We start from the raw sequence: 54,360 nt of genomic DNA, 5'->3' as shown, positions 1-54,360 counted from the left end.
TCGCGGCGCGCAAGGCGAATCCGACCGACGACCTGGTCAGCGTGTTGGTGCACGCGGAGGTGGACGGCGAAAAGCTTGCCGACCACGAGATCGTCACCGAGGTGTTGCTACTCCTGATCGGCGGCGACGAGACCACTCGCCACACGCTGTCCGGCGGTACCGCGCAGATACTGCGGCACCCGCAACAGCACCAGCAGCTCGTCGATGACGTGGCGCTGCTACCCAACGCGATCGAGGAGATGCTGCGGTGGACCGCCCCGGTCAAGAACATGGCCCGCACCATGACCGCCGACCTGGAGTTTCACGGTGCAGAGCTCAAGCAGGGCGAGAAGATCATCCTGCTGTTCGAATCGGCGAACTTCGACGAGGCGGTGTTCGGAGATCCGGAAAACTTCCGCATCGACCGATACCCCAACAATCATCTGGCCTTCGGGTTCGGAACCCACTTCTGTCTGGGCAATCAGCTGGCGCGCCTGGAGCTGTCGATGATGCTCGGACGCCTGCTGAAACGACTGCCGGATATGCGGCTGGCGTCGGGGGATCCGCTGCCGCTGCGCCCGGCGAACTTTGTCAGCGGTCTGGAAAATATGCCGGTCAAGTTCACGCCATCGGCGCGATCAGGCGCTTGACCCAGGCGGTTCCGGGGCTTCGACGTGGTGATGGCCGGCGGCCTCCGCGTCGGTCGCGTAATCCAAATAGACGCTGGTGCCGTTGGGACGGGCATGGATGGTGCAGTGGTCGGCGAGGCCGTGCATCAGCATGATGCCGCGCGACGCGTGGGGGTCGCTGGAGTGCCTGGACGAAGGCTTTCGCCAGTTTCCGCGGTCGCTGACGCACACCCGGATCGATTCGGCGTCGGGATCGTAGCTGGCCTGAAGTTTCATGGCGCCGACCTGGCGATGCGAGCGGTAGGCGTGCTCAACACAATTCGCCAGCGCCTCGTTGACGCCCAGGACGACGTCCTCACGAATTTCTTCTGGCACGCGGACCTCTTGCTGCAGCCACCGTTGCAGCGCCCGCCGCCACTCCGCCGCCGTATCGGGGCGGGCTGTGCCGGCAAGCGTCAGCCGTACCGGCGTGGCAGTCTCCGACAGTAGTGGACTCATGAAAGCCGCATACCCAGATGCGGATGGGGCAATAACCTTCAGCGAGTATCGCTTAGGCCACAGATGAATAGCCGTCGCGAATCACCTGCTCAGGGCGCCGAGTCGCGGTCAAACAGGTCCTGACGGCGCGGCGGCAGGACGGGTGTGACCAATTCACCGGTTTCGAGGTAGCTGTCGAGATTACGGATCGCCAGCAGCGCCATGGCCCGCCGGGTCCGTGCGGTGGCGCTGCCGATATGCGGGAGAAGCACCACGTTGTCCAGGTCGAACAATTCGGCCGGTACCTGCGGTTCTTCGGCGAAGACGTCCAGGCCCGCGCCCGCCAGTTCCCCGGCGGCCAGCAATTCCACCAGCGCGTCCTGGTCGACGACGCTGCCCCGCGCGATGTTGATCAGGTATCCCTCGGGACCCAAGGCCTGCAGCACCGCACGGTCGACCAGCTTGTGCGTGTCGGCGTCGCCCGTGGTGGCGATCACCAGGACGTCGACCGACTCGGCGAGCTCCATGGGCGACTCGGCATAGCGGAAGTGTGATCCCTGGATGCGGTGGCGGTTGTGATAGGCGATGGCGCAGTCGAATCCGAGCAGCCGGGTCGCGATCGCCGACCCGATCCGGCCGAGTCCCAGAATGCCGACCTGCAGGCCACTGACATCTCTGGCGTAGGGAAACGCACCGTCGCGCGCCCATCGACCGGCGCGCACGTACCGGTCGGCGGCACCGAACCGGCGCAGAGTCATCAGGATCAGGCCCACTGCCGTGTCGGCGACCGTGTCCGACAGCACATCGGGAGTGTTGCTCACGCCGATGCCGCGGCGTTTCGCCGCACCCAAATCGATCAGATCCACTCCGGCCCCGTTGTTGACGATGGCCTCCAGGTTGGGCAGCGCCGCGATGGTGGCGGCATCGACGCCGGGCGATCCCGATGTCACCAGCACGCGCACACCGGCGCCGTGCTCGGTGAGGAATTGCGTTCGCGCAGGTCCGTCGGGCAGCTTCGGAATCTCGTAGCGCGCAGCCAACTCTTGTTCGAACGTCGGCTCCATCTCGCCGACTCTCAACACCCCGCTGACCCTGTTCGCCGTCACGACTACATCATCCTGGATGCCGATACGGACTCGGTCATCCGGCGACGGAATATCCCGCCGACGGCCATGGTTGATCAGCGCGGCGGTGTCGGCCATTCCCCCGGGTACCACACCAGAACCGTCGCCTCGAGCGACCACTTGCGCCAGAGGTGAGAAGACGACACCGCCCCCAGAACATTTGCCGTGCCGATTGGTCGCTGCGCCTTTCGTCACACGGGAAGTAAACCTGACGCGGCATGGTTGCACACCCAATGCGCATTGGAGTCGTCTTCCCGCAAACCGAGCTCGGCCCGGACCCCGCCATCCTCCGCACCTACGGTCAGCGCGTCGAGGAACTGGGGTTCACTCACATCCTCGCCTACGACCACGTCGTCGGCGCCGACCCGACGGTGCATCACGGCTTCCAGGGTCCCTATGACATCGACTCGACCTTTCATGAGCCGTTCGTCATGCTGGGCTATCTGGCCGCGGTCACCTCGCTGGAACTCGTCACCGGGGTGATCATCTTGCCGCAACGCCAAACGGTGCTGGCGGCCAAGCAGGCCGCCGAGGTCGATCTGCTCACCGGGGGCCGCTTCAGATTCGGAATCGGATTGGGGTGGAACGCCGTTGAGTACGAGGCCCTCGGAGAGTCGTTCACCAACCGCGGCAGGCGCTCCGAGGAACAGGTCGAGGTGATGCGCAAGCTGTGGACCGAGCGGTCGGTCACCTACAACGGCAAATACCACACGGTGACCGCGGCCGGCCTGGCCCCGCTGCCCACCCAGCGCCCGATACCGGTGTGGTTCGGTGCGGCCTCCGACCGCGCGTACGAGCGTGCCGGTCGCCTGGGCGACGGATGGTTTCCGATGCTGGAGCCCGGCCCCGGACTCGACCATGCCCTCGAGCAGGTGAACCGCGCGGCCGAAGTGGCCGGCCGCGACCCGAAGAGCCTCGGAATGGAAGCCCGGGTCAGCTGGACCGAAGACCGCGACAAGCTCGCCGCCACCATCGCCGCATGGAAAGCCGCGGGCGCCAGCCATCTTTCGGTGAACACCATGAAGGCCGGTTTCGCGAGTGTCGACGAACACCTCGCCGTTCTGGAGCAGGTCGCCGCCGACCTGAAGTAGCCGCGCCGACCGGTTACTTGGCCCCGGACGCGGACAACTCCTCGACCAGGCTCAGGTGGACGTTACGGCGGTTGGCCTTCGATGACTTCCCGCCGGCGCCAACGGAATCCATGAGCCCACTGGTGGCCAGGGCTTCGGAGTCCCCTGTGTCCATCGTGTCGCGAACCTGGACCTGTCCGCCGGTAGCACAGTGCCGGCGTTGCCAGTCGCTGATCGCCTGGTGCGCCGCGTGATCGAGATAACTCGTGAGCAGATGGATGGTGACCGACGTGCGTTCGGGCACGGACGCCAAGACTCCGGTCAACCGGGGCAGCGCCAGGAAGGTGCACGCTCCCTCAACGACGACGTGCCACCCGTCACCAACCGGCTCGGCCTCGATCCTGGCTCGCACCACCCGCCATCCGGTCACGGCGACGGCCAACGCCAGGCCGATCATGACGCCGTGCAGCAGGTTGAGGAACACGACGCAAACCACGGTCACTAAGTAGACGGCGAGATCGCCGTTGCGCAAAGCGGTTTCGATGTGTGCGGGCTTCAACAGCTCGATGCCGATGACGATGAGCAGGCCGGCAAGCGCGGCGGTGGGGATCTTTTCGACGAGTCCCGCGAACGGTACGGCGAACAGCAGTATCCAGACGCCGTGCATGATCGTCGAGGCGCGCGTCTTGGCGCCGGCATTCACGTTGGCGGCGCTGCGCACGATCACACCCGCGATGGGAAGCCCGCCGATGGCACCCGACGCGATGTTCGCCGCACCCTGCCCGATCAGCTCGCGGTTGAAGTCGGTTCGCGCGCCGGTGTGCATGCGGTCGATCGATACCGCGGTCAGCAGGCTCTGCACGCTGGTGATCAAGGTGACGGTGATGACGGCGACGACGACAGCTCCCCAATTCCCATGCGGCACCGAAGGCAGGCGCAGCGCATCGAGCACTGAGCCGTCCAGCACGATGCGGGATACGTTGAACGGGAGGATCACCGAAATGGCCGTGACTACCACGATCGCGACGAGCGGGCCTGGAACTTTGGCCACCCGGGCCGGAACCCAGCGCCAGGCAACCAGAATAGCGATCACGAGGAGACCCAGGACCAGCCCCGGCCGGTGCGCACCCATAATCTGTGCGGGCAGTCCGGTGACATTGCTCCAGGCCGAGCTCTTCGAGGAGCCGCCCAGCAGCACGTGGACTTGTTGTAACGCAATCGTGATGCCGATGCCGGCCAGCATCGCATGTACCACCACAGGTGATATCGCCAGGGCGGCGCGGGCAATGCGGCTGAACCCCAACAGGACTTGCAAAAGCCCGGCGATCACGGTGATGAAACATGTGATCGCCCAGCCGAACTGGGACACCAATTCGGCGACGACAACGGTCAGCCCGGCCGCCGGGCCACTGACCTGTAACGGCGATCCACCTATCCACCCACCGACGACTCCCCCGACAATCGCTGCAATCAGGCCGGCGAGAACCGGCGCGTCCGAAGCGATCGCGATCCCGAGCGACAACGGCAGCGCCACCAGGAAGACGACCAACGAGGCCGGCAGGTCATATTGCAGGACCTCACGCAGCCGGTCGAGCCGAGAAGGAGGGCCGTCCTCCATGCAGTGCGGTTCTGGCTGTTTCACGTGCGTCACTGGCCCTCCCCTGAATTGGTCATCGGCGGTGGGCTTTTCGAGATCCACCCGGTCACGGCAGAGCAATCGTTGCGTAACACCGCGCAGCGCAGGCGATTACAGCTATCTGAACATCATTGTTCGGCGGGACATGCCTGGCCTATGCGTTCGAAGGTAGGTGGGCGGGACACAAGGGGTCAACCGGACGAGCCGGGTGCATATCGAATGCAAATTTTTTCGGCACCCGGTGCCAACGGCCCGCCACGGGATCGAAAGCGGCTACTCCAGGACGAAAACGGGGATCTGCCGCGCCGTCTTCGTCTTGTATTCCGCGTACGGCGGAAACGCCTCAACGGCCCGCTGCCACCACTCCTCGCGCTCGGCGCCCTGGAGTTCGCGGGCCGTCAACGCGACAACCTTGTCCCCGTCTTGCAGCGTCACCGCCGGATTCGTCTTCAGGTTGAAGTACCAAACCGGATGCTCCGGCGCGCCGCCGTGCGACGCGACAATGACGTAGCGGCCATCCTTCTCGACCCGCATCAACGGGACATAGCGCTGCTTGCCGGACTTCGCCCCGGTGACGGTCAGCAGAACGATCGGCCGATCGAAGACCTCGACTCCATCGGTTGTGCCTTGACTCAGAATTCGTTCGGTCTGGTCGCGCACCCAACCCCGCGGGCTCAATTCGATTTCGTCAGCCATACCCATAGCGAACACCCGAGCCCTAACGCTGCATTCCCGGGGCTCGCCCGCGCGGCCGGCGCCGCTTGGACCGGTGGCCCGCGCGCCAAGGAGTACAGTCGAGGAGTCGCTTAAATACGCTAACTAAATGCGCGCAGGACGCGGAGAGGAGATGGGCGTGGCCCGCACCGAGAACGACACATGGGATCTGGCGTCCAGCGTCGGGGCCACCGCAACGGCAGTCGCCGCACAGCGGGCGATTGCCTCCCAGGGCCCGGAGCCCTTGCTGAATGACCCCTGGGCCGATCCGCTGGTCCGCGCGGTTGGCAGCGATGTCTTCATCAAGCTCCTCGACAACCAGCTTGACCGCAGCGACGATCCACTGCTGAACCGCCAGGCCGTGAAGGAGCAGATCGCGGTGCGCACCCGGTTCTTCGACGACTTCTTCGTGCGGGCGACAGAATCGGGTGTCCAGCAGGCCGTCATTTTGGCGTCCGGCTTGGACACCCGGGCCTACCGGCTGCCCTGGCCGGCGGGCACCGTCGTGTACGAGATCGACCAGCCTGAGGTGATCGAATTCAAGACGCGCACCCTGGCCGATCTGGGCGCCACACCCACCGCTGAGCGCCGCACCGTGTCGATCGACCTGCGCGACGACTGGCCGTCGGCCCTCGTGGCGGCCGGGTTCGACGCCCACAAGCCAACCGCGTGGAGCGCCGAGGGACTCCTGGTTTACCTGCCGCCCGAGGCGCAAGACCGGTTGTTCGACAACATCGTCGCCGTTTCGGCGCCGGGCAGCCGGATCGCCACCGAACACATGGACCTGCGCGACATCCCCTCGGACTGGGCCCAGAAGCTGACCGAGCGGTCTCAGCGCATCGGCTCCAACATCAATCTGGCCGAGTTGTTCTACACCGGCGACCGCAATCCCGCCGGCGAATACCTGGCCGCACGCGGGTGGCGGATCGATATTCGGACGACCGAGCAGGCTTTCGCCGCCCAGGGATTTGCGGTACCCGAGGACGAGTTGGCCTCGTTCGGCCAAGCGTCCGGCTACCTGACCGCAACCCTCACGTAGGAGCAACGCTAACCCCAGGCTGGGCTAGCGGCGCGTCAATTTGTCCCGGTAACCAGCTGCGATCCGGCGCGCCGGTGCCCTATATATCAGCTTCATTGACATATATCAGGGTCGTTGATATAAACGGGTCATGACGCAACCCACTCAAGAGATGTTCGAATCCGCCTACCGGGGTGAGGCTCCCGAGATGGGCGAGGGCAACCGGCCGCCGTGGAGCATCGGTGAGCCGCAGCCAGAGATCGCGGCCCTCATCGAGGACGGCAAATTCCACGGCGACGTGCTCGATGCCGGTTGCGGCGAGGCGGCGGTGTCGCTGTATCTCGCCGAGCGCGGCTTCACCACGGTGGGTCTGGACCAGTCACCCACCGCCATCGCGCTGGCCACCGAGAAAGCCGCCCGACGGGGACTTACCAGTGCCACCTTCGCCGTTGCGGATATCAGCGCCTTCACCGGTTACGACGGCCGCTTCGGAACCATCGTCGACAGCACCCTGTTCCACTCGATGCCCGTTGAATTGCGTGATGGCTATCAGCAGTCGATCGTGCGGGCCGCGGCGCCGGGCGCCTCGTACTTCGTGCTCGTCTTCGATCGCGCCGCGATGCCGGTCGACGGCCCAGTCAATGCGGTCACCGAGCCCGAGTTGCGCGAGGTGGTCTCGAAGTACTGGGTGATCGACGAGATCCGGCCGGCCCGCATCCACGCCAACGTGCCTGAGAGTTTCCTGGCGGGCTTCGAAGCCTTCGCCGGTGCCGACATTCGCGACGAGGAGAACGGTCGCAAGTCCGTGGGCGCCTGGTTACTGTCCGCGCACCTCGGCTGACCGCGCCACAGAGGGCGGCTCAGCCTACGGGCCGTCCCAGCTCTCCGGCAGCATCGGTATGCGGGCGCCGTCACCGGACTCGTTGCCGGCCAACGTGTTCAGGCCCGAAGCGCGGACGTCCGGTTTGGACAACGTGCCGGTGAAGCCGTGTATCGAGCCGCCGGAGTCCGAGGGCAGATACCGATTCGGCACTGCCGACGCGACCGCGGCTGCGTCGTCGTCGGCCTCGATGAATTCGTAGCGGTATCCGGGGTCGACGACCGATCGCGGACGCCGGCGGGAGCGGCCCTGCTCCTGCTCGCCCACCGCGATGCCGGCCGCAGATGCTGCCGGCTGCCGGGCGGCTAGCGCGCTTCCGGCCCGGGTTTGCGCCTTCGCTTCCATGCCAAGGCCGACGCTGCCCACCATGTAGCCGAAGCCCTCGGCTCCGGTCGCCGGGGCCGGAGGTATGGGCGGAGTCGTCGGCGGAGCAATCGCGGCGGCCGCGGGTGCAGGCGTCGAGGCCACCGATGTCGCCGGTGCCACCGGGCTGGTCGGGGCCATCGGAGCCATCGCCGGAGCGGCCGACACCACCGGCGGTTGCACGCCGACCGCGGCGGGTTGCGGCATGGCAGCGGGAGCGGGAACGCTCGCCGGTGCGGCCAAGCCGGCCAACCCCGCCAGTCCCGCCAGACCGGCCAGCCCTCCCAGGCTGGTGATGGACAGGCTCAAGCCGACCTGTAGCAGCAGCGGCAACTCTTGGAGGATGAACCGCAGGGTCCGGATGGTCCAGTTGATGATGCGGTAGGTCTGCCACGCGATGAAATAGTTGATCAGCGCCGGGAACTGGGACGGGTTGAGCAGACCCGAAAGATTCTGCTGGAGCCAGGCCACGGCCTGAGCGTTGCCGTTGAAGAAGTTCCCTAGATTCTGCAGGTACTCCGACGGACTCCAGTTCGGCTGGCCCTGGCCGGGGATCTGCTCGCCGTCGGGCCCGAACAGCATTTCCCAGATCTCTTCGGGGGTGGGCAGCTGGAAGGAACCCGTACCGCCGCCGCCACCCGCACCGGTGCCTCCGCCGGTGCCGCTTCCCGCTCCGGTGCCGGTCCCCGTGCCGGTCCCGGTACCCGTGCCAGTTCCGGTTCCAGTTCCGGTCCCGGTGCCCGCCCCCGTTCCGGACCCGCTGCCGCTGCCGGCCTTACCTCCGGTTCCCGACCCGGCGACGCTGCTCATCTGCACGGCGTCGGTCGTCGCCTGGTAGGTGGTCATGGTGGTGGCCGCCTGAGCCCACATCCGCGCGTAGTCGGCCTCGTTGACCGCGATCGGAATCGTGTTGACCCCAAAGAAATTCGTCGCCACCAAGGCCGCGTGGGTCGCATGATTGGCGGCCAGTTCCGGCAGCGTCGGCATCGCGGCCAGCGCGGCGGTGTATGCGCTGGCCACCCCTTGATGTTGGGCGGCCGCCTCGGCGCTCAACGCGCCCGCCAGCTGTAGCCACGCCAGGTATGGCATGTGCGCGGCGACGTACCTGTCGGCGGTCGGGCCGTCCCAGACGGGGACGGACCCGCTCAACACGGCCGTCAATTCGGTTGCCGCCGAATCATATTGGGTGCTCAACGATGTCCAGGTAGCTGCGGCCGCCAGCAGCGGGCCGGGCCCCGGGCCGCTGCTCAGCAGCGTCGAGTGCACTTCTGGCGGAAAGGCCATCCACACCGGCGCGGTCATCGTCAGCCTGCACCCAGGTAGCTGGACGCGGCCGCCGCATCACCGGCAACGTAGTTGACGCCGGCCAGACTCACCCCCAACCCGGCCCGACCCAGGACTTCGACACCTTTGGCCGCCGCGGCCGAATGCTGGCCGCCGCGCTCGCTGAACACGGCGGCGGCGGCCAGGGATACGGGGTCGGCCGCAGGCGGAACCACCACCGAAACCACCGGGGCCGCGGCCGCATGCGCTGCCGCCAGTTGAGCGGTGATCGCGTCGACCGCCGCGCTCGTCGCGGCCAGGCCCTCGGGAAGAACTCGTAGCGTCATAGCGGCCGCTCCTTGTATCGGCTTCCGTCACAAAATGCGCCGGCGCGAACTGACGGCGGCCGACCCAGACCGAGTGCCACCACCCAGGCGAGCAGGCCGGCTGCAAACCCGAAAACCAGATGCCAGCCCGCCCGCTCGAGCATCCCGTTCGATGCCCACGCCGAGAGGTTGGCTCCGGAGTGCCACGAAAGCACCGAACCGGCAAGCGCGACAAGGTGAATGGGCGCGGCAGCGACCGCGAGCAACCACCGGCGCACCCGCACAACGGGAAGAATTGCCACGGCATACAGCAACACGGCGGCCGCCAGATAGCGACAGCTCCACAACGGATCGCTCAACCCGTGCACCGGCAACGCCGCAATCCATGACGCCGCGCCGACCGCCAGCACCGTCTCGCGCCGTGCCGTCGCCAGCGCAACCGCCACCAGCATGGTCAGCCAGATCAACCCACGGTGTCCCGGCAGACCCAGCGGAATCCTGACGTCGGTGGAGACCACGATGACGGCGACCGCCAGCAGTGGGAAAACCACCTCCCGAATGCCACTCAGCCGGGCCGCCGGGCGCTGCATCACGGTCATCGGGGAATCATAAGTCGCCAGGACCTACACTCATCCTTATTTACGGCGTATTCACAGGATGGGATCCGTAAATGCGCAGCAATGGGGCTTTGGCTCGGGCGATTGCGGTCTTGGTCATGAGTGGCGGTCTCGTCGCATGCGGCGGGTCGGAGAACGGGCTACAACTCGTCGTGCAGGAGAACCACCAAGTGCTGCAACGATTCGCCATTTCGCAGCTTCAGCAGCTCCCTCAGGTCGAGGTCGCGACGCCGCAATCACACGGCGCGCAGGTCCAGAAGGGACCCAGCGTGCGTTCGATCCTCGAGGCCGCGGGCGCGACCGGCGTCAACAAGGTGCGGGTGGAAGGCCGCGACCCGGCCCAAATCCTGACGGCGGCCGAGCTCGATGATCAGACCATTCTCGGCTTCACCAAACGCAACACCCTCAAGCTCACCGGCACAAAACTCGGCCGTGAGCAGTGGGTTCGCGATGTCACCGACCTGGTGGTCAACCCGTGACGGGCCGTACCGCGCTGGCCGACGTGGACCTGCTGATCGGGATCGACGACACCGACAACCCGTATACCCCCGGCACGGGTCGGCGAGCCCGGGCCCTACTCCACGAGCTGCAAGCGGCGGGCCTCGGCTCCCCCGCGGGCGCCACGCGTCATCAGCTGCTCGTCGACGACCGGATCCCGTATACGTCCCACAACTCGAGCGCGTGCCTGGCCTGGCGAAGCCCCAACGGCGATCCTCACGCGGTGCGGACCGGGATCGTCGAACTCGCCGGGCAATTCTTGGAACGGGTATGCCCTCCCGATGCCGACCCCGGACTTGCCGTCGTCGTTCCCGGCGAACTCGCCGGCGGCGCGCCGCGACTGATCGACTTCGGGCGGCGCGCCAAGCGAGAAGTGTTGCATCTGAACGAAGCTCGCGAACTCGCGCCGGCACTCGGTGTGCATCTGTCCGGACACGGCGGTACCCGCGGGGGCATGACCGGCGCGCTCGCGGCGGTCGGACTGCACCTGTCCGGCAACGACGGGCTGTTCATCACCTTGCCCGGCATCCGCAAACTGCCCGATCAGGCCACCGTGGAGACGGTTTTCGCCATGGCACCCATCGACCTCGCCCGCGACGCCATGCACCGCCAGCCCCGCTCCGGCGAGGTGATCGAACTGGGCGACTGGGTGCGCCCTGTGCTGCTCGACGGGCTGGCCGTATTGCTACTCGAACCGCCCCGCCGGCAGGAGAACGGCAGCAGAACATGGCGAACGGCGCCGCGGGCGGTGGTCAAGCAATATTGACTTCCCCGGCGCCGTGAGCAGCGCGGTCGGCACCGTCAAGATTGGCCGGGTTTCGAGGGCCGTCATTCGGGAGATCCTGCATAGAGCAGTACAGACGTTCAGAGGAGATCTCGGTGGATCAGCAAGTCAACTTCGACCCGCCCGCTGCACCCGAAGACGCCCGGAAGGCAACCGAGGAACAGCGCAAGCTGCAGGAGCAACTCGATCACCAGGACGAAGATCCAGACGGCCCGGGATTGCACCAATCTCGGCACGACCTTCCCGACGAGAGCACGCGGTAAGTCAGCGAAAGATCATTATTCGCAAGGTATTTGTCCGCGTTTAGGCGTCACGGCCTCAGGATGGGGGCTGTGCTGCGGACTAGATGACCCCGGCTGCCGGCGGTCATGGGCGAGCACCGCTGCTGCCTCCCAGGTCAGCGCCATCCCGCCCAGGACCGCTGTCGGGATGGCCCACAGTCGTCGCACCATCAACGCGCTACCACATTGGTTAACGTAGTTGCCGCCCGCCGGACCGACCGCGCTTGACGCCTGGTTCAGCTCCGCCGTAAAGCCGTTGCCGCACTTGACTTGCCAGCCGAATTGATCGTAGGCGTCGATGAACACCGGAAGGTACAGCGCGAACAGCCCCCCGGCCAGGAACACCACGGCAGCGGAGACGATGAGCGGCCCGCGGTTGGCCATACGAGCCCCCTAGGTCATGCACACGTTGGCGAAAAGCAGCACCGGCCACGACACGATCGAGCCGAGGAACGACACCACCAGATCGGCGCCGTGCATGTCGTGCAGGTGCTGGGTGTGGGTGCTCGACCAGATCACGCCGACGATCAGGTACGGGGTTCCGAGCAGTATTGCCAGGCCCAGCAGTTCGGCGATGGTCAATTGATACTCCAGGAGTGTGCGAATCCTGGCGAGCATGGGCATGCCTTTCGCGCAGGCGCTGCCGGGTTCGAAGCCGGCCCACCCGTAGTGTGAGCACCGCAAGCCCCGGCGCGCGGATTAGACGCATCTATGTTAATGCCGGTTCGCTCGATTCGGTAGTGCCGTCCCCCGATCGGCAGCGCTCAGAAACCGTGGTCCATTACGGAGATACGGTGCCGGAACACGACGTTCGGCCGCACCGGGCGGTCCGGCGAGCCGAATGTTCAACTAGCAAGTGGAGATTCGTTCTTCGACTGAGGATCGTCAACCGAAGCCCTGTCAACGCCGCTGCCGGCCGCCCCGGGGCGCGCTACGGGCACCTGCGGCCGGTCGCCCCAGCACCGTGACCTCCATCAGGCGGCGCACCGTGAGGCCGGCGGCAGCGCTGGTGTCGGGGTAAACCAGTCGCCCGATGTCCACCGCGAGGGCGAACGCGGCGTGGACGGCATATCGGGCGCGGCCGAGCGTGAGCTCCGGGCTGGCCGCGACGGCGAGGCTGGCCCAGGATTCGACGGTGGAGCGCTGAATGTTGTAGAGCAGCACCGCGTCTGTGTCGGGCAGGTTGTGCCGCTCGGTGTAGTACACGCAGGCCAGTTCGGGGTTGGCGAAGGACCGGGTGACGTAGGCCTCGATGAGTTGCGCGAGAGCCTGTTCCGGGTCGGCGTTGGTGGCCAGGATGCTGGACAGGTCACCGGAGAGCTGGTCGGCGGCGCGCCGGTAGTAGACCGCCAAAATGGCGGCCTTCCCCGGAAAGTATTGATAGATGCTGGCGACTGGTATGCCGACCGCCGCGGCGATGTCTTCCATTCCGGTTTCGCGATAGCCGCGCTCGTTGAACAGGCGCATCGATTCGTGCAAGAGAAGTTCATAACTTCCGGCGGCGCTGGTCAGCGTCGATGACCGCGGCTGCTCGGATCCGCGACCGCGGTGGCCCGGCAATTCGGCTTGCAACACCGCGGTGGCGATATCGGCCAGCGCCGCGCGGATCTCGGCATTACCCAGGCGGGACCGGTGGTCGGTGATGCTGCCGATGACACTGAGGGTGGCCGCCGACAAGATCCAGCGTTGCCGCGACGTCAATTTCGGCCGCAGCCTCATCAGCGGACGCTGCAGGCGGCGGTTGATCAGTTTGATCTGTTCGGCCAGAGCGCGCTGATCGTCGCCCTGCAGGTAGCGGCCCTCCCACCGATACAGTCCGCCGGCGGTGCGGTTGACGATCGTGGTGTCGATCAGCGCATCCGTGAGCGCAATGAGTTGTTCTTCGGGATCGCCATCGGCGGGCAAAGCGTCCGCAAAGGCCGTGGCGTCGACGAGTTGCTGCCCCAGCGCCAGGAAGACGTCACGGAAAAGGTCGTATTTGCCCTGGGAGTGGCGGTACAGCGCGGCCGCGGAGATTCCCACCCGCGCCGCGATGTTCTCCATGCTCACCGCGTGATAGCCCAACTCGCTGAACGCGTCGGTGGCGGCGCGGGCGATCTGGACCTTGCGGTCCTTCGGGCGCCGCTTTACCTGATCTGCGGACGAGCGGCTAGCCGACGGCATACAGATCACCGTAGCCGCAGCGACGGCTGTCCGGGCGATCGGTAGACGACCGGAATCGCGCAGTCGGCGAGCCGACCACGCACGACTGGACGCAGCGTTGTGCCCGAGGTCATCAGACGTCTATCCCCGTTACGCTCCGCCGAATTCCGGACGCAGTACCGCGCTGAGTGCGCTGAGCGGAATGTGCGGCTCCACGGCGCCTCCGTCCATCGACCACTGCTGGGACTGCCCGTACTGGATGGGAGAGTCGTGGCCGACCGGATAATCCGGCATGTACAGGATCAGCTCGTCGGGCGTGAGCGCCCATGCTTTATAGCCGCCCGAGAACACCTTGTCCGGTGTCCAGCGATCGACGGTGAACGGATACGTGCCCGGGTTGTGCTGCCAGGCGGCGCGGTCGAGTGCCTCTTGGATGAACGGCTCGGCCAGCGGCGGAATGGCGGTCAGCGGATCGACATCCGGCTTGGTGATGTCGGCCAGCTGTAACCGCCTGCCACCCGCCATATCGAAGGTGAACGTGCGATACGCGTTGTTGAACGCCGGACCGTCGGCGTGGTAGTCCTCGTGGAAGGCAACGCTGAGTGCGCGCCCATGGGGGAACACCTGATAGTTCTCCTCACCCCAACTGTCCTGGACCATTGCAGCGCCCTTGGTGCGCCAGTTGTTCATCAGGTTGCGCAGGTATTCGCGGATGGGCGGCCCGCTGGTGGGGTTCTCGACCAGATCACCGGGCAGCGCTAACTTGATGTCGCGAACGGCCTTTCGCTCGGATAACACCGAGGTGTGGCAGTACTGCCCGTCCCAATCGCCGCCGAGATCGCCGCAGAACGACTGCGCCGACGCCGATGTCACCGGTGCGCTCAACACCGCCGTCGTCACCGCTGCTACAGCGATCGAGAGCCGGATCATCCGCATAATCGAAATGTCCTAAGGTAATTCGACTTTGCTGGCCAGCCAGCGGCCACCGACGTCTTCCATCGTGACCTTCATCCGGCTTCGGTCGACCCGGCCGTCAGGACGCACCGCGTTGCTGACGGTCTGGTCCACCATCAGCAACACCACCACCTTGTTCTTCGTCTGCGATTGGATCGCAGAGGCGACCACCGTTCCGTGCGCCGCGGCCTTATTGTCGATGAGCAACTGCCGAAGCTGCGCACTGGCTTTGGTGTAGGTGTCCTTGAATTCCCCTGTGGCTCCATCAAGTACGGCGGAGAAGTTCTGGTCGACCTGGTTGGAATCGATGCTCGTCAGCACCTGGGCATAGTTGACCGCGGTCCGCTCGGCGGCCTGCCCGGCCTGGCTCACCGTGTGCTCGTCCCATAGCTTCCAGCCCAGCCCCCCGGCCAGGCCGACCGCTCCCACGTAGACGGCGACGACGAGCGCGATCCGGGCGTAGCGTTTCCACGGCCGGGCAACGCCTTTCGCGATGTGTTCGTCGGCGCCGACGGGCGCCTCCTGCCCGTCATCGGGCGGCTTCTCAATGTCGTCGCTCGCGCTGCAATCCTGGTCGGCGGTGATCGTCACGGTGGCGCCTCCTTGCGGTGTCGATGCTCGTGGGTTTAGTGGGGCGGCTCTATCGGCAGCACCGGTCCGCCGTACGGCGTCGGAATGGTGAAGCGCCCCTTCGGGGTTGGATCGGCGGTTCGGCCGAGGTCGGCGCCGGGCGGCGGGCCCGCGGTGTCGTCACCGCCCGGTCGGGGCGCATTCTTGGCTCCCCGGACCAATACCTGGGGGTCGTCGTCTCGGCAGTAGGTGTATAGGAAGGGTTCGGGGTAGTCCGCCGATGACGACGGCCGCCGCGGGGTGCCGTAGTCGCATGTGTAACGCGGGTAGATGTCGGCGGTTGCCCACAGTCCATGCTCGTGCATGGTGGTCATCAGGGCCTCGAGTGTGGAGCCGCGATAGTCGGGGAAGACGGCGTTCAACGCCGGGACTCGTAGGTAGATGATCCGTGCGGTGGTCACCAGGTTGGCCAGTAGCCCGACCATGGTGTCGGAGTTGTCGTCGAACAGGTTGTCCACTTTGGACAGGGCGTGCCGGGTCTGATCGACGAATTTGCGGTAGCCACGGTCCATTTTGTTGACGCCGGTCATGAGATCGCCGACGTTGCGCGACGTCGCACCGAGGCCGGCATTCTTGTCGGAGAGCGTGGTCAGCACCACCCGGCTGGTCTTGAGCATGCTCACCGTCTGCGGCAGTACCGGGTCGATTGTCGACAGCAGGAAGGTGGAGCCGTCGATGATGTCGGTCAGCTTCTGCGGACCCTCCTTGCTCAAACTCAGTTCCCTTTTAACGATTTCGAGCTTCTTCGGGTCGGTTTGGGCCAGCAGCCCGTCGGCGTCGGCGAGCACTTGTGAGAGCGGGATGGGTGTGGCGGCGTGTTGTGGGCCGATCACGCTGCCGTTCGACAGGAACGGGCCGGTATTGGATGCGGGCTCGAAATCGATGTACTGCTCGCCGGCCGGAGACAACCCGGACACTCGTACCGGGCTGGCGGCGGGGATCTTGGTATTGGCATTGATATTGGCGACGACCTCGACGCCGGTGGGTGTGGGCCGCAGCGATTGGATCCGCCCGACCCGGATCCCGCGGACCGATACGTCTTGATTGGCCAGCAGCCCACCGGATTCGGGTAGCCGGATCGTGACCCGGTAGGTCGATTCCAGGGGATTGATCCGTAGCGCCCCGAGCGCCAGGTAGGTCACGCCGACCACCAGGGTCAGCACCAGCGCGAGCCCGGACAGCCAGGCGCGCCGCCGGTGGCCGGCCCTGACCACACCGACGATGAGTCCGCCGATGGTGTCGATCATCGCGGTGGTTCCGGGATCATCGGGTCGAGCGGCGCCTCGCCGGCGGGCGCGGGAGGAAGCGGCGGACCGACCGGCGTCCACGGGCTTTGGCCCATCGGTGTTTGGGGCCCGCGGCCCACGACCCGCTCTTGCAGGCGCCACAGGACGTATTTGATCGAGCCGATCATGTAGTTCCAGTCGCGGCGCATAGGCCCGTGAAAAGCCGGATCGCCCTTGAATCCCCCGGTTTCCGCCCCGGTACCCGGTCGCGATCCCATGACCAGGCGATCGAAGCTACCGCGCACCGAAATCGCGTCGCTGGGAGTGGCTTTCACGAACGGGGGAATCAGCCGGTTGAGGCCGGCGAGGCTGGTGTCGGGGCTCAGCACGACGTCATTCCATGCGGCGGCGATGGTGTTGGCGTCCTTGATGACGCTGCGGCCGGTCTTGTCGGTCCCGGCGATCGACGGGAATTTCGACAGCTGATGCGTCGTGGCGCCGAGCTCGCCGACCACGTCGGCTATTTCGTCGGCGTTGCTGGACAACACGTTCGTCGCCGGCCCGATGGCTTGCAGAACGTCGGTGATCGCTTGGTTCTTCTGGTCCAGCCGGTCGGCCAGGCCGGCCGTCTCGGTCACAGCGGCGTCGATCTGGTCCGAGCGCGAATTGAGTTTGCCCAGAAGTAGATTGGTTCGGTTGATCAGGTCTCCGAAGGCGCGTCCCTGGTCGCCGGTCGCCTTGCCGGCGCCGTTGACGATGTTGGTGAAATTTCGGACCGAGCCTCCGTTGACCAGCAGCGCGGCCGAGCTCAGCACGCTCTCCACGGTGGCGGCGGCGCGGGTGGCCGGCAGGCCGATGGTGTCGCCGCTCTTCAGTAGCGGCGCGCCGGGGTCCATCGGAGCCGGGGGCTTGATCGCGACGAACACGTCGCCGAGCGGTGTCGCCGACCGCAGCTCGGCGGTGCTACCGACCGGGACGCGGACACCGTCCATGATTCGCAGCGTCGTCACCGCGGTGTAGTTGCGTGCGACCATCGATTCGAGCTCTCCGACATCGGCGCCGGCGAGTTTGACCTTCGCGTGGGCCGGCAGGTTCAGCGCGTTGGAGAAGACGGCGTTGAGCAGGTATCCGCCGTTGCCGATGCCCGGTGCCGGCAGCGGCAGGCTGGACAGCCCATTGGTGGCGCAACCGGAGCTGACCATGACCGCGCTGAGCGCCACCGCCAACGCTTTGTGCTTAGCCGCAGTCATCATTACTGCCCCATCGCCGAGAGACCGTCGAGGATGTAGGTCAGGCCGAAGTCGGGGCCGTAGTCCTGCAGTGTGCCCGTGCTGCAGCCGAGTTGGCGCAAGTGCATGAGATTGCAGAGCTCCTTGGCGGACTGGCTGTCGGTCAGGGCCTTGTCGAGCAGCCCGTGCACCCGTATCGCACCGTTGTTCTGATCGACGGTGTTGTACAGGTTCTCCAGCGTCATGGGGAGCACGTCCAGCATTTCGGAAACCCCGCGCTGATCCTCGACGATCGTCTTGGCGGCGGTGTCGCCGTTGCGCACCGCCTGTTTGAGGTTGTCCCGGTTCTGCTCGAGCAGTGTGGTCACTTCATCGAGGATTCTGTTGATGGTGCGGCCGGTGGTGCCGGTGCCGAGCTTCTCGTCGGCGAGCATCTGGCCGAGCTGCCGTGTCGTGGAACCGAATTGGCGCACCTTGGTGTCATTGCGTGCGGCGGCTTCGGTTATCGAGCTAAGATCGGTGATGATCGTGGTCAGCTGCTCGCGGGTGGTCCCGCCACGCTCGGAGCTGAGCCGCAGAGCGTTGGAGAGCTCGTCGAGGGCCGACAGGATTTCCTTGCCGTTGCCGTCGGTGATGGCGACGGCCGAGTCGGTCAGGTCGGCGATGGGACCGCCGCCCTTCCCGTCGCCCTTCAGCGATTTGGATACCTTGTCGAGCATGTCGAGGACGCGGTCGAACGCCACGGGCGTCTTGGTTCGGGTCAGTCCGATCGTGTCGTGGTTCTTCAGCACCGGGCCGCTCCGGTAGGGCGGGGTGAGTTCGACCTGCCGGTCGGTGAGGATGGAGGTGGTGATGGTGACCGCGTGGGCGGCGGCAGGGATTTTGACCTTCTTGTCCACCGTCAGCTCGGCCTCGACGTAGCTGCCTTTGGACGTGACCCTGCTGACCTTGCCGACCGGCATGCCGAGCACCGCGACGACGTTGCCCTCGTAAAGTCCCGCAGCGCTGTCGAATTGCGCTGTCACAGTGATGGTGTCCAGGCGTGACTTGACGTAGTGGCCGACCACCCCGATGGCGACGGCCGCCAGCGCCGCCACCGCGGCACCCACGACGATGAGTTTGCGCCTGCCGGAGATCATTTGCAGTCCTTGAAATACTGGATCATCTTGAATTCCTTGGCGCGACCGCTGATCGCACACATCCACGAATCGATCGCCAGCCCGTTCGGCAGGTTGAACTCGACGACCGGTCCGTAGCCGGTGGCGTTGGTCAGGCCGCGCAGGGCTATCGGGGCGACCTGCAGAAGATTGCGCAGCAGGTCGTCGTGCTGACCGACCATGTTCGTCAGTTCGTGCAGGTTGGCGAACAACTCGTCGAGCATCGGTCGGTTGTTGACCACGATCTTGTCGAGCTGGTCGACGAGGTCCGTCAGCCCCGCGAACATGGCATGGAAGGTGGCTTCGCGGGCGACCAGGTGCCCGAGCAGGTCCTGCCCCTGATCCATCAGGTGTCCGATGTTGGTCTGCTGGCGCCGCAGGGTATTGACTACTCGCTCAGTGCTTTTCAGTAGCGTGCCGAGCTGGCCTCGACGGTCGGCGGTGATCGTCGACAGCGTCTGTAGATTCGCGACCGCCTGCGGAATCAGTGGCGGCACCCCGCCGAGTTGCTTGCCCAGCACCCCGAGCGACTGGGCGAACTGGTCGGAATCGACTTGCTCGAACGTGGTGGTGGCGTCTTCGAGTAGCGACTGCAGGTCGTAGGGCACCTCGGTGTGCGCCAGGCCGATCGTCTTGCCCGGCAGCGAACCCGGGCCGTCAGGCACCAGCTCGAGATAGCGCGAACCGAGGATCGTCATCACCTTGATCACCGCTCGGGTGTCCTTGCCCAGCGCGACGTTGTCACGCACGCTCAACCCGGCTTCGACGTGATCGCCATCAAGCTTCATGCTGGTGACGTGTCCGACCTCGATGCCGGCGATGGTGACGAGATTTCCGGGCCGCAGCGTGGCGGCTTGCAAGAATTCAGCGGTGTAGTGGGTGTAGCCGACACCGAGCAACTTGATTCCCAATGCCGCCACGACGAGGACGGCGACCAACACCAGTCCCGCCAGCCCGAGCCAGGCCCTGTTGTACGACTCCAGCGGACGGCGCCGCGCCCACCTGGCCTTCAACGACTCAGCCATTGGCCATGTTCCTGCATCGCGGGGTATGCCACCCCAGGTTCTTGGTGGTGATCGGGTACGCGTTGCCCGGTGTGGCCGCGTTGACGATGAAGGTCGTGATGTCGTTGAGACCGGGGAAGAAACCGGCGGCGTTCAGATCGCACGCGTAGGCATTGCCGTAGGAACCCTCGCTGACGGCTCGTGCGAAGCCCTTGAGTAACAGCGGGAGGTTGTCTCCGGTGAATGCCAGCTGAGGTTCGATGCCGACCATGTGCTTGCTGAACCCGGGCTCTCGGGTGATGAGGTCGTTCAACGACGGATCCACGTCGTCGGCGATCGCCGAGAGCCGACGGGTCACCTTGGCGATCGATCCCACCGAGTCCTGTAAAGATGCACGCCGGTCGTCGAAATTGGTTACCGCATCGCGTGTTTGGTCGAGCGCGTGATCAAGGTCGTCGTCTTGGCGGGCGACGGTGTCGGTGACCTTGGTGAGGCTGCTGATGAGATCGCCCAGGGATTGATCGCGTGCGGACAACGTTCTTGTGATCGTCGAAGTCTGCTCCACCAGTAGCGGAATGGACGCCTGATCGCCCTGCAGCGACTGCAATACGCCCTTGGTCAGGTCGTCGGCGTCCTTGGCGTTGAGCAAGGTGAACAGCGGCTCGAAACCGTTGAGCAACTTGCCGACATCGAAGGACGGGTCGGTCTGCTGCACCGGTATCACGCTCCCGGCCGGGAGCGGGCCCCGGTCGCCGATCTCGCCCAGCGACAGGCCCAGATACCGCTGCCCGATGATGTTCTGGTAGGTGACCGACGCAACCGTATTGCCGTACAACTGCTGCTCGTTTTCGACGATGAACGAGACCTTCGCCAATTTGCCGGTGAGTTCCACGTTTTCGACGCGGCCGACCCGCACGCCGGCCATCCGGACGTCATCGCCGATGCGGAGCCCGTAAACGTCGGTGAACGTCGCCGCGTACCCGGTGGTCGGCCCGGCCACGTCTCGCCGAAGGGTGGCGTACACCATCCACGTCACGGCGATGGCGAGCGCCATGAACATCGACAGGCCGATCAGGGGGCCCCGCACCTTCATTTCGGCCCACCCGTCGGCTGCTGCTGGGGCTTCAGCGAGACCGCCGTACCGCGCGCGACCGGGCCGAGCAACAACTGCGTCGCCACCGACGCCGACCGTCCCTGGCCGGTGATCCAGCCCAGTTGATCCCGCTCGTGTTGGCTACCAACCGGACCGACGTTGCCGCCGTAACCCGATGGTGCGACGGCACCGGGCGGCCCCGGGCTTGGTGCCGACGGCGGACCCGCAGGGGGTGGCGCGTCGTCGGGATCGGCGGTTCCCGGCACCCGGCGAGCCGGGCCGGTCGGCCACGGCCACCACGGCAACGGCGGATTGGGGTCCTGCAGGCTCGGGTTGGGGTTGTACAGCGGCGGTCCGACGGGAACGAGGTTGTTGTCGGGCCCGATCTGGGTCCCTGGGGGCGGCGCCAGATCCGCGGGCGGGTGGTAGTTCTGCGGCAGCAGAACCTCGGGCAGGTCGGGGCGCACCGCGATCGTCGGGGCGGTATAGCAACTCGGTCCGAGCAGCTGCCCATAACGCGGGCAGTCGGCGCGCGTGTAGGTGTATGTCGGGGTGAGTGCCAGATTGACCCGCATGTTCCCGGTGTCGAGTTCGGGATCCCACACCTCTTCGAAGAACTTGTCGGACAACCGGTTCAGCCTGGTGAAGATGGGCACGAACTTGTCGCTGTGCAGCGCGAACACACCCAGGGCGGGTGTGAGGTTCTGCGTCATCTCGATCAGCTGATCGGTGTGGTTGTCGAACGCTTGCCGGCTCACCCCGAAGGTGTGGTGCGAACCGGTAACCAGAGATCGGAACTGTTCGCGCTTTTCGGCCAGGGTCTGCATCGGTCTGACCGCGTCATTCAGAACGTCGACGAGGTCGGGCGCCGTGGACTGCAGGCCCCGGGTGGCATCCAGCAGCGCGGAGACTGTGGACGGCCCGGGGTCGGTGGTAACGATGCCGTTAAGCTCATCGAGCACCCGCGTCATCTGCGCACCGGCGGTGAGCAGCGCGCCGCGCCGGTTATTGGTGGCGGCCGCGACGGCGGCCAGTATTCCCAGGCTGTGGTCTTCGCGGCCCCGGCCGGTCGAGGCGAGGATGTCACGCAGCTTGCTGATCGTGGTCTGGAAGATCACCGTCGAAAGCTGCGCGTCTTCGGGGATGCGTGCCCCGCTGCGGATGCCCGGACTCGGGCGGCCGTCGACGAGTTGCACCGACGAGACCGCGAATACGTTACTGGGCACCACACGCGCGGTCACCGCACCCGGAATGTCGCTGGCGTATTCGGGTTTGAGGTTGATGTGCACATAGTTGGGTTTGCCGTAGGCGGCCGGTATGACGTTGTCGACGGCACCGACGAGCAGCCCGTGGTATTTCACGTCGGAGCGGGCGGGCAATCCGTCGCCCACGTTCGTCAGCTCGGCGACGACGCGGATGTAATCGTTGAGCCGGCCGGTGGACTTCAGCAGGAGGCTGCCCGTGACCAGTCCCGCTATCAGCAGCACGGCGACGCCCATGGCGAGCAGCTGATGGTCTGAGGGGCCCCGCCCGTCGAAGTCCAGTGAATTCGGCATTCAGCCACCGAATCTCGCGCCGGCGTCGATACTCCACAACGCCATCGTGAGCAACATGTTGACCATGATCACCACTGTGATGCTCGCCCGCATGGCACGCCCGGCGGCCACCCCGACGCCCTCGGGGCCGCCCGAGGCATAGAAGCCGTAGTAGCACTGCACGGTCGACGAAAGCCACACGAAGACAACGCACTTGACGACCGAATAGGCGATATCCTTGGCGCTCAGCATCATGGTGAAGTAGTGCAGGTACGGACCGACGGATCCTCCGCTGATCACCTCGGCGACGACCTGACACGTCAGATAGGTCACGGCCAGGCAGGCGATGTAGAGCGGGATCACTGCGATGACGGAAGCCATGAGCCGCGTCGTGACCAGGAACGGGATCGGGCGGATGGCCAGCGATTCCAGCGCATCGATCTCTTCGGCGATGCGCATGGCACCCAGCTGCGCCGTGAACCGGCAGCCGGCCTGCATCGCGAAAGCCAGCGAAGCCATGATCGGCGCCAGTTCACGGGTGTTGACCAGCGAGGAGATGATGCCGGTGGCGGGCCCCAGGCCGAGGAGATTGAGGAAGTTGTAACCCTCCACGGCGACCAGTGCGCCCGCGGTGAACCCGAGCACCACCGCGACACCGGCCGTGCCGCCGCCGACGACGATCGAGCCGTTGCCCCACGCGATGTTCGACAGCAATCGCAGGAATTCCGTGCGGTATTGGCGCAGCACCGAGGGAACGGCGAGCACGGCCCGCCCGAAGAACACCAGCATGTGCCCCAACCGCATGGTCGGGGCGGCCGCCGCCCGATAGGCGCCGACAATCGGGCGGGCCAGCGTGGGGACGTAGACCGATGCCGTCATGTCACAGCCCCGTCCTGGGATACAGCGCGTTGTAGAGCTCACTGATCCCGACGTTGACGATCATCAGTACCAGGATCGATTCCACCACCGCGGCGTTCACCGAGTTCGCGACACCCGCCGGGCCGCCCTTGGTGAATAACCCTTTCTGGCAGGCGATTACCGCCACGATCGCGCCGTAGATCACGGCTTTGAGCAGCGCGACGATCATGTCCTCCGTGGTGGCGAACGACGCAAACGTCGCTACAAAGCTTCCCGGTGCGCCGCGCTGGAAATAGACGTTGAAGAGGTAGCTGGCCAAAAACCCTACGAAGCAGGTTATTCCGGTCAGGGCGACACCGACCATGATGGCGGCGGCGAAGCGGGGCACGACCAAGCGGCGAATCACCGAGACTCCCATGACCTCCATGGCGTCGGTCTCCTCGCGCATGGTGCGGGAGCCGAGATCTGCGGTGATGGCCGAGCCGACGGCGGATGCCATGAGCACCGCGGCCACCAGCGAAGCGGCCTGCCGGATGACCGCGAGTCCACTGGCAGCCCCGGCGAGTGACGTCGCGCCGACTTGGTTGGCCAGCAGGGCGAACTGGATGGAGAGCGTCACTCCGATCGGCAGCGCCACCAACACCGTCGGCAGCACCGCCGTGGCAGCCATGAACGCGCCCTGTCGGATGAACTCAGCCCATTGGAACCGCCCGGTGAACAGGTCGACCATGCAGTACTCGACGGTGCGTATCGCGAGGATGTACTGCTCGCCGAGGGTGTTGAGTGATGCGAGGGGGTGCCGCACGACGTATCCGGCGGACCACTCTTGGATAGTGGCCACACTGTCGGGCGCTCCGTGGTTGAGCGAGCGGTCGTCCTGGGCGGTCATCGCCGGATGCGCCCCACGGTGATCACTCGCAGGTAGCGATGTTCGTCGGTGAACGTTCGTTGTGCCCCCACGGGCGGCTATGTTAACCGCTGCTCAGCTTCTGCGGAAGGTCTCGGTTAACAGAATGGGCCTTTCCCCGCGTCCGCAAGGGGGCACACGTACGCGTTATGACTGGTGCTCATCGCACAGTTTTCCTGGTCGCGGCCGCTTGACGTCTTGTCGACTTCGCGAGAAGATCGGCTACCTAGACGCAGATGTTAATGATGATTTCGTCGATGCGGTTGGTGGTTCGGTATTCGGTGACCGCGGGATATCGTATTTCTCGGGGAAGAGCGAATGAATCTGACGAGGTTGCGGCGGGCAGGTAGCGGGCTGGCGTGCGCCGGACCGGCGCTCGTGGCCGCCATCGCACTCGCCGGGCAGGCCGCCGCCAATCCGGGTCAGCCCCCACCCCCGTTGCCGGTGTTCACGCCGACGCCCAGCGATTGGTCGCCGAATTTCGACATCTGGCCCTACAGCACATTCACGGCACGCGTGACACCGGAGATGATCGGCGGAATGTCGGACTCCTGCCAATGGTTCAAATCGCAATTCGATCCGCTGATGGGCCAGATCAACGACTTCAACCGGTACCTCGGTGACCAGCACGACGACTACTCGGTCGGTGGCGTGCAGGGGAACGCTCACGCCGTGGTCGCCAATATCGACCAGTCGACGGCCTTCCTGGCACCTCGGGTGAAGCCGCTGATCATCACCAATCAACCCGACAACTTCGGGCCGTATTCGCCGGTGTACGGCGGTGAATCGATGACGCACTTGGCATTTCAGCTGTCGCGAATCAGCGACAGCATCAAGAGAAAGGATCCGTCAGGAGTCACCCACGCGAACATCGTCTCGGCCGCCGGCTGGGCGAACGCGCTTCGTGACTCCGGCGCATGCAACTGATGAACTCTCGCCCATCGCTACGAACAGTCGGCAACCCGGGAACGTGGTTGGTGAATCGCTTCCGCCTCGCCGCGGAGGGGGTCGGAGACGAAGTGCCGCACCCTCCAGCGCCCACAACGGCAAAAGCCGATGGGGCCGAAGAAGATACGGCGCCGGACGACGCTACGCCCGACGTGGACGGTGACGACGCGGACACGGCCGTGCCGGACGAGGCGCGCGGCGAAGACGAGGCCGGCACCGACGATGTGCACTTCGATGGCCGAACGGGACGCCGAGTCAACGTCACTCGCTGGGCGGCGGCCGGCGTGTTGGCCGCGGTTCTCGCGGGTGCGGGCTACGAGGGCTGGCTGGTGTTTCAGCATCACCAGAAGGATGTCGCCGCCGCCCAGGCGCTCGAAGCCGCAAAAAAGTACATCATCACGTTGACCAGCGTGGACACCAATGCGATTGACAAGAACTTCACCGATGTGCTCGACGGCTCCACTGGTGAATTCAAGGACATGTACACCAAATCCAGTGCCCAGCTGCGTCAGACGCTCATCGACAACAAGGCAGCGGCGCATGGCAGTGTGATCGACGCCGCGGTCCAGTCTGCGACCGAAGACAAGGTGGACGTCGTGCTGTTCGTCGATCAGTCGGTGAGCAATGGGACCGCACCGGCGCCACAGCTCGACCGCAGCCGGGTCAAGATGACCATGGAAAAGGTGGACGGCCGCTGGCTGGCCAGCAAGGTCGAGCTGCCGTAAAACCGTTGTGCCACACGCGGTATGGTCAGGAGCGCCGGGCCCGTCCCCTGACCAGCTATCGGGTGTCTGCCGCGAGCGCGGCGCCGAGGGCCTGATCGGACAGTCGGGACCAGGGCAGCGGGTCGGCCGGGGCCGGGGGCGGGTCGACCAGCCGGCGATGCCACCAGCCGACATCCCACCATGTTCCGTGCTTGAAGCCCACGCCGGAAAAGACGCCTACCGGTGTGAAGCCCAGCGCTTCGTGCAGCCCTACGCTGGCGGGATTGGGTAGCGCGATGCCCGCGTAGGCGTTGATGTAGCCCTGCGCGACAAGCACATTGACCAGCGCCGCGTAGAGCCTGCGTCCGTGCCCGCGGCGGTGAATCGACTCGTCCAGGTACAGCGACACATCGACAGACCATCGGTAGGCCTCGCGCGCCCGATGCGGGCTCGCATACGCAAACCCGTTGACGCGCTCGTCATCGGTAACGACGAGCCAGGGTAAATGCGCGAGCGTTGTGGTGATCCTCGACCGCATCTCTTCGGCATCTGGGGGCGACGCCTCGAAGGAAATCGCCGTGTCGCGCACATAGGGCAGGTAGATTTCCGCCACCGCATCGGCATCCTGCGGTGTCGCCATTCGCACTCTCATGACCACACAACGCTAGTCGGGCGGCAACGGTCAGGAAAACAATTTAGCCATCAGTGCTTCAGCGACCCGCCGGTATGTGGTGTTCTGCGAAGAGGCGAGCTGCCAGCGGCCGTCTGCCCGAACGGCGACACTGGTGTTCACGCGGGCGGTGCGCCGATTACGCCGTCGCGCCCCTTTGACCACCGCCGCGTTCGCATGGACCAGCGCGACGTCGGGGGTGAGAAATCGGACCTCGATGATGTCTACGAGCAGCCGTGTTCCCTTGAGCAGCCTTCGGAACAGCCGAACATACGATGCCGCGATCGCGTCACGCCCCGTATAACGGCTGCCCAGAAAGGTGATGTAGTCGGCGTCGGCGGTGAAGACGCTGGTGTAGGCCGCTGGATCACCTGCGGCCCAACCTTTTACCTGCTCATCGATAAGGGCACGAATGGCTTGTTCATCGGCTCGCTGGTCGCCACTGGTCATGAAGCCTCCCGCAGTTGCACCACTATGGCGGCCGATTACGCGATGCCGGGACTGATCATCGAGGCGATCGTGCTGCGCGGCACCGATACTCGGGTGGCCTCCATCGCCGGCTGCAGCGCGTTTTGGTCGAAGAAGAACACGATCGCGTCGTTGGTGATCGCGAAACTCTGGTAGTTCGCCGGCTCGAGTCCGGTGGCCGGCGGTATCGATACGGCCGCCCGGTAGCGGTCGGCGAGGGTCTTCTGCACGATCGGCAAGATGGCCTGCAGCGGTTGGGTTCCCGGCTGGAACAAGGAATCGAAGGTGATCGGCTGCTGATTGGCCAGGTTGTAGTTGAAGGACTTGTACCAGACCAGAGGGTGAGCGGCGCCGAGGTTTTGATAGACCTCGGTCACCACGGACTGGGTACCCGTCGCTTGCGGACCTGAGCTGTATCGCGTGCCGGTAACCTTCAGCGCGGTAGGCGATTTCAACGTATTCAACGGCCCGCGAGCGTTGCCGAAATCGTCGTTGACCTTGGTCAGATAGCCGATCATCGCCTGCTCATCGGGGTAATTGGCCGGAAACACCATGCTGATGTCCGAGAGTGGGCCCGAGGCATCGAAATGGCACATTTGATTCGCATCTACACTCGCCGGATTGCACAGTTGCACGTCAGCGCGGGCCACCGCAGGGCCGGTGAATGCGACCGCCGTCGCAAGTACCGCCACCGTCTCCGCTACCCACCGTGATCCGATACGCCGCCCGCTGTCCGAGTCCACCATGCCTCCGTTGAATGTTCCGCAGGGTGCATTGTCACAGATCGACTGCGGCGGATGGGCGGATGGTGGACACGCCTATTGACGGGGCCTCGCGGCAGCAGGCGGGCGGGATCTCAGTGCGGTGCGTCCTGCAGTTCGACCTGCGGCAGCGTGGCGGGGGGCGTGCTCGCGCTCGCTGCTCGGCGCCGGCCGGATGCCCGGGTGTTGATCCAGCAGGCGAGTCCGCCCAGCACCAGCCCGACAGCAATGCCCTCATCGGGACGTTGGCCCAGGATGATCCACGACAGCACGCCGGCCACCGCGGGGATGACGGCGAACAGCATCGCGACCGCCGTCGCGCCGTGGGCGTTGATAGCACGCACGTAGAGACTCACCGCCAGCGTGGCGTTCAACAACACCATGCAGCTGACCGCGATCACCGCCTTGAGGCCATCGTGCACGGCAAACGGCGTGACCATCGCGAGCGCCGACGCGGGGATCAACCCAACGGCATTCTGCATGGCACTCATCACCCGGAAGTCGACACCGGTGCAGAATCGCTGTTGATAAACACCGCCCACCGAAAGGCCAAGCAGCCCAACGACAAGCAACACGATGACCGGGTCGGCGCCGCGGGTGCTCATCAGGCGGTGCGAGCAGGCGGCCAGCACCGCCACGACGCCGAGCACCAGCGCAATCACGCGCAACGGACCGAGCGGTTCCCGAAGGAACATCGCCGCCAGGATCGCGGTGGCCACCGGATTCATTGCGATCACCACCGCGCACAGCACCGCCGGCGCGCCGAGCTGAACGGCCTCGTACAGGCAGCAGAATTGCACGCCCTGGATCAGCAGGCCGGTGACCAGGACGTGGCCGAATTGCGCTCCCCGCGGCCAGCGGGCCCTGCCCAGCAGCGACCAGATCGCCAGAATCATTGCGGCCAAACTGAACCGCAGCACCAGGGCGGCCATCGGCGTCATCGCCGTTACCGCCAGCGTGCCAATGGGATATCCCAGCGCGTAAAAGAACGTCACCGCCGAGGCGGTGGTCGCAGGCATGCGCGGCAAAGACATGGCACCCATGTTCGCGTGATCGACCGACGCAGTCCAACGATTATTGGCGATCACGATTGAACGCATAGCCTTATCGGTCGTGTTACCAGGGGCGATAATCCGGGTAATAATGAGGATGATTGATTAGACGCCCTGATCGGATTACAGTGCTGCTATGGCCCAGGTGCTCGATATCGCGCCGCTGCGCAGCCTTGTCGCCGTCGCCGACTGCGGCGGTTTCCACCGTGCCGCCGCCGCTCTACACTTGAGCCAATCCGCAGTCAGCCAGCATCTGCGCCGGATCGAAGCCGTCATCGGCGAACCGATAGTGCAACGCTCGGGACGCGGGATCGTTTTCACCGATGTCGGCCACAAGACACTGCGACATGCCCGCACGATATTGGCCGCGCACGACACCGCGCTCGACGACCTGGGCGCCGCCGAACACAAGGTTCTGACCATCGGCGCCACCGAACACGGCGCCGATGTGATGCTGGCCGGCCTGTCCCGGGTGTTGCGAGAGCGACTCCCCGACCTGCGGGTGCGTTTCCGGCTGGACCGGAATGTCTCGCTGGCCGACTCGATCGATCGAGGTTCGGTAGATCTGGCCGTCATGCTGGACGGGGCGGGTCTGGACCGCGCTAACGCGTCGGGATTGGTGCGGTTGCAATGGGTTTCAGCGCGCACGCTGACGATCTCCCCGCGCGAGCCGCTGCCGCTGGTGATCTTCGCCGAGCCGTGCACATTGCGCGAGCCGGCCTTCGCAATTCTGGAAACCCACCAAATCGAGTACGAGATCACCGCCGAGTGTAGCGATTTGTCCGGCCTCTACGCGGCGGTGCGGTCGGGGCTCGGCGTGGCACTGCTGCCGATGATCGGCAAGTTCCCGGACGGCCTCGGCCCGACCGAGGGGCTGCCGTCTGCCAACAGCGCCTCGATACTGGTCCGCGGTCGTACCGGCATCGACCCCGACCTACTGGGCACCGTCGACAGCGCGGTGCGCGACTTACTAGCCGCCGCAACCTGATCCGGGCAGTCCGGCGTCGAACCGATTTCACCGCTTGCTGACGTCGCGCCCGCCGTCTGGGGTCTGCACCGCGGGGAGAATCAGCGTATCGATCACCTGCCGGATGAATTTCGCGTCGACGCTCTTTCCGCTGATAACGCGTAACAGACCCATTGCGGTCAGGACGTCGGCGACCAACGACCAGTCCCGGGTGGCTGAGATTTCGCCGCGGTCTGCGGCTCGGGCCAACACGGCCGACAGCACGCGTGTGCCCTTGAACAGGATCAGGTCGTTGAGCGCGGTGGCGAGGTCGGGATCGTGCGCGGCCTCCAAGGCAACTCGCAGCACAAGGTCATTGGTGATCAGGGAATTGTCACTGCGCTTGGCGCGCCTGACGACGGCGTCGAGGTCGCCGGCCAGACTGCCGGTGTCGGGGGCGTCGTCCTTGAGCAGGTCAGGCCGCCAGTAAATGAGGGCGTCCGTCATCAACGCGGCTTTCGATGACCACCGCCGATAGATTGCGGCCTTGCCGACGCCGGCCTGTGCCGCGATGTCGTTCATGTTCGCCGCGTCATACCCGTGCTCGGACAGCGCCGCCAAAGCGGCGTCAAGGATCGCAGGATCGCGGGATCGATCCAGGCGCCCCTCGGTGCGCTGGCGAAGTTTCGATTCAAGTTCTGCCATGGGTCCTGGTCTGTCAACTAACGATGTCGTTGTCGACAGCTTGGCAGACCCGCCGGCGTGTTTCACCTTGCCGTCAGCTGTGGGATCGGTGCGGTGTGCGCATCGTCGTCGCGATGTTCTCGATTTTTCTGCCTGGTCATCCGGATGGTGTTGATCGGCCACCAGAACCAGTGCCCGAGTGCAGCCGCGATCGACGGGGTCATGAAGGAGCGCACGATCAAGGTGTCGACCAGCAGGCCCAAGCCGATTGTGGTGCCGAGTTGTCCAATCACGCGCAGCTCGCTGACGATCATCGACGCCATGGTGAAAGCGAACACCAGCCCGGCGGCGGTGACGACCCGGCCGGAGGCTCCCATGCCGCGGATGATGCCGGTGTTGAGCCCGGCGGGGATCTCCTCCTTGAGTCGGGAGACCAGCAGCAGGTTGTAGTCCGATCCCACGGCCAGCAGGATGACGATCGACAGGGGCAGCACGATCCATTGCACGCCGAGCCCGATGAGGTCTTGCCACATCAGTACGGACAAGCCGCAGGCGGTGCCCAGGGATGCGGCCACCGTGCCGACGATGACCAACGCGGCGACGACACTGCGGGTGATGATCAACATGATCCCGAAGATCAAGATCAGGCAGGAGATGCCGGCGACCAGTAGGTCGATGATGACGCCTTCCTGCATGTCGCTGTACATCGAGGCGGTCCCGGCCAGATACACCTTCGAGCTCTCCAGCGGAGTTCCCTTGATGGCGTCGGCGACCGCGTCCTTGACGCCGGCGACGTGCTTGATTCCCTCGAACGAAGCGGGGTCGCCCTGGTGGGTGATGATGAACCGCACGGCGGTGCCGTCGGGCGACACGAACATCTTCAGGCCGCGTTCGAAGTCGGGGTTTTTGAAGACTTCCGGCGGCAGGTAGAACGAGTCGTCGTTCTTGGCTTCGTCGAAGTACTGTCCCATCAGCGTCGAGCCTTCGGCACCCTCCTGCTGGTGGGCCTGGATGCCGGCCATCGTGCTATGGGTCGACAGCATGAAGTTACGCATCGTCTTCATCGAGTCGATGGTCTTCGGGAAGTCGGCCAGCAGCTGCGGCATCAGGCGATCCATATGGTCGAGATCGATGGTGAGCCCCGATATCTGGTCGGAGAGCTCGTCGATGCCGTCGAGCGCATCGAAGAGAGAACGCATCGACCAACACACGGGGATATCGAAGCAGTGCTTTTCCCAATAGAAGTAGCTTCTGATGGGCCGGAAGAAATCATCGAAATCGGCTATGTGATCGCGCAATTCGTTGGTGGTGTCGACCATCTCGTGCGTCCTGCCGACCATGCTGTGTGTCGTCGCCGTGAGTTCTTTCATCACGCCGTACATGTGCTCCATGACGGCGATCGTTTTATCCAGCTCGTCTGCCTGCTCGAGCATGTTGGCCATCGTGTCGTTCATGAACTTCGCCGTCTGCAGTGTGCCGGAGTTCTGCATCGCGATCTGGAACGGAATCGAGCTGTGTTCGATCGGCGCACCAAGCGGCCTGGTGATCGTCTGTACGCGTTCGATACCGCGAAGGTGGAAGACGCTCTTGGCGATTCGGTCGATGACGAGCATGTCCGCCGGGTCGCGTAGGTCATGATCTGCTTCCACCATCAGCAGTTCGGGATTCATGCGGGCTTGGGAGAAGTGCCGTTCGGCCGCTGTCATCGCGACGTTGGCGGGCATATCTTTGGGCGTGAACTTCTGGTCGTCGTAGTTGGGCACATACGTCAACAGGCTGATGAATCCGATGACCGCGACAGCGGCGGTGACGACGATGATCGGCTTGGGCCAGCGCACCACTGCGGTACCCACTTTGCGCCAACCACGGACGTCGACAGCGCGTTTGGGATCGAACAAACCGAAGCGCGACCCGACCGCAAGTACCGCCGGCGCCAGCGTCAGTGCCGCGAAGACGATCACCAGCAGCGCGATGGCACACGGCAATCCCATGGTCTGGAAATACGGCAGCCGCGCGGCCGTCAGACACAGGCAGGCACCCGCGATGGTCAGGCCCGAGCCCAGGATGACATGCGACACGCCATGGTAGGCCGTGTAAAACGCCTCCTCGCGGCTCTGGCCGATCGAGCGCGCCTCGTGATAGCGGCCCAGCAGGAAGATGACATAGTCGGTTCCCGCAGCGATGCTGAGCATGGTGACCATGCTGACCGCATACGGCGTGAGGCCGATGATGTTGAGATTGCCCGCGGTCGCGGTAACGCCCTGCGCCGCAAAGAGTTCGATGCCGATCACCACCAGGCAAAGGATGGTTGTGACGATCGACCGATACACCACCAGCAGCATCACGAAGATGACGACGATGGATACCAGTGCCATCGTCGCCATGCTTTTATGGCCGACGATGCTGGTATCGGCGTTGAGCACCGTGTTACCGGCCACGTAAGCCTTGACTCCCGGTGGCGCGGGCGTGTCGGTGACGATCTTGCGGACGGCGGCGACCGACTCGTGGCTGGGAGTCGTACCTTGCGCACCATTGAGGAAGACCTGCACATAGGCCGCCTTGCCGTCCGGGCTTTGCGAGCCGGCCGCGGTCAGCGGGTCGCCCCAGAAGTCCTGGACATTCTGCACGTGCGCGCGATCGTCCTTCAACTTGCTGACGATGCGGTTGTAGAAGTCATGCGCGCTGTCGCCGAGTTTGTCTTGACCTTCCAGGACCACCATCGCCGTGGAGTCGGTATTGAACTCCTTGAACTTCTCACCGATGTGCATCATCGACTTGAACGCCGGTGCATCCCGCGGGGTCATCGGCACCGAGTGCTGGGCCGCCACGTCGTCCAGAGACGGCGACAGCACGCCCAGGGCGACGGCGATGAACAACCAGCCCAATGTGATCGGTAACGACAGGCCACGAAGCAGCCGAGGGATCCTGGGGAGCCGGGGCTGCAGCTGCGGGTTGCTCATACGGATTTCACCAAGCAGTAGATGAACGGTTGGTAGTCACTGGTTTTGCGGTCGTCACGAACCTGGTCATCGACGATCACACGACACCGAAGCGCGTGTACCTCGGTGCTGGCCTGAGCAACGATATTGGCCGACATCGACGGCAGCGTGGTCACGATGGTGAACGACCACGGTAACGGGGCTGCTTCGACGAGGTGGGGCTGACCGTTCTCGTCGAGGTAATTGGCGTTCACCGTACCGCTTGGTGAACCGGTTATCTCATACGTGATGTGCTTGGGGTGAAACGGTTTCGTGTTGTCGCCACCGCCTTCGCCGCTCGTGACGCCGCCGTGGGTGCCGAACGTGTCACGGATGCGGATCACCGCGTAGGCACCGACAGCGATCACGACGACGAGGAGCAGGGGAATCCATGCTCTGCGCGCAATGCCGAGCATCCGTTGCCTCCCTCTCACTCGTCGCGCGGCCGTGGCAGCGGCGGGGCATCCTCGCCCAAACGCCCCTGCGAACCCCCGGAAGATAGACGGAACTCAAGTTCCGTAGCCGGTCGTCGAGAACTGTACAGCATGGCTTGCCGAATCTCTCATCGGAGCCGGGGCGCGAAATGCCCCGCATTCGCATCGCGGCTTGAGTAATGCCAAAGAGGGGCGCCGCGCAGTCGGCATACGGTGGTTAAATCGCCTGCCACCAATGGTTTCCGCGTTATGTCAACCGGTTCGTCGGCTCCGCAGCACCGCTCAAAGCTTCATCGGCGCAGGCGCAGCGCGAGGAAGTACTCGTGCTGTCGGGTGCGGTCGACGGTATAACCCAGCGCCTTGGTGAAGCCATCGGTGTCGTGTTCCAGCCAACGCTCGGTGCGCTGGCGCTCGAATTCGGTCCAGGACGGCACCGTGAATCTTTCGAGGAACGTATCGGCCTGTCCGACGCTGTGATACAGCCGCCAACTGTGTCCGCCCGTGCGCAGTCGTGACCGTCTGACCGCGCGCATCGCGTCGGTGAAGTCATCGAGGTTCGCGGGCGGAACCTGGTAGCGAACCGTGACCAGCACCGGGCCGTCTGCGGGACATGGTTCGAACACGAGCGTGGGCGACGGCCAGGCGGTGGAAACGTCGACGCTCAGGGTCCCGGTGCAGGGCAGCAACGGAAGGACGAAAATGCTCAAGGCGACTACGCCGAGCGCAATGGCCGATCCGATCAGCGCAATGTGTAATCCCGCCCGCGTGGCGACCGCACCCCAGACGTAGGAGCCGATCGCCTGAGATCCCGTCGCGACGAGCAGATACACCGCCAGGCCGCGGGCACGAACCCAGCGCGGCAACGAGAGCTGCGCCGCGGCGTTCAACGTTGTCAGGGTGATCAGCCACGACATGCCGGAGAGCACCAGAATCGGCGTCGCCGCCGCGAACGGCAGCCAGGCCACCGCCAGCGGCGCTAGCCCGTACACGGCAGCGGACCCGGCGAGCAGGATGTTATCGGAAACCTTTTGGCGTAACCGCGCGGCGAACGCCACGGAAAGCACGGCTCCCAAGCCGATCGCCGCCAGCGCCACCCCGTAACCGCTGGCGCCCAGGTGCCATCGGTGTGCCGCGGCCACCGGCAACAGAGCCAGCACGGCCGACGCCGGGAACAGGAAAAGCACTGCGCGCAAGAGGATCCTGCGGAAGATGGGGCTGTTGTTGACATAGAGCAGGCCGGTGAGGATGGCGTGGCCGAAATGCTCTCTTTCCAGCGGGGCCAGTTGTTTCGAGCGTTTCCACCCCGCAAGGGCGACGATGATTCCCGCAAACGACACCGCGTTGATCGCGAAGGCGGCCGCGGGTCCGGACAAGGCGACCACGACTCCACCGACAGCCGGTCCGATCGCTCGGGCGGCATTGCCTGCGACGCTGCCCAGAGTCGAGGCAGCGGGTATCTGTTCGCGCGGGACCACCTCGGGCTGGATCGCCTGCCAGGCCGGCCCGGCCAATGCGGACGCGCAGCCGATCGCCACGGTGAACATCAGCAGCGACGCCGGGGTCATCCGGCCCAAATAGGTCAGGACCGCCAACGCCAGGGCGACCAGCACCGCATACGACTGCAGCACAAACAGCAGCCGCCGCCGGTCGAACAGATCGGCCAGCACGCCGGCGAATAGGCCTAGTACCAGTGTCGGTCCGAGGCTCGCGGTCTGGACCAGTGCCACGATGACATCGCTGCTGTGCTTTTCCACCAAGAACCATTGGGCCGCAACACTTTGCATCCAAGTGCCGACATTGGAGGCCAGCTGTGCGATGAACAGGCTGCGGTACACGCGGTCGCGAAGGGGTGCCCAAGCCGAGGGCTGCCCGGCATCGGCATGTTCACGATCCTGGATCACCATCGAATCGGCTGCGGGCGACCACCGTGCCGGGACTGCACACGACGAAGCTGATCGGCGATGACGCATACGATGGAGGCGTGAAATACCAACGGCGAGCCACGATCGACCTCTGGCATCGGAGAACGCCTTTCGCCTGGTATCGGGATTAGAAGCTTAAACCGGGACCAGCGCACCCGCCACGCGAGGCTTTACGGGACCAACGGGTCAGCCGTCTCGATGGCGGAGCAGCTCGAACCAGTTATGCGGCACCCGCCCGCGTGGCCCGGGGACCGACTGGTCCTCGGGACGGCACTCGGGTGGCGCCAGCTCGGGGCCGTCGTAATAGTCGTTGGCCTCGTAGTTCCAGAACCAGTCCTCGCCGGGCTCGAACGACCGGATGATCGGATGCCCGGTCTGCTGCCAGTGCTTGGTCGCATGGCGAGACAGCGAATCGTCGCAGCAACCGATGTGCCCGCACGCGGCGCAGCGTCGCAAGTGCACCCACCAACCACCGTGCTCATCGCACTCGGCGCAGCCCATGCCGCTGGGCGGCACCGAAGGGTCGACGGGAGCCGTCATCAGCGCCCTCCTCGTTTGTGGCAGCCGCTGGAGCGTCTGCGCGGGATGCTACCTCCATAAAGCGGGGCGACATCACGTCGAATTCCCACGGCCGACTGCTCGCCTCAATTTGCTGCGATACTTCTCACGTGAGTCCCAACAACCTTGGCCGCCTCCTGATGCGAGCCGCGCCTGTTTTCAATGCGCCGATAGCCGCGCTGGCCAACTCGCGCCACTTCGGCCGGCTGATCAATCGCAACATCACGATGCTGACCTACACGGGGCGACGCTCCGGACGCACGTACAGCATCCCGGTGGCCTATCGCCGTTCCGGCGACGACATCGTCGTCAGCGTCAACATGCCCGACGCGAAGACCTGGTGGCGGAACTTCCTCGACGCCGGTGGGCCGCTGACGTTGCGGCTGGACGAAACCGAGCGCGCCGGACACGCCGTCGCCACGCGGGACGAAAAGGGAGCGGTAACCGTCACGGTGCGGCTGGCCGAGACCAATTCGTGAATTCCGCCTTCCCCGCCCCGACGAACCGCTATCGGCCGCGTCGAGCGAAACCTGGATCAAGACAAAGCGTTTGAATCCTCAGGAGGTCGGAAACTGTTTTCCCGCCCGCGCCAGATACCTGTGACACCACTTTGGTTCACCACAGCGCTCGATCAAAAACCGGACCACTGTGACGTCGACGTCGACGGTTGCCGCATACACCTGCGCGTCTGGGGCGATGCCGACCAACCTCCGGTGGTGCTCGTCCACGGTGGCGGAGCGCATTCAGGGTGGTGGGATCACGTCGCGCCGTTCTTCTCCCGCACCCATCGGGTGATCGCACCGGATCTGTCCGGGCACGGCGACAGCGACGCACGTGGAAGTTACGACCTGCGAGTCTGGGCGAGCGAGGTGATGGCGGCGGCGGCAGCCGCCGGTCCCGCCGGGCGGCCGACGATCATCGGCCACAGCATGGGCGGCTGGGTGGTATCTACGGCAGCGATGCACTACAGCCAGCAGATCAACAGCATGCTGGTCATCGACTCGCCGTTGTGGGAGCGCGCGCCGGAGGAGGGACGGCTACGTAGGCGCAAACACAACCACTACCGGACGAAAGATGAGATCCTAGCCCGCTTTACGGCCGTGCCCTCGCAGGAGCTGATCCTGCCCTACATCCGACAGCACATCGCGGGAGAGTCGGTCCGCAGAACCGACGAAGGGTGGATTTGGAAGTTCGACCCGGCGATCTTCGGCGGTGAGTTTCTCGAGCCGACGCCCGCCGACGAGGAGTCGTTGGAATCCATGCTGGCCGCGATGCGTTGCCGCGTAGGGTATTTGCGCTGCGAAGCCGGTTTGGTGCCGTCCGACATGGCCGAGCGGATCCGCTCCTTGCTTCAGCTGCGTGGCCCCTTCGTGGAGCTGGCCCAGGCCGGCCACCATCCCATGCTGGACCAACCGCTGCCCCTGGTGGCGACGTTGCGGACCCTGCTGGAGTTCTGGTCGATCACCTAGGGCGTGAACTGGGCGATGCGGGCGTTAAGCCCTTGCGCGCCGGGCCAACTTCGCGGGTTGGTCGATGATGAGGGCCCTGCCCTGTTGCCGGATCCATCCGCGTTGGGTGAAGTCCGATAACGCCTTATTGACCGTTTCACGCGAGGATCCCACGAGTTGCGCGAGTTCCTTCTGCGTGAGGTGGTGCTCGACCAGCACCGAGCCTCCGTTGCTGGTGCCGAATCGCATTGCCAGATCAAGGATTTGCTTGGCCACCCGGGCGGGGACGTCGGTGAAGATCAGGTCGCACAGCGTGTTGTTGGTATGCCGAAGTCGGCGAGCCAACACCCGCAACAGCTGCTCGGCGATTTCGGGGCGTTCGACGATCCAGGTCCGCAACGCGTTCCGGTCCATCCGCACGGCTTCCACCTCGGTCAGGGTGATCACCGTCGAGGTTCGCGGGCCGGGATCGAACAGCGCAAGCTCACCGAACACGTCCCCGGGGCCCAGCACCGCGAAGACTGTTTCGCGACCATCGGTCGTCTGATGACGAATCTTCACCGAGCCCGACAGGATGACGTAAAGGTCGTCACCGAGCTCGCCCTCGACGAAGACGGTGCGCCTGCGCGGGAACGATACGTGCTGCAGGTGGCGAGCCAAGGCATCGACCGCATCGGGAGCGATCCCCTGGAAGATGCCGGCTCGCGCCAATACCTGGTTCACGCCGCCCCTTTCAACGCGTTTTGCACGGCGTTGCGCGCACTAGGCGCTGCTCCGAAGTGGGGGCGTCTTAGCTCGCGGTCCAGACCTTACACCAGGGGGCGGTTCCGTAACGTAGCAGGTCGCGCCCGCCGCCTCAGTGTGGAACGAGAGCCGGGTGAGCCATTCAGGCGGCCGGCGTGGCGACCGACGATGCGATGGTCACCTCGGAGTACAGGTTCCCGCATGCGTCGCAATCCACCTGATACTCGAGCTTGTCGTCATCGCGCTCAAGAAAGCGGTACTGCGCCCACGCCATGCAACGCGGGCACCGTGCACGACCGTGCTCGATTGCCATTCGCCACCCCTTAACTCGCCACAGACATACTGGAAGTACCCAGTGCGGAGCCGGGCTAACCATCGGGTGTCAGTTGCGCTCGGCAGCCGCGTCCGCGGGCGTTTGGACGCTAGTAGTTCAGCCCCGAGTACATGACGCGGCCGGGATCGTATTTCTGCCGTACGGCGCTCAGCCGGGGCAGGTTCGGGCCGAAGTAACGCGACGGCGGCTGGTTCGCCTCGATGTAGTTCACGTAGCCACCGACCGAATACTGTTGCACCGCTTGATGTGCCGTGTTGAGCCAGTTGGTCGCGGCCGCCGGGTCGCCCGTCTCCACGTACCACTGCACCAGCGCTGACTGCCGGCGCCACGGGAAGGCGGTGGCGCCGGGCGCCACCGTGGCGAGGGCGCCGTCCATCGCGTGCATGATGGCCAGCATTCGGCCGGCGCCGCGGGGAAAGGCATTGACCGCCGAGGCGATCCCCTGCGCCACCCCCGCGTTGACCGTGGCGAAGACGTCCGATCCGCCGACGTACCCGAGCGGCGACGGGTTGAGGTTGCCGACGGCCAGATAATTCACCAGGTCCATGTAGTTGAAGGTGTGGTTCTCGGTACCCGACGGCTGCAGTCCCACCGCCTGGGTGATCGCGGCCGCTGCGCTGTTACCCGACCCGGCCGGGCAGGTCGCGAGGATCCGGCAATGCACGCCCATCGGGTCGACGGTGGCGTCTGCCAGCGCCCAGCTGTTGCGGTCGGCGGTGCGAAGCCAGTTCTGCCAACCGACGAGGACCTGCGCGAACGACTGTGGTGGGAAGTTGAGGTTGACGACGTCGACCTCCTTGGTGGGGAATGTGGCGAAGGTCAGCGAGGTCGTCACGCCGAAGTTGCCGCCACCGCCACCGCGCAGTGCCCAGAACAGGTCCGGGTTGCTGGCGGCGGACGCGGTGACCGCCTGGCCACTGGGCAGCACCACCGACGCCGACGTCAACTGATCGCAGAGCAGGCCGGCGTGCCGGGATTGGGCTCCCATGCCACCGCCGAGCGCGTGTCCCGCGGCGCCGACCGACGGGCAGGTACCGGTCGGGACGCCGCGGCCGACCGCGGCCAGCGTCCGGTGCATCGTGTACAGGCTCGTCGCCGGCGTCACCGTCACCTGGCCGGTTGCGGCGTCGTAATTGGCATCCCCGGGCAGCTGGCGCAGATCCAGCACCATGGCGCCGTTGGCGGTCGACGCGCCGATGTAGGAGTGTCCGCCGCTGCGCGGGGCGACCTTGAGGTTGTGGGCGGCCGCGAAGGCCATCGCCTTCTGCACGTCGGCCGCCGATGTCGGGGTGACTACCGCAGCGGGTGTGAGCCCGTTGTAGTTGGTGTTGAAAACCTGCTTGGCCCCGGCAAATTGGGGACTATCGGGAAGCAGAACCTTCCCGCCGAGGGCGGTGGACAGACCCTCCCAACCGGTAGCCCTTGGATCGGCGGCGACCCGGGGTGCGCCGAGGACCGCTCCGGTGGCCAACGCGCCGACGGCGCCCCGCAGAAACGTCTGCCGCGAGAATTCACGCGCCATCGTCGGACTCCCGCGATTGCGTCATGCCCCGAATTCTCAACCACCAGAAGCGTCGTGCCGCACGACGTGTCGGGGGGTGATTGAAACGTGCCCGAACCGTTACCGCGGCCGGGTTTCTCCGGCTCGTCGCCGACACTCTCGACGATTGTTGGCTCAAATACCCCGCAGGGGTACGGTGGCGCCATGGGCGAAGCGCAGACAGTATTCGTCAGGTCACGATGTTGCATGCCATGATCGGCGAAACGGCGATGCGCTGGGTCGTCACCGTGCTGTTCGGTGTGAGCAACGCCATGTACGCGTACCTCGTTGTGGCACAGCACGATCGGTGGACGAGCCGACTCACTCATCTGCTGCACCTGACGATGTCGGTGGCAATGGTCTTGATGGTGTGGCGCGTGGGGCTCGACCTGCCGGCACTCGGTCCGATGCTCTTTTTCCTGCTGGCCGCCGTCTGGTTTGTCGGCGTTGCAGTCCGGGCATCGGCGCAATCGCGTCAGCGACTGAAGACCTGCTACTACGCGGCGATGATGGCGGCGATGGCGTGGATGTACGCGCTGATGAGCGGAGCCGTGCCGGGCGTTTCGACACACCCGCACTCACAACCGGATTCGGCGGTCATGGACATGCCCGGCATGACGCTGCCCTCACACGGCATGTCTTCGGCCGCCGCCGGCTTCCCCTGGGTCTCCGCGGCGAACTGGATCGGGGTGGCTGCATTCGCCGCCGTGGCGCTGTATTGGTCCTACCGGTTCATCGGCGAACGCCGGATGAACCGAGTGCCGACCACCGCGCGGGCGGTGTGGTGGGAACCGCTTTATCAGGCGTCCACCGCCGCCGGCACCGCGCTCATGTTCGACGCGCTCGTCGTCCGGTAACGAGGCTGCGCCGAAACTTCTCAACCCGCGCCTTTACCGTTGTCGACGCGATAGACGGCGCCGTGAACCGCGGCCGCGGCATCGCTGGCGAGGAACGCGATCACGTTGGCGACGTCGAGGGGTTGCATCATCCCGCGCGGCGACGCTGTGCGCATGATCAGGTCGTAGTTGGGATTGTCCGGCGCGCTGAACTGTTCAATCTGCGGCGTGAGCATGCCGCCGGGGCAGACCGCGTTGACGCGCAACCGATCCGCGGTGTACTCCACCGCCAACGCACGGGTGAGACCGATCAGGCCGTGCTTGGCGGCACAGTAGCCGGCCGAATACGCCTGGCCCTCGACTCCGGCGATGGAGCTGACGTTGACGATGTTTCCGCCGCGGTTCAGCAGATGAGGCAGCGCCGCCCTGCACAGGTAGAACGGCCCGTTGAGGTTGACCGCAAGGTCCTGGTCCCAGTCGTCGTCGGTCATCGACTCCGTCCGGCGCATCTGGTGGCGCCCCGCGACGTTGACGAGGATGTCCAGGCCGCCGAAATCACGGACGCACTGCTCGACCGCGGCCCGGCAGGCCTGCACCGAGCCGATGTCCACCGAAGCGAATCCGCCGCGTTCGATGCCCTCGAAGACGTCGGCCAAGCGGCCGGCGTCACGACCGATGCCGAAAACCGTTGCGCCCTCACCGGAAAACAATTTCGCCGTTTCGGCGCCCAAGCCCGACGATGCCCCGGTCACCAACGCCACTTTGCCGTGCAGTGCAGTCATGCCAGTGCACCTTAATAGGAACGCAACCGCAGCATGCCCCCGCGTCGAAATTGGAGGGGCGCAACTACTCTCAGCCCGCATCTGGCGGCCACGTCGGAGACGATGCGTTCGGCCCGGAAGCGCTGCTGGATCCGGCGCGCGGTGATCATCGCGAGCAGGTTGATGGCCTGCCTGCTCAGCGCGACCCGGCTGGTTCGCTTCTTCCAGCTCGGCGGGGCCGAGGCCGCGCGTCGTCCGAAGTAGTAGCCGATGCAGGCAGCTGCCGCGAGCGCGGCGATGACCGCGAATACCGTCACGTGTCGAGCGTCCTTCGTCGCCGTCGCGAAGAGATCACGCACCGGCTACACCTCGGCCAACAACTGCGGGCCGGCGCGCGGGTCACCGGCGGAAGACCACCCACCTCATCGCGCTGTACATGTACACCGCTTCACACCCGCCCGCCGCCAGCCGCGACAGCTGATACTGCAGTCCAATGACGGTCAGCGCGGTGGTCACCCCGAGGATGAATGCCAGGTAATTGACGACGACCACCACGACGTAGATCGCGATCTGCGGCCCCACGGGTGCGTGGGACCGGAAATTGAACATCCGATTGAGCACGTAGCTGAGCGCGAACGCGCAGACGTAGGCAACCGTGACCGCGATCGGCACCGGAAGGCCCAGCGCGCCACGCAAACCCGTGAGGATGGTCAGATCGACGCAGAAGGTGAGGCCGTTGATCACACAGAAGCCGACGAACGTCGGTGCGACGACTGCCGCAAGCCCCAACGGCAACCGCCCGACGAATGCCTCGCACCAGCTATGGAACCGGCCGGACAGGCGTGATTGTCCGGTCGCCGGTTCCGCTCGCACATGAGCACGGTGACATGACCAGGTATCCACCACGTGATCGGCGGGCCAACGCCGCGTTGTCTGCTTGCCCCGTTTCGCCGAACCGGAACCCTACGATCTGGGTTGTGGACCAGATGCCCCGGTACACGGGCCCGATAGATCCCCGCAACCGCAATATCTTCGGCGCTTGTCTGTCGCTGTTCGGGATGGCGGCGATGATGGTCGCGCTTCTTCTGTTGCTGACGGCCGAGAGCAATCGCGCTCTGGCGTTCAAATTGGAAACCGGCTTCTTCCCAATGTTCTCCGAATCCGCAGTGCAGTCGGCGCGCACCGAAATCATCATCGCGACGGTATCGACGGTCCTGGCGACCGCGTCGGCGGTGACGGCTGTGATTTTCCGCTCGACTACTGCGTGGCGGCTGATCGGTGTTCTTACCCTGTTGGCCCTGATCCTGGTCGGCCCACTGCTGTGGGTCTGCTACGACATGGCTTTTTGAAGGCGGCTGTCTGGCCGGAATCCGTATTGGGACCGGCGCAGCGCGCGGCCCTTCCGGTGGCCTGGTATCGGCGCGTTAGTGTGCGTGGGTCGGCATCCGTGAACAGGCCGATAGAAAAGTTGGGCAATTCATGACAGCAGCAGCAGAAACGTCGGCGCTCGAATCGCGGGTCGGCCATTACTACCAGATCGAGGACACTTACCAGGTCGGCCGCGAGAAATTGCGCGAGTTCGCCCGTGCCGTGCAGGACTATCACCCCGCGCACTGGAAACTCGCCGCCGCCGCTGAACTGGGATATTCGGACCTGGTGGCTCCGCTGACGTTCACGTCGGCCCCGGCAATGGCAGCCAACCGCCACCTCTTCGAATCGGTGGTCATCGGGTACGAGATGTATCTGCAGACCGAGGAAGTCTTCGAGCAACACCGGCCGATCGTGGCCGGCGACGAACTGCACATTGACGTCGAACTGTCATCGGTGCGCAGGATCGCCGGCAGAGACTTGATCACCGTGACCAATACATTCACCGACACCGCCGGCGAGCGGGTGCACACCCTGCACACCACCGTCGTCGGAGTCACCGCCGAGGATGTCGATCCGGCGATCAGGACCGTCGCGCAGCGGGTGATGATGCACGACGTGAACCTGGCCGGAATCGACTACTCCGAAGCGGAATACCAGAAGACGGTGCGCCCCGCGGACGAGGTTCGAATCGCCCACGGAGGCACGACCCGCACCCCGGGGACAGCATCCTTCGATGACGTGAAGGTCGGCGACGAGTTACCGGTCCACCACGCCCGACTGTCGCGCGGCGACCTGGTGAACTATTCCGGGGTGGCCTGCGATGCCAACCCGCTTCATTGGGACGAGAACCTCGCCAAACTGGCGGGGCAGCCCGACGTGATCGCACACGGCATGCTCACCATGGCATTGGGCGCCGGATTCGGCTCCGCATGGTCAGGCGACCCCGGTGCGGTTACCCGCTACGCGGTGCGGCTGTCCCAGCCCGTGATCGTATCGGCGACCGAGGGAGCCGACATCGAATACAGCGGCCGGATCAAGTCATTGGACCCGGAAACCCGCGCCGGGGTCGTGATCGTCGGCGCAAAGTCGGCTGGTCGCAAGGTTTTTGGCCTGGCGACGTTGAACATCCGCTTCCGCTGATGCCTGCCGTGGTGCAGAACGGGCCGCCACCAATTGGCTAAACCGGGCCGAACCGTCGCGCGCTGGTTTTCGCTGCTCGAGTATGTTTCGAACACGTGTGCGAGGGCTATTACCTCGTCGGAGGTGATCGCGACATGAGCGACAAGTTGAAACAAGCGCCTAACGAGACAGCGGAAAAGGACCCAGCCGACTGGGTCACGGGCGACGAGCCGATGACCGGACCGCAGCGGAGCTACTTGCACACACTGGCGCAGGAGGCAGGGCGTGAGGTCCCCGATGATCTGACCAAGGCCCAGGCGTCCGACCTGATAGATGAGCTGCAGCAGCATACCGGGCGCGGCAGTAGCTGAGGACAGTCGCTCGTCAGGGTCATCAGCATGGCGAACGCGAACGCCAAACCCGCGGATGTCACCACCCCTTGGTGGCGGTCCAAGCCGCGCCAAACCGATGTGCAGTCCGGCTACGCTCATTTGCTGTAAGACTTGACACGAGTAACGGTGCCTACGATCAACTTTCAGCCGCTTGGTGGTCGATGAACTCTAGCCCGGCCCGAATAGCGGGGCGGTGGCGCAGGATTCGGTAATGAGCGAGTCGGCCGAGCCCGCGCGTCGTCATTAATCGTGCGCCTTGCCATGACGATGCGAGCCGCTCACTGGCGGCGTAAGGGCTGTCCGGGTCGTCGGGGTCATGGATGAGAAGCAACGGCGGGTAGTTGGCTCGTCGACCGATCCGCGTCATGTTCGTCTCGTGCAGCGGCATTGCGATTCGTTTTTCCAGACGACGTTGCAGGCCCGCGCGGATCCGGCGGCCGAAGCCGTGGCGTGCGGCGAACAGGTCGAGATAGAGAGGGAAATCGCCCATAGGCGCCAAGAAGACCAAGCGCCCGACAGATGCGCCCTGCGCCGCCGCGAATGCAGTCGCGTTCGCTCCGAGTGAGTGAGCTATCACCGCATGGGCAGGGCCGTGGGTCTCGATTATCGCCGCGACGGCGTCGGCACACTCGATGGAAGTGGTACGCCCGGGCGCAAGTGCACCCGGATCCGATTCGTTGTGGCTTGGCAAGTCGAATGCAACGACCCGGTACCCCGCCTCCACCAGCGGTTTGACGAATACTGCCAGATGCGCGCGCTGCCCGCCCCAACCATGTACCAGATATACCGGCGGCCCCTCGCCCCATTCCTCACCAGCGATCCGATGCCCATCCCAATACGCTTCTATCGGCCTGCCCGGGGACACCCCCGGCGGCATGCGCAGACTCGACTCGAGAACCGGTGGGGTGCACCATAACTCGACTGCCCACCGCGATCCCAGACAGGGCGCCAACTGCTCGAGCAGCCAAAAAAGTCGGCGCACTCGGGCGGCGACCGGGGGTAGGACTCCGGAGCCGACGACATCGAGCGGGGCGATCTCGCCAGTCTGTGCTCGCGCCGACGCCGGTCCTTGTGCTCCTTCGGTCATGAATCGCAATCATAGGCAGGCAACACGCACCGACTATAGCTTCGCTGCACCCTCTGGACCGGAACGGACAACTCCTGAACCGCCGGGCTCATGCACAGGCGACCAACTCCGACGTCGCCCTCTGGATCTAGACTCCCACCGTGTGAACCGGGCAGCGCTGCGTTCGCCCGCGTCAGGTTGGAGGCCGACGATGCCCGTTTTTTCCGGCTACAGCTGTTCTGGCTGGCCGGCCTGAACGGTATGTGGATGGTCGTGCCCGCCATTTCGGGTTACCTGCTGCTCCAATTGACCAAAGATCCCCACTACGACGCGCGGGCAGCTGGCCGCGATCTGCTGGGAAAGCGGGACACTGCTCTAGAAGTGTTTGCCCGCAGCGCAATCCGAGCTTGATGGGCGGTGACCTCAATCCGACCAGGGGTAGACAAACAGCGGCCCGGTGATGCCGTATGCGAGCCATGCCAGTGCGCACAAGATCAGTAGCTGGATCGCCCACTTCAATAAATGGATCCGGTGTGCCGAATGCAACTCGAACCGGATGACGTTGTTGAGCCAGGCAAGATCGCCGGCACTCAGGAACACTTTCCCCGTTCCGACCCTGAGCACGTAGCCGATCGTCCCGCTGGGACGATTCACGCGGACCAGATGGAGTGGATTCCCGTCAACGTCTCGCAGGCCGATGAGGCTGGTTAGCTCCGATTGTCTCACGGTATGCCCACTTAGCTTGGGTTCCGGCTTCCTGCTGTTGGAAACCTCACGCTACTCCGCGCGGCGATTACACACAATATTCTGTCCCACAGGCAATTTCGTTGCACCGATGTTGTCCACTAGCACGCGTTCGGAGTGGCCTTGCACGTGACCTTTCCCACCGGTGGACTACCGAGCCGCCCTTCCATCCGGGCGCTTCTAGTTTCGCCGCTGTCGAGATGAAGGAACGATTGACAAGACACGCCTGCCTACCTTGACAAGAGTTCGGCGCGCCGCGGAGGCTACCAATCTTCGTTGCCGAACGCCTAGCTCAGGCGGCTCCAGCTTCGATCTGCGTGTAGGGTCTCAGACTCCGTATCCCCTTGTGATCGCTTGACCTGCGGTGATGCAGATTTTCTCACGCCGTGACGTAGGGGATTCGTCTCAATTTCGTGTCATTTCTTCAGGTCAAGCTCTTTGCTTCGCGATGCACCGCCCGCAGCGGAGGAAGTCTGTTCACTCGTTGTAACTCGTTGCAGTGATCGTGCAGCACGTCGTCAACGCGGCTCCGGTAACAGCAGCTCGTACTCGACACCGAGCAGGCGATACGTCGGTTCGGCCCGTCGGTCGCAGGTGACGAGTGACAGCTTGTGCTGACGTGCGGTCGCACCGACAAGGCCGTCATAGAACGCGCCTCCGGCCAATCCGACCTCGGCCATTTCCTTCAGTACGCGCTTGGTATCCGTCGCCGACAAGAAGCGGGACTCTGGGAAGTTCGTGTCTTCCAGACGTATTGCCGCGGCGGGGCTCAGGCGATGCGGCGCCGGCAATCGGGTGAGCACAGACAACAGTTCAACCGCGGCATGGCCCGACATGCCGCGGCGGCAGCTGAGGAGTCGGTCTATTGCCGCACGGTGGAACGGGTTCTCGCGCTGTACGAGTGCGAGCGCCGCGCTGGTATCGACCAGCACGTGTTCACCGTTGGTCGGCAAGCCGGAGCTCCCTGACCTCGTCAGAATCTAGTTCGGCTCCGCCTGTGGGCAGCAGGAGCAGGCCGTCTTGTTCGACCAGTTCTTCGCCCGCCACGCTCTCGATGCGGATGGCGGCCCCATCGAGTGAGACCTCTACCTCCCCGGCGGTGATACCTGCCTGATCGCGGAGCGCTTTCGGAACTACCAAACGCCCTGCCTTATCTATGGACGTACGCATACCACCAAAATTACCATTCAGATGGTAGATGACGGGGGGTGCGCTTAAGGGTTGCCGAACCGCCCTAAGCCAGCTCCTGACACGGCGGCCTCTTCGAAGAAGGGTGCGCAGGTACGATGCCGCCGATCGCTCCGCAGTCGACCCTGCCTGCGCCACTAGGAGTGCGACGAAGCCGACGTTCTGGACATCACTTGGTTAATTGATACGGGCCACTACGAACGTCTTCGTTTGCTGGCGTGGCGTCCCGCGTTTATGTCTAAACCTGTTCTAACTTGCCGACATTCGCGGCGAAGCCTATGAAGGGCTCCGATCGAGACGGCTGAACGCGAGATGGACGTCGCGCTCCTCGATTCGAGCACGATGACGTCGAAATCTTCTGCTGCCCTCCCTCGCCCGACGACCTCGCGCAATATCACCGTCGCCACAGCACTTCCTGTGCCGTACTGGCGATCCGGGTCCCATCACCGCCCAGCAACGCTCCCTGCACAAGACCACGGTTGTTGCTGTGGCTGACCGCAGTGACGTCGTAGCAATGCCACTGGTCGGGATCGTAGGGACGGTGAAACCAGATGCTGTGATCCAGGCTGGCCGAGAATCCGCAGTCATCGCGAGGGGTCACACCGGGCGGGTAGGCAGCCGGCACCGGACCGATGTCGGACAGGTAGGTCACTGCGCACGCCCGAATCAGTGGATCATCCTCGACAGGGTCGGGGCTGCGGATCCAGAATGGCGGCAGCACCCACGGCGGGGGGTTGTCCGGGCTGGCGCGGATATCGAAGGGCGCCGCGATGCCTGTGTTTGAACCCGCCGGTACGGCATCGGGAAACGCCAACGGCATCGGCGTTCTGCGGCAATGGTCAGGACCCGATTCGGGTCGCTGAAATGAGGAGGCCATTTCGAGAATGGTCGAACCCTGTTGGCTGACGGTGACTCGTCGGGTGGCGAACGACCGGCCGTCGCGGACCCGTTCGACGTCCAGATCGATGTCCACGCCGTAGCGGCCGCCGCGGACGAAATAGGCGTGCAGCGAATGCGCCACCAAACCGTCGCCGATCGTTGCGCCGGCCGCGCCGAGCGCCTGGGCGGCGATCTGGCCGCCGAACAGCCGGTCCTCGTCGCCGCACTCCGGGGCGGCCACACGGAATCGGTCGCCGTGGCGCTCGAAATCCAGCAGTGCAGCCACCCAGCTGCCCGGCGCCTCGCCAGGGTGGGGCGCGGCCATCACAGGGCCGCGCCGTCGCGGGGTGACGGCAGGGGCGGGTGGGCGAGCATCCGGTCCTTGTCGTCGCGGATCTCCGGGCGGTAGCAGTCGATCGGCTGTCCTCCGAAGCGGGCGATGCACCCGTTGTGGTAGCCGCACACCGGCGCGCCGGGCTCGAGTGTGCCGGTGACGTGGCGCCACAGGTACGGATCGGCGATGAACGCACGGGCTGCCGAGACGGCGTCGCAGCGCTGCGCCGCCAACGCGGCCTTCATCCCGGCGGCGGTGTGGAACCCGCCGACGCAGATCACCGGAATGGTCAACGCGGCGCTGAACTGTTCGGCTTGGGGCAGGTTGAATCCTTCCCCACCCGGGGCGACGCGCTCGGCGACCCGTTCCAGCAGCGGGCCGGCGGCCAGCCCGAACAGCCGTCGGGGCCGACTCATCTTGGTTCCGGAGCCATGAAGGATCTGGGCTCGGAAGAACCCCTGGTAGTGCCCGAGGATCATGCCGGGCCAGGATTCGTAATGCCCGCGGGAGATTTCGACCGCGTCGACGCCGTCGTCCTGCATTCTGGTGGCCGCGGCCACGAGGTCGGGGGTGGTTGCCCCGCGCCGCAGCGGCAGCATGTCGGTGCCGTTCATCTTCAGCAGGATCGGGTAGTCCGCGCCGACGCGTTCACGCACGGCGCGATAGACCTCACGCAGCAGCCGCATCCGGTTGTCCAGGGATCCACCGTATTGGTCGGTGCGGCGGTTGGTGTGCGGGGTGAGGAACTGTCCGAGCAGGTAGCCGTGCGCGGCATGGATCTGCACGCCGTCGAAGCCCGCCCGCTGCGCCCGTTCGGCGGCATCGGCGAAATCACGCACGACACCGGTGATTTCGTCGAGGCGCAGCGGGCGGGGCTTGGTGCCGTACAGCGGTTCACGCACCGCCGAGGCCGAGACGGTGCGCTGCTCAGGGATGGCGGACTGCGGCATCTGCCGGCCGCCGTGGTTGAGCTGCGCGATCAGTTTCGTGCCGCCGGCGTGGGCCAGGCTCACCCAGTCGCGCAGTCCGGGGATCTTGTCGTCGTCGTCGATGCCAGCTTGCCGGCCCGCCGACTTGCCCTGCAAGGACACGTATAGGTTGCCGGTGACGATTAGCGGAGTCGCCGCGGCCGCCATGGGTCGGTAGAACTCCAGTAGTTCCTCGGTGACGAATCCGTCGTCGGTGGCCCGGGTTTCGCTGGTCGCGGATTTGAACAGCCGCCCCGGTACGGTGAGCCGGCCGATGCTCAGTGGCTCGCGCAGCGGGTCGGCGTTCTCGGTCGTCACGCCGGGGCTCCTGGCTGCTGGCGGGACAGGGCGCGGGACACGACGAGGGCTGCGCCGCGCTGGTAAGCAGGCCCGAGCACACGGACCACCGCGTCGAGCAGTTTGGCTTCGCCGCCGACAATGACGCGCGGCTTGTTCTTGGCGACGCCGCCCACGATGATCTCGGCGGCCTGGGTGGCGCTGCGTTTGGCCAGGCTGCGGTCGTAGAAGTCGGCCAGCGCGGCGTGGTCTTCGCCGGCGCCGACGGTCGCGTTGCGGGCGATCGGGGTGCTGACGCCGCTGGGATGCACGCAGGTCACCTGAACCCGGTGGCGGGCCACCAACATTTCCTCCCGCAGCGCCTCGGTGAACCCACGAACCGCGAATTTCGATGCTGTGTAGGCGCTTTGGCCGGGCACTGCCATGAGCCCGAACAGACTGGACATGTTGATCAGATGCCCGTCGCCGGAGGCGATCAGATGCGGCAGGAAAGCCATGCTGCCGTGGACGACGCCCCAGTAATTGACGTCCATCACGCGTCGAAGATCGGCGATGTCGGCGTGTGCGAACGCGCCGTGATGTTCGATGCCGGCGTTGTTGTAAACCTGGTGCACCACCCCGAACCTGTCCGCGACGGTGTTGGCGTAGGTCTGCACAGCGTCGTGGTCGGCGATGTCGACGCGGTCGCACTCGACGCGGGCACCGTGGGCGCGGGCCGCGGTAGCCGTGTGCTGCACACCGGCGATGTTGACGTCGGACAGCGCCAGTCGTGCGCCGCGCTCGGCCAGCGCCAGTGCCAGCGCACGGCCGATTCCCGACCCGGCGCCGGTGATCACGGCGACCTTACCGTTGAATGTGCTCACGATGTCCTTTCTCCGCCTGGTCAAAGCCGGCGGTGAAAGCATGTCCGGTCCGCGCGGTGGTGCGGGATGACGGTGTGTGCCCTGGTGGGGGTCACGGCGCGGCCGTCCGGGATGTCAGGTCGAGTGCGATGTCGACGAGCATGTCTTCCTGGCCGCCGACCATGCCGCGGCGGCCGGCTTCTTCGAGCAGGCTGCGGGCGTCGATGTCGTAGCGGGCGGCGGCGGCTTCGGCGTGGCGCAGGAAGCTGGAGTACACCCCGGCGTAGCCCAGCGTCAGCGTTTCGCGGTCGACGCGCACGGGCCGGTCCTGCAGTGGCCGGACAAGGTCGTCGGCGGCGTCTTCGAGGGCGTGCAGATCGCAGCGGTGCCGCCAGCCGAGTTTGGTGGCCGCGGCGATGAACACCTCAAGCGGGGCGTTGCCGGCGCCGGCGCCCATCCCGGTCAGCGATGCGTCGACGCGGGTGGCGCCCCGCTCGACGGCGACGATGGAGTTGGCGACCCCCAGTGACAGGTTGTGGTGGGCGTGGATCCCGATTTCGGTTGCCGCGTCGAGGGTTTGGCGCAGTGCGTCGACGCGGTCGGCGATATCGCGCATCGTCATCGCTCCGCCGGAGTCAACGACGTACACGCAGGTGGCACCGTAGCCTTCCATCAGTTTGGCTTGGCCGGCCAGTGCGTCGGGGGTGCTCATGTGGCTCATCATCAGGAAGCCCACGGTGTCCATGTCGAGGTGACGGGCGGCCTCGATGTGCTGGCCGGCGATGTCGGCTTCGGTGCAGTGGGTGGCCACGCGCACCACCGTGGCTCCAGCGCGGTGGGCGTCCTTGAGGTTGTGCACGGTTCCGATTCCGGGCAACAGCAGGGTGGCGACCTTGGCGCGGCGCACCGCGCCGGCGACGGCTTCGATCCATTCCAGGTCGGTGTGCGCGCCGAATCCGTAGATGCAGCTGGAGCCGGCCAAGCCGTCGCCGTGGGCGACCTCGATGGAATCCACCCCCGCCTCGTCCAACGCGGTAGCGATGGCGACGGCCTGCTCCACGGTGTACTGGTGGCGGATGGCGTGCATGCCGTCACGCAGGGTCACGTCGCTGACGTAGAGGTCGATCATCCTGTGGCTCCGGCTGTTTGGGTGACGTGGGCGGCGATGCGTTCGGCGGTGGCTTGGGCCGCCGAGGTCATGATGTCGAGGTTTCCGGCATAGGCGGGCAGGTAGTGCGCGGCTCCGGTGACCTCGAGCATGGTGGTCACCCGGGTGCCGGTGAACTTGCCGGCCTCGGGGATGAAGAGCGGGTTGTCGGAGCTGAACGTCTCGAACTGCACGCGTTGTTTGAGCCGGTAGCCCGGCACGTAGGCGTTGACGCGGGCGACCATGTCAACGATGGAGTCCTCGATGGCGCCGTGGTCGCTGTCGCCGTCGACCAGGCAGTAGACGGTGTTGCGCATCAGGATGGGCGGGTCGGCGGGGTTGAGGATCATGACGGCCTTGCCGCGTTGCGCACCGCCGACGGATTGCACTGCCGCTGCGGTGGTTTCGGTGAACTCGTCGATGTTGGCCCGGGTTCCCGGTCCGGCGGAGCGCGACGAGATGGAGGACACGATCTCGGCGTAGGAGACGATCCCGGCCTCTGATACCGCGGCGACGATCGGCACGGTGGCCTGCCCGCCGCAGGTCACCATGTTCAGGTTGGGGGCGTCGAGATGCTCGTCGATGTTGACCACCGGCACGCAGTACGGTCCGATCGCGGCCGGGGTGAGGTCGAGCACCCGCACACCGGACGGCTGCAGCTTGGCCCAGTTGGCGCGGTGCGCACCAGCGGAAGTGGCGTCGAAAGCCAACTTGATGTCGCCGAATTCGGGCATCGCGAGCAGGCCGTCGACGCCGTCCGCGGTGGTGGCGACCCCCATCCGGGCGGCGCGGGCCAGCCCGTCGGAGGCCGGATCGATGCCGACCATCGCCGCGACCCGCAGCGGTCCGTCGCTGCGCAGGATCTTGATCATCAGGTCGGTGCCGATGTTGCCCGACCCGATGATGGCCACCGGATAGGAAGCCGGTGTTGTGTTACGAAGCATGTGTTTTCGCTTCCTGATCGAATTGGACGGAGACGCTGCCCAGTCCGGTGATCGTGGCTGCGGCGTTGTCGCCGGGATGGACGAACACCGCAGCCGTGTAGGACCCGGACATGACGAATTGGCCGGCGGCGATCTCGGTGCCGTAGTTCGCCAGGGTGTTGGCCAGCCACGCCACGGCCGCGGCTGGGTCGCCGAGTACCGCCGAGCCGCAACCGGTGTCGACGTCGGCGCCGTTGAGCTGCAAGGTGGCGACAGTGGCGGCGAGGTCGATGCTGTCATCGAAGGGGACCCAGTCCCCCAGCATCACCGCGCCGGAGCTGGCGTTGTCGGCGACGGTGTCGGCCAGGGTCAGTTCCCAGTTGGCGATGCGGGAATCCACGATCTCCAGTGCGACAGCGACAGCCTCGGTGGCAGCGTGCACGTCGGCGACGGTGACACCAGGCCCACGCAGGCTGTGGCACAACAAGAATGCCACTTCAGGCTCGACGCGGGGGGCGCAGAACCGGGCGGGATCGGCGACGGCGCCGGGGCCGATCACCATATTGTCGAGAATGTATCCGTAGTCGGGTTCGTCGACGCCGAGCAGGGTTTGCATCGGCGCGGAGGTAAGTCCGATCTTGCGGCCGGCCAGGGCTGCGCCCGCGCCCAACCAGCGCCGCAGGTTGACCTGTTGTATCGCGTACGCGGCGTCCACGTCCAAGCCGGGATAGCTCCTGGTCACCGGGCAGATCGGTGCGCAGTCGCGTTGCGCGGCCCATAGGTCGGCAGCCGCGTCGGTGATCAGGTTGTTGCTCATGCGGCGTTCTCCTCGAGCATCTGGGTCGCCGTGTGGTACATCGCGCGGGCGTGCATCTGGAACAGGGCGGCCAGATCAACCCGTTCGCCGC

At 65.3% G+C, this 54,360-nt stretch carries 61 protein-coding genes and 1 pseudogene (2 of these 62 only partly in view); 17 read left to right on the top strand and 45 right to left on the bottom strand.

Annotated elements, in window-relative coordinates; translation table 11 throughout:
• On the top strand, positions 1-629 hold the 3' portion of the coding sequence (locus A5708_RS16100) for a cytochrome P450 (protein ID WP_065029565.1). It extends 589 nt beyond the left edge of the window; 629 of the gene's 1,218 nt are visible here — the last part of the coding sequence; its start codon lies beyond the left edge, outside the window; its stop codon occupies positions 627-629.
• Here A5708_RS16100 and A5708_RS16095 read toward each other — a convergent pair.
• Both A5708_RS16095 and A5708_RS16090 read right to left on the bottom strand, forming a co-directional pair.
• On the bottom strand, positions 618-1,106 hold the full coding sequence (locus tag A5708_RS16095) for an ATP-binding protein (protein ID WP_065029564.1): 489 nt from the start codon (positions 1,104-1,106) through the stop codon (positions 618-620). The genes A5708_RS16100 and A5708_RS16095 overlap by 12 nt on opposite strands.
• Positions 1,107-1,195: 89 nt before the next feature.
• Positions 1,196-2,149, bottom strand: coding sequence for a 2-hydroxyacid dehydrogenase (locus A5708_RS16090; RefSeq protein ID WP_419538333.1), 954 nt, complete (start codon positions 2,147-2,149; stop codon positions 1,196-1,198).
• Between the two features lie 293 nt (positions 2,150-2,442).
• Here A5708_RS16090 and A5708_RS16085 point away from each other — a divergent pair, with 293 nt between their 5' ends.
• Positions 2,443-3,300, top strand: coding sequence for an LLM class F420-dependent oxidoreductase (locus A5708_RS16085; protein ID WP_065029563.1), 858 nt, complete (start codon positions 2,443-2,445; stop codon positions 3,298-3,300).
• A 13-nt stretch (positions 3,301-3,313) separates the two neighbouring features.
• Here A5708_RS16085 and A5708_RS16080 read toward each other — a convergent pair whose 3' ends face one another.
• Both A5708_RS16080 and A5708_RS16075 read right to left on the bottom strand, forming a co-directional pair.
• A complete protein-coding gene (locus A5708_RS16080) occupies positions 3,314-4,897 on the bottom strand; it encodes a SulP family inorganic anion transporter (RefSeq protein WP_065029562.1) in 1,584 nt (527 codons plus the stop codon).
• A gap of 291 nt (positions 4,898-5,188) precedes the next feature.
• The gene (locus tag A5708_RS16075) at positions 5,189-5,611 is read right to left on the bottom strand and encodes a nitroreductase family deazaflavin-dependent oxidoreductase (protein WP_065029561.1); all 423 of its coding nucleotides are present in this window, start codon (positions 5,609-5,611) and stop codon (positions 5,189-5,191) included.
• A 151-nt stretch (positions 5,612-5,762) separates the two neighbouring features.
• On the opposite strand from A5708_RS16075, the gene A5708_RS16070 reads away from it, so the two are divergent.
• Positions 5,763-6,668 (top strand): class I SAM-dependent methyltransferase, encoded by a 906-nt coding sequence (locus A5708_RS16070; RefSeq protein ID WP_231117931.1) that lies wholly within the window; start codon positions 5,763-5,765, stop codon positions 6,666-6,668.
• 130 nt (positions 6,669-6,798) lie between these two features.
• Positions 6,799-7,488 carry a class I SAM-dependent methyltransferase gene (locus tag A5708_RS16065; protein ID WP_065029560.1) on the top strand — a complete coding sequence of 230 codons (690 nt, stop codon included), beginning with the start codon at positions 6,799-6,801 and terminating at the stop codon, positions 7,486-7,488.
• A 24-nt stretch (positions 7,489-7,512) separates the two neighbouring features.
• Here A5708_RS16065 and A5708_RS16060 read toward each other — a convergent pair whose 3' ends face one another.
• Genes A5708_RS16060 through A5708_RS16050 form a run of 3 tightly spaced genes read right to left on the bottom strand, consistent with a single transcriptional unit; the run spans position 7,513 to position 10,078 of the window.
• A complete protein-coding gene (locus tag A5708_RS16060; RefSeq protein ID WP_196772655.1) occupies positions 7,513-9,192 on the bottom strand; it encodes a PPE family protein in 1,680 nt (559 codons plus the stop codon).
• 2 nt (positions 9,193-9,194) lie between these two features.
• Positions 9,195-9,500, bottom strand: a complete 306-nt coding sequence (locus tag A5708_RS16055; protein ID WP_065029559.1) for a PE family protein — start codon at positions 9,498-9,500, stop codon at positions 9,195-9,197.
• Complete coding sequence (locus A5708_RS16050) at positions 9,497-10,078, bottom strand: hypothetical protein (protein WP_065029558.1); 582 nt, start codon at positions 10,076-10,078, stop codon at positions 9,497-9,499. Before A5708_RS16050 ends, A5708_RS16055 begins: the two co-directional genes overlap by 4 nt.
• A gap of 71 nt (positions 10,079-10,149) precedes the next feature.
• On the opposite strand from A5708_RS16050, the gene A5708_RS16045 reads away from it, so the two are divergent.
• From A5708_RS16045 to A5708_RS27255, 3 genes are all read left to right on the top strand, one after another.
• Positions 10,150-10,575 (top strand): hypothetical protein, encoded by a 426-nt coding sequence (locus A5708_RS16045; RefSeq protein ID WP_065029557.1) that lies wholly within the window; start codon positions 10,150-10,152, stop codon positions 10,573-10,575.
• The gene (locus tag A5708_RS16040; RefSeq protein WP_065029556.1) at positions 10,572-11,360 is read left to right on the top strand and encodes a hypothetical protein; all 789 of its coding nucleotides are present in this window, start codon (positions 10,572-10,574) and stop codon (positions 11,358-11,360) included. The genes A5708_RS16045 and A5708_RS16040 overlap by 4 nt, the downstream gene beginning before the upstream one ends.
• Before the next feature lie 113 nt (positions 11,361-11,473).
• On the top strand, positions 11,474-11,641 hold the full coding sequence (locus A5708_RS27255) for a hypothetical protein (protein WP_170880089.1): 168 nt from the start codon (positions 11,474-11,476) through the stop codon (positions 11,639-11,641).
• Positions 11,642-11,696: 55 nt separating this feature from the next.
• Here the strand turns inward: A5708_RS27255 and A5708_RS16035 are convergent.
• The 13 genes and pseudogenes from A5708_RS16035 to A5708_RS15975 all read right to left on the bottom strand — a co-directional run bounded on the left by A5708_RS16035 (position 11,697) and on the right by A5708_RS15975 (position 24,376).
• Positions 11,697-12,043: pseudogene (locus A5708_RS16035) on the bottom strand (hypothetical protein).
• Between the two features lie 9 nt (positions 12,044-12,052).
• Positions 12,053-12,277, bottom strand: a complete 225-nt coding sequence (locus A5708_RS16030; protein WP_064878624.1) for a hypothetical protein — start codon at positions 12,275-12,277, stop codon at positions 12,053-12,055.
• A 282-nt stretch (positions 12,278-12,559) separates the two neighbouring features.
• A complete protein-coding gene (locus A5708_RS16025) occupies positions 12,560-13,822 on the bottom strand; it encodes a TetR/AcrR family transcriptional regulator (protein ID WP_065029554.1) in 1,263 nt (420 codons plus the stop codon).
• 129 nt (positions 13,823-13,951) lie between these two features.
• Complete coding sequence (locus tag A5708_RS16020; RefSeq protein WP_065029553.1) at positions 13,952-14,737, bottom strand: mannan-binding family protein; 786 nt, start codon at positions 14,735-14,737, stop codon at positions 13,952-13,954.
• A gap of 12 nt (positions 14,738-14,749) precedes the next feature.
• Positions 14,750-15,346, bottom strand: coding sequence for an Mce protein (locus tag A5708_RS16015; protein WP_065029552.1), 597 nt, complete (start codon positions 15,344-15,346; stop codon positions 14,750-14,752).
• Between the two features lie 35 nt (positions 15,347-15,381).
• On the bottom strand, positions 15,382-16,632 hold the full coding sequence (locus A5708_RS16010; RefSeq protein ID WP_065029601.1) for an MlaD family protein: 1,251 nt from the start codon (positions 16,630-16,632) through the stop codon (positions 15,382-15,384).
• The gene (locus A5708_RS16005; protein ID WP_065029602.1) at positions 16,629-17,861 is read right to left on the bottom strand and encodes an MlaD family protein; all 1,233 of its coding nucleotides are present in this window, start codon (positions 17,859-17,861) and stop codon (positions 16,629-16,631) included. Before A5708_RS16005 ends, A5708_RS16010 begins: the two co-directional genes overlap by 4 nt.
• A gap of 2 nt (positions 17,862-17,863) precedes the next feature.
• A complete protein-coding gene (locus A5708_RS16000; RefSeq protein WP_065029551.1) occupies positions 17,864-18,979 on the bottom strand; it encodes an MCE family protein in 1,116 nt (371 codons plus the stop codon).
• On the bottom strand, positions 18,976-20,022 hold the full coding sequence (locus A5708_RS15995; protein ID WP_065029550.1) for an MCE family protein: 1,047 nt from the start codon (positions 20,020-20,022) through the stop codon (positions 18,976-18,978). The genes A5708_RS16000 and A5708_RS15995 overlap by 4 nt, the downstream gene beginning before the upstream one ends.
• Entirely contained in the window at positions 20,015-21,094 is a 1,080-nt protein-coding gene (locus A5708_RS15990) for an MCE family protein (RefSeq protein WP_065029549.1), read from the bottom strand. The genes A5708_RS15995 and A5708_RS15990 overlap by 8 nt, the downstream gene beginning before the upstream one ends.
• The gene (locus A5708_RS15985) at positions 21,091-22,650 is read right to left on the bottom strand and encodes an MlaD family protein (protein ID WP_065029548.1); all 1,560 of its coding nucleotides are present in this window, start codon (positions 22,648-22,650) and stop codon (positions 21,091-21,093) included. The genes A5708_RS15990 and A5708_RS15985 overlap by 4 nt, the downstream gene beginning before the upstream one ends.
• Positions 22,651-23,508, bottom strand: coding sequence for an ABC transporter permease (locus A5708_RS15980; protein WP_065029547.1), 858 nt, complete (start codon positions 23,506-23,508; stop codon positions 22,651-22,653).
• Between the two features lies 1 nt (position 23,509).
• A complete protein-coding gene (locus A5708_RS15975) occupies positions 23,510-24,376 on the bottom strand; it encodes an MlaE family ABC transporter permease (protein WP_065029546.1) in 867 nt (288 codons plus the stop codon).
• 336 nt (positions 24,377-24,712) lie between these two features.
• Between A5708_RS15975 and A5708_RS15970 the strand changes: the two genes are divergently transcribed.
• A complete protein-coding gene (locus A5708_RS15970) occupies positions 24,713-25,321 on the top strand; it encodes a hypothetical protein (RefSeq protein WP_065029545.1) in 609 nt (202 codons plus the stop codon).
• Positions 25,312-26,067, top strand: a complete 756-nt coding sequence (locus A5708_RS15965) for an Mce protein (protein WP_065029544.1) — start codon at positions 25,312-25,314, stop codon at positions 26,065-26,067. The genes A5708_RS15970 and A5708_RS15965 overlap by 10 nt, the downstream gene beginning before the upstream one ends.
• Positions 26,068-26,122: 55 nt before the next feature.
• Here the strand turns inward: A5708_RS15965 and A5708_RS15960 are convergent, their stop codons facing one another.
• The 4 genes from A5708_RS15960 to A5708_RS15945 all read right to left on the bottom strand — a co-directional run bounded on the left by A5708_RS15960 (position 26,123) and on the right by A5708_RS15945 (position 28,964).
• Positions 26,123-26,686 carry an arsinothricin resistance N-acetyltransferase ArsN1 family B gene (locus A5708_RS15960; RefSeq protein ID WP_065029543.1) on the bottom strand — a complete coding sequence of 188 codons (564 nt, stop codon included), beginning with the start codon at positions 26,684-26,686 and terminating at the stop codon, positions 26,123-26,125.
• 42 nt (positions 26,687-26,728) lie between these two features.
• Positions 26,729-27,166, bottom strand: coding sequence for an SgcJ/EcaC family oxidoreductase (locus tag A5708_RS15955; RefSeq protein WP_065029542.1), 438 nt, complete (start codon positions 27,164-27,166; stop codon positions 26,729-26,731).
• A 35-nt stretch (positions 27,167-27,201) separates the two neighbouring features.
• Positions 27,202-27,930, bottom strand: a complete 729-nt coding sequence (locus A5708_RS15950; protein ID WP_065029541.1) for an esterase — start codon at positions 27,928-27,930, stop codon at positions 27,202-27,204.
• A gap of 110 nt (positions 27,931-28,040) precedes the next feature.
• On the bottom strand, positions 28,041-28,964 hold the full coding sequence (locus tag A5708_RS15945; protein ID WP_231117927.1) for a DMT family transporter: 924 nt from the start codon (positions 28,962-28,964) through the stop codon (positions 28,041-28,043).
• A gap of 169 nt (positions 28,965-29,133) precedes the next feature.
• Between A5708_RS15945 and A5708_RS15940 the strand changes: the two genes are divergently transcribed.
• Positions 29,134-29,985, top strand: a complete 852-nt coding sequence (locus A5708_RS15940; protein ID WP_065029540.1) for a LysR family transcriptional regulator — start codon at positions 29,134-29,136, stop codon at positions 29,983-29,985.
• A 27-nt stretch (positions 29,986-30,012) separates the two neighbouring features.
• Here the strand turns inward: A5708_RS15940 and A5708_RS15935 are convergent, their stop codons facing one another.
• From A5708_RS15935 to A5708_RS15915, 5 genes are all read right to left on the bottom strand, one after another.
• The gene (locus tag A5708_RS15935) at positions 30,013-30,648 is read right to left on the bottom strand and encodes a TetR/AcrR family transcriptional regulator (protein WP_065029539.1); all 636 of its coding nucleotides are present in this window, start codon (positions 30,646-30,648) and stop codon (positions 30,013-30,015) included.
• 62 nt (positions 30,649-30,710) lie between these two features.
• Positions 30,711-33,587 carry an RND family transporter gene (locus A5708_RS15930; RefSeq protein WP_065029538.1) on the bottom strand — a complete coding sequence of 959 codons (2,877 nt, stop codon included), beginning with the start codon at positions 33,585-33,587 and terminating at the stop codon, positions 30,711-30,713.
• Positions 33,584-34,021, bottom strand: coding sequence for an MmpS family transport accessory protein (locus A5708_RS15925; protein ID WP_196772654.1), 438 nt, complete (start codon positions 34,019-34,021; stop codon positions 33,584-33,586). Before A5708_RS15925 ends, A5708_RS15930 begins: the two co-directional genes overlap by 4 nt.
• A 308-nt stretch (positions 34,022-34,329) precedes the next feature.
• Positions 34,330-35,943: an MFS transporter gene (locus A5708_RS15920; RefSeq protein WP_065029537.1), complete on the bottom strand. Its 1,614-nt coding sequence runs from the start codon at positions 35,941-35,943 to the stop codon at positions 34,330-34,332.
• 204 nt (positions 35,944-36,147) lie between these two features.
• Positions 36,148-36,501 carry a UBP-type zinc finger domain-containing protein gene (locus tag A5708_RS15915; RefSeq protein ID WP_065029536.1) on the bottom strand — a complete coding sequence of 118 codons (354 nt, stop codon included), beginning with the start codon at positions 36,499-36,501 and terminating at the stop codon, positions 36,148-36,150.
• Between the two features lie 158 nt (positions 36,502-36,659).
• On the opposite strand from A5708_RS15915, the gene A5708_RS15910 reads away from it, so the two are divergent.
• Both A5708_RS15910 and A5708_RS15905 read left to right on the top strand, forming a co-directional pair.
• A complete protein-coding gene (locus A5708_RS15910) occupies positions 36,660-36,998 on the top strand; it encodes a nitroreductase/quinone reductase family protein (RefSeq protein WP_065029598.1) in 339 nt (112 codons plus the stop codon).
• 93 nt (positions 36,999-37,091) lie between these two features.
• Positions 37,092-37,988 carry an alpha/beta fold hydrolase gene (locus A5708_RS15905; RefSeq protein ID WP_065029535.1) on the top strand — a complete coding sequence of 299 codons (897 nt, stop codon included), beginning with the start codon at positions 37,092-37,094 and terminating at the stop codon, positions 37,986-37,988.
• A gap of 24 nt (positions 37,989-38,012) precedes the next feature.
• On the opposite strand, the gene A5708_RS15900 is transcribed toward A5708_RS15905, so the two are convergent.
• The 3 genes from A5708_RS15900 to A5708_RS15895 form a co-directional block, all read right to left on the bottom strand.
• On the bottom strand, positions 38,013-38,690 hold the full coding sequence (locus tag A5708_RS15900; protein WP_065029534.1) for a Crp/Fnr family transcriptional regulator: 678 nt from the start codon (positions 38,688-38,690) through the stop codon (positions 38,013-38,015).
• Positions 38,691-38,853: 163 nt separating this feature from the next.
• Positions 38,854-39,024 (bottom strand): hypothetical protein, encoded by a 171-nt coding sequence (locus tag A5708_RS26885; RefSeq protein WP_155766040.1) that lies wholly within the window; start codon positions 39,022-39,024, stop codon positions 38,854-38,856.
• Between the two features lie 109 nt (positions 39,025-39,133).
• On the bottom strand, positions 39,134-40,567 hold the full coding sequence (locus A5708_RS15895; RefSeq protein ID WP_065029533.1) for an FAD-dependent oxidoreductase: 1,434 nt from the start codon (positions 40,565-40,567) through the stop codon (positions 39,134-39,136).
• 230 nt (positions 40,568-40,797) lie between these two features.
• Here A5708_RS15895 and A5708_RS15890 point away from each other — a divergent pair, with 230 nt between their 5' ends.
• Entirely contained in the window at positions 40,798-41,442 is a 645-nt protein-coding gene (locus tag A5708_RS15890) for a DUF5134 domain-containing protein (RefSeq protein WP_065029597.1), read from the top strand.
• 20 nt (positions 41,443-41,462) lie between these two features.
• On the opposite strand, the gene A5708_RS15885 is transcribed toward A5708_RS15890, so the two are convergent.
• Genes A5708_RS15885 through A5708_RS15875 form a run of 3 tightly spaced genes read right to left on the bottom strand, consistent with a single transcriptional unit; the run spans position 41,463 to position 43,055 of the window.
• Positions 41,463-42,203: an SDR family NAD(P)-dependent oxidoreductase gene (locus A5708_RS15885; RefSeq protein ID WP_065029532.1), complete on the bottom strand. Its 741-nt coding sequence runs from the start codon at positions 42,201-42,203 to the stop codon at positions 41,463-41,465.
• Positions 42,204-42,214: 11 nt separating this feature from the next.
• Positions 42,215-42,541, bottom strand: coding sequence for a hypothetical protein (locus A5708_RS15880; protein WP_231117926.1), 327 nt, complete (start codon positions 42,539-42,541; stop codon positions 42,215-42,217).
• A 40-nt stretch (positions 42,542-42,581) separates the two neighbouring features.
• A complete protein-coding gene (locus tag A5708_RS15875; RefSeq protein WP_065029531.1) occupies positions 42,582-43,055 on the bottom strand; it encodes a GtrA family protein in 474 nt (157 codons plus the stop codon).
• Between the two features lie 104 nt (positions 43,056-43,159).
• On the opposite strand from A5708_RS15875, the gene A5708_RS15870 reads away from it, so the two are divergent.
• The 3 genes from A5708_RS15870 (at position 43,160) to A5708_RS15860 (ending at position 45,043) form a co-directional block, all read left to right on the top strand.
• Positions 43,160-43,531: a hypothetical protein gene (locus A5708_RS15870; protein ID WP_065029530.1), complete on the top strand. Its 372-nt coding sequence runs from the start codon at positions 43,160-43,162 to the stop codon at positions 43,529-43,531.
• Between the two features lie 130 nt (positions 43,532-43,661).
• Positions 43,662-44,693, top strand: a complete 1,032-nt coding sequence (locus A5708_RS15865) for a fused (3R)-hydroxyacyl-ACP dehydratase subunits HadA/HadB (protein WP_065029529.1) — start codon at positions 43,662-43,664, stop codon at positions 44,691-44,693.
• Positions 44,694-44,827: 134 nt separating this feature from the next.
• Complete coding sequence (locus A5708_RS15860; protein ID WP_065029595.1) at positions 44,828-45,043, top strand: DUF3072 domain-containing protein; 216 nt, start codon at positions 44,828-44,830, stop codon at positions 45,041-45,043.
• Positions 45,044-45,200: 157 nt separating this feature from the next.
• On the opposite strand, the gene A5708_RS15855 is transcribed toward A5708_RS15860, so the two are convergent.
• On the bottom strand, positions 45,201-46,151 hold the full coding sequence (locus tag A5708_RS15855) for an alpha/beta fold hydrolase (protein ID WP_065029528.1): 951 nt from the start codon (positions 46,149-46,151) through the stop codon (positions 45,201-45,203).
• A 177-nt stretch (positions 46,152-46,328) separates the two neighbouring features.
• Here A5708_RS15855 and A5708_RS15850 point away from each other — a divergent pair, with 177 nt between their 5' ends.
• Positions 46,329-46,541 carry a hypothetical protein gene (locus A5708_RS15850; protein WP_065029527.1) on the top strand — a complete coding sequence of 71 codons (213 nt, stop codon included), beginning with the start codon at positions 46,329-46,331 and terminating at the stop codon, positions 46,539-46,541.
• 12 nt (positions 46,542-46,553) lie between these two features.
• On the opposite strand, the gene A5708_RS15845 is transcribed toward A5708_RS15850, so the two are convergent.
• From A5708_RS15845 to A5708_RS15800, 9 genes are all read right to left on the bottom strand, one after another.
• Positions 46,554-46,784 carry a hypothetical protein gene (locus A5708_RS15845; protein WP_065029526.1) on the bottom strand — a complete coding sequence of 77 codons (231 nt, stop codon included), beginning with the start codon at positions 46,782-46,784 and terminating at the stop codon, positions 46,554-46,556.
• Positions 46,785-47,392: 608 nt separating this feature from the next.
• Positions 47,393-47,827: a type II toxin-antitoxin system VapC family toxin gene (locus A5708_RS15840; RefSeq protein WP_065029525.1), complete on the bottom strand. Its 435-nt coding sequence runs from the start codon at positions 47,825-47,827 to the stop codon at positions 47,393-47,395.
• Positions 47,828-48,456: 629 nt separating this feature from the next.
• On the bottom strand, positions 48,457-49,266 hold the full coding sequence (locus tag A5708_RS15830) for an acyl-CoA thioesterase (RefSeq protein ID WP_065029524.1): 810 nt from the start codon (positions 49,264-49,266) through the stop codon (positions 48,457-48,459).
• Positions 49,266-50,561: an NADH:flavin oxidoreductase gene (locus A5708_RS15825; RefSeq protein WP_065029523.1), complete on the bottom strand. Its 1,296-nt coding sequence runs from the start codon at positions 50,559-50,561 to the stop codon at positions 49,266-49,268. Before A5708_RS15825 ends, A5708_RS15830 begins: the two co-directional genes overlap by 1 nt.
• On the bottom strand, positions 50,558-51,403 hold the full coding sequence (locus A5708_RS15820) for an SDR family NAD(P)-dependent oxidoreductase (RefSeq protein WP_065029522.1): 846 nt from the start codon (positions 51,401-51,403) through the stop codon (positions 50,558-50,560). The genes A5708_RS15825 and A5708_RS15820 overlap by 4 nt, the downstream gene beginning before the upstream one ends.
• Positions 51,404-51,494: 91 nt before the next feature.
• Positions 51,495-52,511: a 4-hydroxy-2-oxovalerate aldolase gene (gene dmpG, locus A5708_RS15815; RefSeq protein WP_065029521.1), complete on the bottom strand. Its 1,017-nt coding sequence runs from the start codon at positions 52,509-52,511 to the stop codon at positions 51,495-51,497.
• Positions 52,508-53,440, bottom strand: coding sequence for an acetaldehyde dehydrogenase (acetylating) (locus A5708_RS15810; protein ID WP_269199398.1), 933 nt, complete (start codon positions 53,438-53,440; stop codon positions 52,508-52,510). The genes dmpG and A5708_RS15810 overlap by 4 nt, the downstream gene beginning before the upstream one ends.
• A gap of 22 nt (positions 53,441-53,462) precedes the next feature.
• Positions 53,463-54,269, bottom strand: a complete 807-nt coding sequence (locus A5708_RS15805; RefSeq protein ID WP_065029519.1) for a 2-keto-4-pentenoate hydratase — start codon at positions 54,267-54,269, stop codon at positions 53,463-53,465.
• Positions 54,266-54,360, bottom strand: partial view of a TetR/AcrR family transcriptional regulator gene (locus A5708_RS15800; RefSeq protein WP_065029518.1) — the final stretch only. It continues 535 nt past the right edge of the window; 95 of the gene's 630 nt are visible here — the last part of the coding sequence; its start codon lies beyond the right edge, outside the window; it ends in the stop codon at positions 54,266-54,268. Before A5708_RS15800 ends, A5708_RS15805 begins: the two co-directional genes overlap by 4 nt.

Source organism: Mycobacterium colombiense (assembly GCF_001672755.1).
Taxonomy (GTDB): domain Bacteria; phylum Actinomycetota; class Actinomycetes; order Mycobacteriales; family Mycobacteriaceae; genus Mycobacterium; species Mycobacterium colombiense_C.
This window is presented reverse-complemented; position numbering and strand designations above follow the sequence as displayed.

What these genes read in the sequence shown, in the direction of transcription:
- A5708_RS16045 (WP_065029557.1), top strand. Translation starts at nt 10,150, where the DNA reads ATGCGCAGCAATGGGGCTTTGGCTCGGGCGATTGCGGTCTTGGTCATG.
- A5708_RS15935 (WP_065029539.1), bottom strand. Translation starts at nt 30,648, where the DNA reads ATGGCAGAACTTGAATCGAAACTTCGCCAGCGCACCGAGGGGCGCCTG.
- A5708_RS15995 (WP_065029550.1), bottom strand. Translation starts at nt 20,022, where the DNA reads ATGGCTGAGTCGTTGAAGGCCAGGTGGGCGCGGCGCCGTCCGCTGGAG.
- A5708_RS15960 (WP_065029543.1), bottom strand. Translation starts at nt 26,686, where the DNA reads ATGGCGACACCGCAGGATGCCGATGCGGTGGCGGAAATCTACCTGCCC.
- A5708_RS16060 (WP_196772655.1), bottom strand. Translation starts at nt 9,192, where the DNA reads ATGACCGCGCCGGTGTGGATGGCCTTTCCGCCAGAAGTGCACTCGACG.
- A5708_RS15830 (WP_065029524.1), bottom strand. Translation starts at nt 49,266, where the DNA reads ATGGCCGCGCCCCACCCTGGCGAGGCGCCGGGCAGCTGGGTGGCTGCA.
- A5708_RS16075 (WP_065029561.1), bottom strand. Translation starts at nt 5,611, where the DNA reads ATGGCTGACGAAATCGAATTGAGCCCGCGGGGTTGGGTGCGCGACCAG.
- dmpG (WP_065029521.1), bottom strand. Translation starts at nt 52,511, where the DNA reads ATGATCGACCTCTACGTCAGCGACGTGACCCTGCGTGACGGCATGCAC.
- A5708_RS26885 (WP_155766040.1), bottom strand. Translation starts at nt 39,024, where the DNA reads ATGGCAATCGAGCACGGTCGTGCACGGTGCCCGCGTTGCATGGCGTGG.
- A5708_RS16010 (WP_065029601.1), bottom strand. Translation starts at nt 16,632, where the DNA reads ATGATCGACACCATCGGCGGACTCATCGTCGGTGTGGTCAGGGCCGGC.
- A5708_RS16020 (WP_065029553.1), bottom strand. Translation starts at nt 14,737, where the DNA reads ATGCGGATGATCCGGCTCTCGATCGCTGTAGCAGCGGTGACGACGGCG.
- A5708_RS16065 (WP_065029560.1), top strand. Translation starts at nt 6,799, where the DNA reads ATGACGCAACCCACTCAAGAGATGTTCGAATCCGCCTACCGGGGTGAG.
- A5708_RS16030 (WP_064878624.1), bottom strand. Translation starts at nt 12,277, where the DNA reads ATGCTCGCCAGGATTCGCACACTCCTGGAGTATCAATTGACCATCGCC.
- A5708_RS15915 (WP_065029536.1), bottom strand. Translation starts at nt 36,501, where the DNA reads ATGACGGCTCCCGTCGACCCTTCGGTGCCGCCCAGCGGCATGGGCTGC.
- A5708_RS16070 (WP_231117931.1), top strand. Translation starts at nt 5,763, where the DNA reads ATGGGCGTGGCCCGCACCGAGAACGACACATGGGATCTGGCGTCCAGC.
- A5708_RS15925 (WP_196772654.1), bottom strand. Translation starts at nt 34,021, where the DNA reads ATGCTCGGCATTGCGCGCAGAGCATGGATTCCCCTGCTCCTCGTCGTC.
- A5708_RS15890 (WP_065029597.1), top strand. Translation starts at nt 40,798, where the DNA reads ATGATCGGCGAAACGGCGATGCGCTGGGTCGTCACCGTGCTGTTCGGT.
- A5708_RS16090 (WP_419538333.1), bottom strand. Translation starts at nt 2,149, where the DNA reads ATGGAGCCGACGTTCGAACAAGAGTTGGCTGCGCGCTACGAGATTCCG.
- A5708_RS15865 (WP_065029529.1), top strand. Translation starts at nt 43,662, where the DNA reads ATGACAGCAGCAGCAGAAACGTCGGCGCTCGAATCGCGGGTCGGCCAT.
- A5708_RS16050 (WP_065029558.1), bottom strand. Translation starts at nt 10,078, where the DNA reads ATGACCGTGATGCAGCGCCCGGCGGCCCGGCTGAGTGGCATTCGGGAG.
- A5708_RS15945 (WP_231117927.1), bottom strand. Translation starts at nt 28,964, where the DNA reads ATGCCTGCGACCACCGCCTCGGCGGTGACGTTCTTTTACGCGCTGGGA.
- A5708_RS15920 (WP_065029537.1), bottom strand. Translation starts at nt 35,943, where the DNA reads ATGGTGATCCAGGATCGTGAACATGCCGATGCCGGGCAGCCCTCGGCT.
- A5708_RS15940 (WP_065029540.1), top strand. Translation starts at nt 29,134, where the DNA reads ATGGCCCAGGTGCTCGATATCGCGCCGCTGCGCAGCCTTGTCGCCGTC.
- A5708_RS15955 (WP_065029542.1), bottom strand. Translation starts at nt 27,166, where the DNA reads ATGACCAGTGGCGACCAGCGAGCCGATGAACAAGCCATTCGTGCCCTT.
- A5708_RS15965 (WP_065029544.1), top strand. Translation starts at nt 25,312, where the DNA reads ATGCAACTGATGAACTCTCGCCCATCGCTACGAACAGTCGGCAACCCG.
- A5708_RS16055 (WP_065029559.1), bottom strand. Translation starts at nt 9,500, where the DNA reads ATGACGCTACGAGTTCTTCCCGAGGGCCTGGCCGCGACGAGCGCGGCG.
- A5708_RS15885 (WP_065029532.1), bottom strand. Translation starts at nt 42,203, where the DNA reads ATGACTGCACTGCACGGCAAAGTGGCGTTGGTGACCGGGGCATCGTCG.
- A5708_RS16000 (WP_065029551.1), bottom strand. Translation starts at nt 18,979, where the DNA reads ATGATCTCCGGCAGGCGCAAACTCATCGTCGTGGGTGCCGCGGTGGCG.
- A5708_RS15895 (WP_065029533.1), bottom strand. Translation starts at nt 40,567, where the DNA reads ATGGCGCGTGAATTCTCGCGGCAGACGTTTCTGCGGGGCGCCGTCGGC.
- A5708_RS16005 (WP_065029602.1), bottom strand. Translation starts at nt 17,861, where the DNA reads ATGACTGCGGCTAAGCACAAAGCGTTGGCGGTGGCGCTCAGCGCGGTC.
- A5708_RS15985 (WP_065029548.1), bottom strand. Translation starts at nt 22,650, where the DNA reads ATGCCGAATTCACTGGACTTCGACGGGCGGGGCCCCTCAGACCATCAG.
- A5708_RS15860 (WP_065029595.1), top strand. Translation starts at nt 44,828, where the DNA reads ATGAGCGACAAGTTGAAACAAGCGCCTAACGAGACAGCGGAAAAGGAC.
- A5708_RS15970 (WP_065029545.1), top strand. Translation starts at nt 24,713, where the DNA reads ATGAATCTGACGAGGTTGCGGCGGGCAGGTAGCGGGCTGGCGTGCGCC.
- A5708_RS15805 (WP_065029519.1), bottom strand. Translation starts at nt 54,269, where the DNA reads ATGAGCAACAACCTGATCACCGACGCGGCTGCCGACCTATGGGCCGCG.
- A5708_RS16025 (WP_065029554.1), bottom strand. Translation starts at nt 13,822, where the DNA reads ATGCCGTCGGCTAGCCGCTCGTCCGCAGATCAGGTAAAGCGGCGCCCG.
- A5708_RS15855 (WP_065029528.1), bottom strand. Translation starts at nt 46,151, where the DNA reads ATGACCGAAGGAGCACAAGGACCGGCGTCGGCGCGAGCACAGACTGGC.
- A5708_RS15910 (WP_065029598.1), top strand. Translation starts at nt 36,660, where the DNA reads ATGCGAGCCGCGCCTGTTTTCAATGCGCCGATAGCCGCGCTGGCCAAC.
- A5708_RS15990 (WP_065029549.1), bottom strand. Translation starts at nt 21,094, where the DNA reads ATGAAGGTGCGGGGCCCCCTGATCGGCCTGTCGATGTTCATGGCGCTC.
- A5708_RS16080 (WP_065029562.1), bottom strand. Translation starts at nt 4,897, where the DNA reads ATGGAGGACGGCCCTCCTTCTCGGCTCGACCGGCTGCGTGAGGTCCTG.
- A5708_RS16095 (WP_065029564.1), bottom strand. Translation starts at nt 1,106, where the DNA reads ATGAGTCCACTACTGTCGGAGACTGCCACGCCGGTACGGCTGACGCTT.
- A5708_RS15930 (WP_065029538.1), bottom strand. Translation starts at nt 33,587, where the DNA reads ATGAGCAACCCGCAGCTGCAGCCCCGGCTCCCCAGGATCCCTCGGCTG.
- A5708_RS16085 (WP_065029563.1), top strand. Translation starts at nt 2,443, where the DNA reads ATGCGCATTGGAGTCGTCTTCCCGCAAACCGAGCTCGGCCCGGACCCC.
- A5708_RS15950 (WP_065029541.1), bottom strand. Translation starts at nt 27,930, where the DNA reads ATGGTGGACTCGGACAGCGGGCGGCGTATCGGATCACGGTGGGTAGCG.
- A5708_RS15975 (WP_065029546.1), bottom strand. Translation starts at nt 24,376, where the DNA reads ATGACCGCCCAGGACGACCGCTCGCTCAACCACGGAGCGCCCGACAGT.
- A5708_RS15980 (WP_065029547.1), bottom strand. Translation starts at nt 23,508, where the DNA reads ATGACGGCATCGGTCTACGTCCCCACGCTGGCCCGCCCGATTGTCGGC.